This window comes from Microcoleus sp. MON2_D5 (assembly GCF_036701905.1).
GTDB lineage: Bacteria > Cyanobacteriota > Cyanobacteriia > Cyanobacteriales > Microcoleaceae > Microcoleus.
On the sequence record NZ_JAUBRM010000042.1, the window covers coordinates 1 to 57,671 of the forward strand.

Annotated in this window: 44 protein-coding genes and 2 pseudogenes; 28 read left to right on the top strand and 18 right to left on the bottom strand. The window is 46.5% G+C overall.

Translation table 11 applies throughout. The features are described 5' to 3' along the window. Nucleotides 1-127 precede the first annotated feature (127 nt). On the bottom strand, nt 128-1,861 hold the full coding sequence (locus QUA47_RS16775) for a DUF3352 domain-containing protein (protein ID WP_333431580.1): 1,734 nt from the start codon (nt 1,859-1,861) through the stop codon (nt 128-130). 136 nt (nt 1,862-1,997) lie between these two features. Here QUA47_RS16775 and QUA47_RS16780 point away from each other — a divergent pair, with 136 nt between their 5' ends. Both QUA47_RS16780 and QUA47_RS16785 read left to right on the top strand, forming a co-directional pair. Continuing rightward, a complete protein-coding gene (locus QUA47_RS16780; protein WP_333285895.1) occupies nt 1,998-2,123 on the top strand; it encodes a hypothetical protein in 126 nt (41 codons plus the stop codon). A 138-nt stretch (nt 2,124-2,261) separates the two neighbouring features. Beyond that, nucleotides 2,262-2,441 carry a hypothetical protein gene (locus QUA47_RS16785; RefSeq protein ID WP_333431581.1) on the top strand — a complete coding sequence of 60 codons (180 nt, stop codon included), beginning with the start codon at nt 2,262-2,264 and terminating at the stop codon, nt 2,439-2,441. A gap of 9 nt (nt 2,442-2,450) precedes the next feature. On the opposite strand, the gene QUA47_RS16790 is transcribed toward QUA47_RS16785, so the two are convergent. Then, nucleotides 2,451-3,056, bottom strand: a complete 606-nt coding sequence (locus tag QUA47_RS16790) for a pentapeptide repeat-containing protein (RefSeq protein WP_333431582.1) — start codon at nt 3,054-3,056, stop codon at nt 2,451-2,453. Between the two features lie 151 nt (nt 3,057-3,207). Between QUA47_RS16790 and purL the strand changes: the two genes are divergently transcribed. The 4 genes from purL to QUA47_RS16810 all read left to right on the top strand — a co-directional run bounded on the left by purL (nt 3,208) and on the right by QUA47_RS16810 (nt 11,859). Next, nucleotides 3,208-5,769, top strand: a complete 2,562-nt coding sequence (gene purL / locus QUA47_RS16795) for a phosphoribosylformylglycinamidine synthase subunit PurL (RefSeq protein ID WP_333431583.1) — start codon at nt 3,208-3,210, stop codon at nt 5,767-5,769. A 188-nt stretch (nt 5,770-5,957) separates the two neighbouring features. Further along, nucleotides 5,958-7,700 carry a bifunctional serine/threonine-protein kinase/formylglycine-generating enzyme family protein gene (locus QUA47_RS16800; RefSeq protein ID WP_333431584.1) on the top strand — a complete coding sequence of 581 codons (1,743 nt, stop codon included), beginning with the start codon at nt 5,958-5,960 and terminating at the stop codon, nt 7,698-7,700. An 868-nt stretch (nt 7,701-8,568) separates the two neighbouring features. After that, nucleotides 8,569-10,035 (top strand): amidophosphoribosyltransferase, encoded by a 1,467-nt coding sequence (purF, locus tag QUA47_RS16805; RefSeq protein WP_333431585.1) that lies wholly within the window; start codon nt 8,569-8,571, stop codon nt 10,033-10,035. Between the two features lie 738 nt (nt 10,036-10,773). Continuing rightward, a complete protein-coding gene (locus QUA47_RS16810) occupies nt 10,774-11,859 on the top strand; it encodes a DUF3474 domain-containing protein (protein WP_333431586.1) in 1,086 nt (361 codons plus the stop codon). A 410-nt stretch (nt 11,860-12,269) separates the two neighbouring features. Here QUA47_RS16810 and QUA47_RS16815 read toward each other — a convergent pair whose 3' ends face one another. Together QUA47_RS16815 and QUA47_RS16820 are read right to left on the bottom strand one after the other, a co-directional pair. Then, entirely contained in the window at nt 12,270-12,860 is a 591-nt protein-coding gene (locus QUA47_RS16815) for a hypothetical protein (RefSeq protein ID WP_333431587.1), read from the bottom strand. A 237-nt stretch (nt 12,861-13,097) separates the two neighbouring features. Continuing rightward, complete coding sequence (locus tag QUA47_RS16820; protein WP_006634015.1) at nt 13,098-13,487, bottom strand: DUF1830 domain-containing protein; 390 nt, start codon at nt 13,485-13,487, stop codon at nt 13,098-13,100. Nucleotides 13,488-13,862: 375 nt separating this feature from the next. Between QUA47_RS16820 and QUA47_RS16825 the strand changes: the two genes are divergently transcribed. Beyond that, the gene (locus tag QUA47_RS16825) at nt 13,863-15,443 is read left to right on the top strand and encodes a photosystem II high light acclimation radical SAM protein (RefSeq protein ID WP_333431588.1); all 1,581 of its coding nucleotides are present in this window, start codon (nt 13,863-13,865) and stop codon (nt 15,441-15,443) included. Nucleotides 15,444-15,902: 459 nt separating this feature from the next. Beyond that, nucleotides 15,903-16,373, top strand: coding sequence for a hypothetical protein (locus QUA47_RS16830; RefSeq protein ID WP_333431589.1), 471 nt, complete (start codon nt 15,903-15,905; stop codon nt 16,371-16,373). Nucleotides 16,374-16,506: 133 nt separating this feature from the next. Here QUA47_RS16830 and QUA47_RS16835 read toward each other — a convergent pair whose 3' ends face one another. The 3 genes from QUA47_RS16835 to ntcA all read right to left on the bottom strand — a co-directional run bounded on the left by QUA47_RS16835 (nt 16,507) and on the right by ntcA (nt 19,408). Beyond that, entirely contained in the window at nt 16,507-16,902 is a 396-nt protein-coding gene (locus QUA47_RS16835; RefSeq protein WP_333431590.1) for a pre-16S rRNA-processing nuclease YqgF, read from the bottom strand. 32 nt (nt 16,903-16,934) lie between these two features. After that, nucleotides 16,935-18,665 (bottom strand): DUF3084 domain-containing protein, encoded by a 1,731-nt coding sequence (locus tag QUA47_RS16840; protein WP_333431591.1) that lies wholly within the window; start codon nt 18,663-18,665, stop codon nt 16,935-16,937. Nucleotides 18,666-18,742: 77 nt separating this feature from the next. Next, on the bottom strand, nt 18,743-19,408 hold the full coding sequence (gene ntcA / locus QUA47_RS16845) for a global nitrogen regulator NtcA (RefSeq protein ID WP_006634020.1): 666 nt from the start codon (nt 19,406-19,408) through the stop codon (nt 18,743-18,745). A gap of 340 nt (nt 19,409-19,748) precedes the next feature. On the opposite strand from ntcA, the gene fabI reads away from it, so the two are divergent. From fabI to QUA47_RS31020, 3 genes and pseudogenes are all read left to right on the top strand, one after another. Continuing rightward, the gene (gene fabI / locus QUA47_RS16850; protein WP_006634022.1) at nt 19,749-20,525 is read left to right on the top strand and encodes an enoyl-ACP reductase FabI; all 777 of its coding nucleotides are present in this window, start codon (nt 19,749-19,751) and stop codon (nt 20,523-20,525) included. A gap of 207 nt (nt 20,526-20,732) precedes the next feature. Beyond that, a complete protein-coding gene (gene hisB / locus QUA47_RS16855; protein ID WP_190657741.1) occupies nt 20,733-21,371 on the top strand; it encodes an imidazoleglycerol-phosphate dehydratase HisB in 639 nt (212 codons plus the stop codon). A 216-nt stretch (nt 21,372-21,587) separates the two neighbouring features. Further along, nucleotides 21,588-21,809: pseudogene (locus QUA47_RS31020) on the top strand (Zn-binding domain-containing protein); the annotation flags it as partial. 243 nt (nt 21,810-22,052) lie between these two features. Here the strand turns inward: QUA47_RS31020 and QUA47_RS16860 are convergent. After that, nucleotides 22,053-23,552: a response regulator gene (locus tag QUA47_RS16860; RefSeq protein WP_333213834.1), complete on the bottom strand. Its 1,500-nt coding sequence runs from the start codon at nt 23,550-23,552 to the stop codon at nt 22,053-22,055. 9 nt (nt 23,553-23,561) lie between these two features. Beyond that, complete coding sequence (locus QUA47_RS16865) at nt 23,562-29,606, bottom strand: AAA family ATPase (RefSeq protein WP_333431592.1); 6,045 nt, start codon at nt 29,604-29,606, stop codon at nt 23,562-23,564. Nucleotides 29,607-29,786: 180 nt separating this feature from the next. On the opposite strand from QUA47_RS16865, the gene QUA47_RS16870 reads away from it, so the two are divergent. From QUA47_RS16870 to QUA47_RS16880, 3 genes are all read left to right on the top strand, one after another. Next, nucleotides 29,787-29,987: a hypothetical protein gene (locus QUA47_RS16870; RefSeq protein WP_333406207.1), complete on the top strand. Its 201-nt coding sequence runs from the start codon at nt 29,787-29,789 to the stop codon at nt 29,985-29,987. 43 nt (nt 29,988-30,030) lie between these two features. Beyond that, the gene (locus QUA47_RS16875) at nt 30,031-30,366 is read left to right on the top strand and encodes a hypothetical protein (protein ID WP_333431593.1); all 336 of its coding nucleotides are present in this window, start codon (nt 30,031-30,033) and stop codon (nt 30,364-30,366) included. A 521-nt stretch (nt 30,367-30,887) separates the two neighbouring features. Then, on the top strand, nt 30,888-31,052 hold the full coding sequence (locus tag QUA47_RS16880) for an SDR family NAD(P)-dependent oxidoreductase (RefSeq protein WP_333431594.1): 165 nt from the start codon (nt 30,888-30,890) through the stop codon (nt 31,050-31,052). Nucleotides 31,053-31,235: 183 nt separating this feature from the next. Here QUA47_RS16880 and QUA47_RS16885 read toward each other — a convergent pair whose 3' ends face one another. Continuing rightward, a complete protein-coding gene (locus QUA47_RS16885; protein ID WP_333431595.1) occupies nt 31,236-31,718 on the bottom strand; it encodes an Hsp20/alpha crystallin family protein in 483 nt (160 codons plus the stop codon). 528 nt (nt 31,719-32,246) lie between these two features. Then, nucleotides 32,247-35,456: a glycoside hydrolase family 15 protein gene (locus QUA47_RS16890; RefSeq protein WP_333431596.1), complete on the bottom strand. Its 3,210-nt coding sequence runs from the start codon at nt 35,454-35,456 to the stop codon at nt 32,247-32,249. A gap of 111 nt (nt 35,457-35,567) precedes the next feature. Here QUA47_RS16890 and QUA47_RS16895 point away from each other — a divergent pair, with 111 nt between their 5' ends. Then, a complete protein-coding gene (locus QUA47_RS16895; protein ID WP_333431597.1) occupies nt 35,568-35,705 on the top strand; it encodes a hypothetical protein in 138 nt (45 codons plus the stop codon). A gap of 207 nt (nt 35,706-35,912) precedes the next feature. Next, nucleotides 35,913-36,644 (top strand): WecB/TagA/CpsF family glycosyltransferase, encoded by a 732-nt coding sequence (locus tag QUA47_RS16900; protein WP_333431598.1) that lies wholly within the window; start codon nt 35,913-35,915, stop codon nt 36,642-36,644. An 89-nt stretch (nt 36,645-36,733) separates the two neighbouring features. Here the strand turns inward: QUA47_RS16900 and QUA47_RS16905 are convergent, their stop codons facing one another. After that, nucleotides 36,734-39,061, bottom strand: coding sequence for a S8 family serine peptidase (locus QUA47_RS16905; protein ID WP_333431599.1), 2,328 nt, complete (start codon nt 39,059-39,061; stop codon nt 36,734-36,736). A 377-nt stretch (nt 39,062-39,438) separates the two neighbouring features. Between QUA47_RS16905 and QUA47_RS16910 the strand changes: the two genes are divergently transcribed. From QUA47_RS16910 to grxD, 3 genes are all read left to right on the top strand, one after another. Continuing rightward, complete coding sequence (locus QUA47_RS16910) at nt 39,439-40,062, top strand: hypothetical protein (protein WP_190734082.1); 624 nt, start codon at nt 39,439-39,441, stop codon at nt 40,060-40,062. 42 nt (nt 40,063-40,104) lie between these two features. Beyond that, nucleotides 40,105-40,365, top strand: coding sequence for a BolA family protein (locus QUA47_RS16915; protein ID WP_190657703.1), 261 nt, complete (start codon nt 40,105-40,107; stop codon nt 40,363-40,365). A gap of 202 nt (nt 40,366-40,567) precedes the next feature. After that, nucleotides 40,568-40,891 (top strand): Grx4 family monothiol glutaredoxin, encoded by a 324-nt coding sequence (gene grxD, locus QUA47_RS16920; RefSeq protein WP_190657705.1) that lies wholly within the window; start codon nt 40,568-40,570, stop codon nt 40,889-40,891. 394 nt (nt 40,892-41,285) lie between these two features. Here grxD and QUA47_RS16925 read toward each other — a convergent pair whose 3' ends face one another. Then, nucleotides 41,286-41,534 carry a DUF6761 family protein gene (locus QUA47_RS16925; RefSeq protein ID WP_006634037.1) on the bottom strand — a complete coding sequence of 83 codons (249 nt, stop codon included), beginning with the start codon at nt 41,532-41,534 and terminating at the stop codon, nt 41,286-41,288. A gap of 595 nt (nt 41,535-42,129) precedes the next feature. Here QUA47_RS16925 and QUA47_RS16930 point away from each other — a divergent pair. Further along, nucleotides 42,130-42,864, top strand: a complete 735-nt coding sequence (locus QUA47_RS16930; protein ID WP_333431600.1) for a response regulator transcription factor — start codon at nt 42,130-42,132, stop codon at nt 42,862-42,864. A gap of 70 nt (nt 42,865-42,934) precedes the next feature. Here QUA47_RS16930 and QUA47_RS16935 read toward each other — a convergent pair whose 3' ends face one another. Beyond that, nucleotides 42,935-43,285: a 4a-hydroxytetrahydrobiopterin dehydratase gene (locus QUA47_RS16935; RefSeq protein WP_333431601.1), complete on the bottom strand. Its 351-nt coding sequence runs from the start codon at nt 43,283-43,285 to the stop codon at nt 42,935-42,937. A gap of 471 nt (nt 43,286-43,756) precedes the next feature. After that, nucleotides 43,757-44,026 carry a hypothetical protein gene (locus tag QUA47_RS16940; protein ID WP_333431602.1) on the bottom strand — a complete coding sequence of 90 codons (270 nt, stop codon included), beginning with the start codon at nt 44,024-44,026 and terminating at the stop codon, nt 43,757-43,759. Between the two features lie 169 nt (nt 44,027-44,195). Here QUA47_RS16940 and QUA47_RS16945 point away from each other — a divergent pair, with 169 nt between their 5' ends. Further along, nucleotides 44,196-47,123: a tetratricopeptide repeat protein gene (locus QUA47_RS16945; RefSeq protein ID WP_333431603.1), complete on the top strand. Its 2,928-nt coding sequence runs from the start codon at nt 44,196-44,198 to the stop codon at nt 47,121-47,123. 146 nt (nt 47,124-47,269) lie between these two features. Here QUA47_RS16945 and QUA47_RS16950 read toward each other — a convergent pair whose 3' ends face one another. Further along, nucleotides 47,270-48,637 (bottom strand): aldehyde dehydrogenase, encoded by a 1,368-nt coding sequence (locus QUA47_RS16950; protein ID WP_333431604.1) that lies wholly within the window; start codon nt 48,635-48,637, stop codon nt 47,270-47,272. Between the two features lie 163 nt (nt 48,638-48,800). Here QUA47_RS16950 and QUA47_RS16955 point away from each other — a divergent pair, with 163 nt between their 5' ends. From QUA47_RS16955 to QUA47_RS16965, 3 genes and pseudogenes are all read left to right on the top strand, one after another. Further along, on the top strand, nt 48,801-49,721 hold the full coding sequence (locus QUA47_RS16955; RefSeq protein WP_333431605.1) for a glycine betaine ABC transporter substrate-binding protein: 921 nt from the start codon (nt 48,801-48,803) through the stop codon (nt 49,719-49,721). A 91-nt stretch (nt 49,722-49,812) separates the two neighbouring features. Continuing rightward, the gene (locus tag QUA47_RS16960; RefSeq protein ID WP_333431606.1) at nt 49,813-50,064 is read left to right on the top strand and encodes a hypothetical protein; all 252 of its coding nucleotides are present in this window, start codon (nt 49,813-49,815) and stop codon (nt 50,062-50,064) included. Nucleotides 50,065-50,165: 101 nt separating this feature from the next. Continuing rightward, nucleotides 50,166-50,417, top strand: a pseudogene (locus QUA47_RS16965) (type II toxin-antitoxin system PemK/MazF family toxin); the annotation flags it as partial. Between the two features lie 98 nt (nt 50,418-50,515). Here QUA47_RS16965 and QUA47_RS16970 read toward each other — a convergent pair. Further along, on the bottom strand, nt 50,516-52,789 hold the full coding sequence (locus QUA47_RS16970) for a bifunctional (p)ppGpp synthetase/guanosine-3',5'-bis(diphosphate) 3'-pyrophosphohydrolase (protein WP_333431607.1): 2,274 nt from the start codon (nt 52,787-52,789) through the stop codon (nt 50,516-50,518). A gap of 463 nt (nt 52,790-53,252) precedes the next feature. On the opposite strand from QUA47_RS16970, the gene patD reads away from it, so the two are divergent. Next, nucleotides 53,253-53,654 (top strand): heterocyst frequency control protein PatD, encoded by a 402-nt coding sequence (patD, locus tag QUA47_RS16975; protein WP_333431608.1) that lies wholly within the window; start codon nt 53,253-53,255, stop codon nt 53,652-53,654. Nucleotides 53,655-53,696: 42 nt separating this feature from the next. Then, nucleotides 53,697-54,281: a zf-TFIIB domain-containing protein gene (locus QUA47_RS16980; protein WP_333431609.1), complete on the top strand. Its 585-nt coding sequence runs from the start codon at nt 53,697-53,699 to the stop codon at nt 54,279-54,281. On the opposite strand, the gene QUA47_RS16985 is transcribed toward QUA47_RS16980, so the two are convergent. Next, on the bottom strand, nt 54,282-54,407 hold the full coding sequence (locus tag QUA47_RS16985; protein ID WP_333431610.1) for a hypothetical protein: 126 nt from the start codon (nt 54,405-54,407) through the stop codon (nt 54,282-54,284). It lies immediately after the preceding gene. A 205-nt stretch (nt 54,408-54,612) separates the two neighbouring features. Between QUA47_RS16985 and QUA47_RS16990 the strand changes: the two genes are divergently transcribed. Next, nucleotides 54,613-56,286, top strand: coding sequence for an ABC transporter ATP-binding protein (locus tag QUA47_RS16990; protein WP_333431611.1), 1,674 nt, complete (start codon nt 54,613-54,615; stop codon nt 56,284-56,286). A 139-nt stretch (nt 56,287-56,425) separates the two neighbouring features. Further along, on the top strand, nt 56,426-57,499 hold the full coding sequence (locus QUA47_RS16995) for an RNA polymerase sigma factor, RpoD/SigA family (protein ID WP_333213879.1): 1,074 nt from the start codon (nt 56,426-56,428) through the stop codon (nt 57,497-57,499). Nucleotides 57,500-57,671: the final 172 nt, after the last annotated feature.

The window sequence follows — 57,671 nt, forward strand, 5'->3', positions numbered from 1 at the left end:
TCCTTCTTCCTTCTTCCTTCTTCCTGACATCCGTTACATCCGTTACAGAATCCGTTGCCGAACTTCCTTCTTCCTTCTTCCTGACATCCGTTACATCCGTTACATCCGTTACAGAACTTCCTTCTGACTAATTGAGCCGCATAAATATTGTAGCTTTGCGAATTCCTGCGATCTCTCCCGTACTGGTGACGGTGAGCGATCGCAAGTGGTCGAACAATGGTCTTGCCGAAAGTTCAATTAACCTCAACAGCGGGATTTGTTTTTCCCAAATTGCCCTGCTGGAGGGCCAGTCTAAATAAAAATAGCCGTCGTTAGATGGTGGCAGGGGTTCAATGCTGGTTTGAAAATCTTGATTGGCAACTAAAGAGCCTGTTTCTGCTGCTTCTAGTGCTGCGTCCATTGCTTCTACTGAGGTGGTGAAAATTTCGTATTTGCCGACGGTGGCTCGGACTCCTTTTGCCTCAGTTTCGAGCGCACTTTTTCTATTATTTTCTTTACCATAATTTGGACTTGTTGTCAACTGCGTCCAAGCGGTAATTTTCTGGTTTCTCAGACTGAAGCTGCCGATGCTGTATTCTTTGCTGCGGGCAATTTCATCGAGTTTGTCGATCGCCTTTTGGGAATCAGCAGATTTTTCGGCGGCGAAAATCCAGTCAGCACTATTTGACGAATTCGGAAGCACTGCTAAGGCGTATTCTCCTTGTACCCAGTCAAATATATCCTGCGGCAGGTTGACGCCCCAAAGTTGCTGAATATCTGCGAGAGTGCGATCGACTAATTTTGAGGCTTCAGGGTTAGCTGACACCGCAGATGACAAATCAGCCCAAAAATTCTTTAAATCGGTGCTGGCGACGGCGAAAGGACTGGCTGAGGGAATGTACTGCAAGGCTTGCACAGGTTCGGAGAGTGTGGGAGAAGCTGTGTTTTCTCGCGATGTCACTAAAGCAGTTTGAGCCAGCAATCCCCGTCGGTTGACTCCGACAGCAACTGCGAGAGAATTAAGAGAAACTTGGGGATTTTGCTCGGTTGCTGACTGCGGGAGATTGACAAATGCTAAAGCAATTCTGCCTTGAGTTAGCTGCTGCAAAGCTTTTTGATATTCCGGGCTATTATTGAGATTTAGAGTTGCTGCTTCAACGTTATTAATTGCATCTCGAAGCACATTCGGACTGTTGGCAAATAAAACAAAACTGGGGTTATTTCCAGAATTTGAACTGCCGCCGATGGCCGCTGTTGCGAAGCTACGCGGCAAAGTTGAGTTCGGCAGGGAAAACTGGTTGAAATGCGAAATTGTAGCGGATTTTTTGTTAGCTGTAAGCGATTTTTTGTAAGTTAGTTGGATGCCTTTATAGAGTTCTGACTGCACTGTTTTATCTGCCCGAGATTGTTTTCGCCAGTAGGAGTCGAGAAATTGTTGGCTGCGATCGATATTTTGGGAAGAAACGGCTAGCAAAAACCCACTTTCTTTGCCGTTGCTGCTGTCGCCATCCAAATCGGGCGTTGTGACGGCGAGAGTAATTTCGTCACCTATCCAAGGTTGGATATCTCGACTGTAATCCAGACCTGTATTGGCGAGGAAACTTTTTTTGATTTGCTCAAATTCTGCGTGCGATCGACTTCTTTCTTCGGGAGTGGCAAAAACTTGTCGCAATGCTTCGAGGCGATCGGGATTTACAAGCATTGATGCTAACAAAGGTGTTTGTTTCGAGACAAACACAGCCGCAGCCGGAGTAGTTGTCGGCCCGCCAGCGAGCAAATTCAGGGGAGTTTGAGTTGTCAGCCAGTAAAAACCGCCGGCACTGAAGCCTAAGAGCGCCAAAACGCCAGCAATGAGGAAAGAAAAGAACGATCGCAGCTTCATACAACAAGGACTAATGACCACAGTCTATTATTAACTAGAGTAGCGCATGACCCTAGCGGTCTGCAGATACTTTTTGTGCGGTTCGCAAAAGAAAAAGATAAACTAAAATATACTCAAGCTTTAAAACCTAAGTAAAATGCTAACAATATCAACGCCTCCCGAACAGCGAGTTTTACTCCTCAATATCAGTTGGCAGTTAATTGATATTATCAGCATTTCCTTAAATCAATTAGATTTATATGCAGATTTAGGCGTGCCATAAATTTGGCGGTACGACGGACGAAGGAGCGAGTTTTATCAATTACAAAATGGCGAATATGCCGAGTGAAAATTTCCCTGGCTTTCCCGATGCTACTCACATCTTGCACCATTCTCGATAAGCCTTCTATGGGCGGGCAGGATGGCCACCCCACAAGAAAATGCACTTGTTGTGGAACAGGCCGGAAAGCGTGTTCTGGAGAATGGTGCAAGATGTGAGATGCTACCGACTGCAAAAGTTGACGAATTTATCGATCGCTGTCAAACTACAGGGGCAACCGCAGCAGTGCGAGAATTCCGGGAATGGGTAAAAAATCAGTAATTGTGCAGTCTACCACCGCACTCCTCGCGCATCGGAAAAATCTGCATCTAGAACCGCCCCGGGATCGAATACAGCATCAGTTAAATCAGCTTTTCTAAACGACGTTATCGACAATTTTTCTATTTGTTCAACAGCGATAAAAAAGCCGATCGCCGTTAACCCAAGAATTACCCCAGAAACCAAAAATAAGACAATTCCCCGGATAGTATCCCCGCCCAAAAATGTCACAATACCGCTAGCCCCGATCGCGGCCGCAGCCCCAGCCACAGCCCCCGCCACAATCCCAGCCTCGCACCGAGTCGCAGCAATCGCCGTCGCAGCCGTTCCAGCCACCGCCACAGCCCCCGCATCCGCCCCGGCAATCAGTCCAGTCAAAGCCCCAGCCGCCGTCACTGTCACCGCTGTTACCCCAGCCCTAGCAATCAAATTTCTCACCCGCCTGCGGCTTTGTCCGGTTCTGACACCCTGAAAATTTGCCCCCCTCAAAATCGCCCCGGTGAAATTGCAGCCTCGAATGTCGCAACCGCTGAAATTCGCCCCTGACAAGTCAAGGCCTTTAAAAGAACGGTTCCGCAAGTTTTGGTTAGCAAAATTGAGATTTCGAGGTTGAGTCATTCGATTTTAGATTTTAGATTTTAGATTTTAGATTATAGATTTTAGATTAACAAACCCATTGCGCCTGGGATTTTAGATTTTAGATTGTAGATTTTAGATTAACCAAGCACAGGGCATTTAGAATAAAGCCTGTGGTTTATAACGACTTTCCATGTCTCCCATCTCCGAATCTCCATTTTCCCCCGAACAAATTGCCGGTGAAAGACTCACACCTGAAGAATATGAAGAAATCGTTCAGCGTCTAGGTCGCCATCCTAATAAAGCTGAATTGGGAATGTTCGGCGTTATGTGGAGCGAACACTGCTGTTACAAAAATTCGCGGCCGCTATTAAAACAGTTTCCCACAGAGGGCGATCGAATTCTCGTCGGGCCCGGAGAAAATGCCGGCGTCGTAGACTTGGGAGACGGCTTGCAACTCGCCTTCAAAATTGAATCCCACAACCACCCGTCAGCAGTCGAACCTTTCCAAGGTGCAGCAACCGGTGTCGGCGGGATTCTCCGCGATATCTTCACAATGGGTGCACGCCCGATCGCACTTTTAAATTCCCTGCGTTTCGGCAACTTAGACGATGCTAAAACTCAGAGATTGTTCAAAGGCGTAGTATCGGGAATTTCTCATTATGGAAATTGCATCGGAGTACCCACAGTTGGCGGCGAAGTTTACTTCGATCCTGCTTATTCCGGCAACCCATTAGTTAACGTCATGGCCTTGGGTTTAATGGAAACTCAAGAAATCGTTAAATCCGGGGCATCGGGAATCGGCAATCCCGTGCTTTATGTCGGTTCAACTACCGGGCGAGATGGCATGGGAGGAGCAAGTTTTGCCAGTGCAGAATTGACAGACAAATCAATGGACGATCGCCCCGCAGTCCAAGTAGGAGATCCATTTTTAGAAAAATCCTTAATTGAAGCTTGTTTAGAAGCATTCAAAACCGGTGCAGTCGTCGCCGCCCAAGACATGGGCGCGGCGGGAATCACCTGTTCCACATCAGAAATGGCAGCCAAAGGCGGCGTCGGCATTGAGTTCGATTTAGACAAAGTTCCCGTGCGAGAAAGCGGTATGGTTCCCTACGAATACCTGCTTTCGGAATCCCAAGAACGGATGTTGTTTGTTGCCCAAAAAGGACGCGAACAGGAATTAATCGATATTTTCCATCGCTGGGGATTGCACGCGGTAGTCGCGGGTACAGTGATCGAAGAGCCGCTCGTCCGAATTCTCTTTAAAGGCGAAATCGCTGCCGAAATTACCGCGACTGCTTTGGCAGATAACACGCCAATTTATCACCGAGAACTGTTGACAGAGCCGCCAGAATATGCTAAAAAAGCATGGGAATGGACGGCGGATTCGCTGCCACAATCCACAGTTAAAGGTATCGAAATTAACGGCACTTTCCAAACTTGGAATCAGATTTTGCTGACGCTTTTAGATACTCCCACCATCGCTTCTAAACGCTGGGTTTATCGCCAATACGACCATCAAGTGCAAAACAATACTGTGGTTTTACCGGGAGGTGCTGATGCTGCGGTTGTCAGATTGCGTCCGCTAGAACCTTGCCAATCTTCCCTTGCTAAAGGGCTAGAAGTACACCCCCTTGCTAAGGGGGATCTACTGAGAGAAAATGCTGTTTCTCTAGCTTCCGAAAGCAAACAGGAAGAAGAAGTAATTCCTCTATTTACAAAGGCACAAGGTAGGGAAACTCCAAAAGTTTCTCCCCCCCTTAGCAAGGAGGAAGCGCCCCTGGGGATTATTCCCGGAGTTGCTGCAACGGTTGATTGCAATTCTCGTTATGTTTATCTCGATCCTTATGAAGGTGCAAAAGCAGTCGTAGCGGAAGCAGCGAGAAACTTAAGCTGTGTAGGTGCTGAACCTCTCGCAGTTACGGATAATTTGAATTTTGGCAGTCCTGAAAAGCCTATCGGATATTGGCAGTTAGCGTCAGCTTGTCGCGGGATTGCTGATGCTTGTCGGGAGTTGGGAACGCCTGTGACTGGCGGCAATGTTTCTCTTTACAATGAAACTGTTGATGCCGAGGGAAATCCTCAACCAATTTATCCGACTCCGGTAATCGGAATGGTGGGGTTAATCCCCGATTTGACCAAGATTTCTGGCCAAGCTTGGCTAAAGAAAGGTGATTTAATTTATGTGCTGGGAATGGGGGAATCATCCCAAAACTCAGAACTTCCATCTGAAAGCTCAAAAATCGAAACTTCTCCTACTTTGGGATGTTCGGAATATTTAGCGGCAATTCACGGAATTGTAGCTGGGAAACCGCCAAGGATAGATTTTGAGTTGGAAAGAAAAGTGCAATCGGTTTGTCGCGATGGAATTCGGCAAGGTTGGGTAGGTTCTGCCCATGATTGTGCGGAAGGTGGAATTGCGATCGCCCTCGCGGAATGCTGTATCTCTGCTAAAATGGGTGCCGAAATCCATCTCAGTTTCAATTCGGCAAATGTCGGTCGCTGGGATGAAATTTTGTTTGGTGAAATGGGCAACTGCATTGTAGTTTCAGTGGCACCGAAAAATCAAGAAATTTGGGAGTCTTACCTGCAAGAACATTTGACCAAAATGTGGCAGAAAATAGGTTTAGTTTGCTGTGCTGAATCACCTTTGCGGGTTGTGAGTGCTGACAATCAAGTGTTAATTGAGGTGGCGATGGGTGATATGAGCGATCGGTTCTATAATGCGATCGAGCGTCGGATTGCATCTGTTTGATTGGGATTAAAAAACCCGGCGGTTGAAACCGCGTCTACACAGACGAAGCCCGCCTTCGCGGGTTAAGATTGGGATTAACCCGGCTATTTCTATCGCCGGGTTGAATTTCTGTGTCAATTCCCCAATCAACCGCCGTGTCAATCACCCAATTAATCTATACAATATAAACAATATCATTCCTAAAACAAATGATTTGCTGTATCAATCCCAACTGCGAAAAGCCTGACAACCCTGACGGACAAAGATATTGCATCAGTTGCGGCTTGGAACTCGTCCCCATCCTGCGAAACCGTTACCGCATGATAGGATTCCTCGGTAAAGGCGGCTTCGGCAGAACCTATCTAGCAGAAGATATTGACAAACTAAATCAACGCTGTGTCGTTAAACAATTAGCACCAAATTTCCAGGGGACTTGGGAGAGTAGCAAAGCGAGAGAATTATTTCAGCAAGAAGCCAGACAACTGCAACAGCTAGGACAACATCCCCAAATTCCATCCCTTGATGCCTACTTTGAAGAAGGCAACTATTTGTATCTCGTACAACAGTTTGTTGATGGGGATAATTTGTTGACGCTTTTGCAAAATCAGGGAATTTGGCAAGAAAACCAAGTTAAGCAACTCTTACTCGAACTTCTACCTGTTCTCAAGTTTATTCACGAACAAAAAATTATTCATCGAGATATCAAGCCTGAGAATATTATGCGCCGTCGCAGCGACGGTTTGTTAATGCTGATTGATTTCGGAGTTTCCAAACAGTTGTCGGGAACAGTGATATCGCGACAGGGAACGCAAATTGGTTCGCATGGTTATGCACCGCTTGAACAAATGCAAGGGGGTGAAGCTTATGCAGCAAGCGATTTGTTTAGCTTGGGGGTGACGGCTTTTCATCTACTGACGGGGGTACATCCTTATGGTTTGTGGACGGAACACGGTTATAGCTGGACTGCAAATTGGCAGCAACATTTGAAAAGTCCCATAGACAAGGGATTGGAATTGATTTTATCTAAGTTGTTGGCAAAAGATATCCAGCAGCGCTATCAATCAGCAGAGGAAGTTTTAATAGATTTTCAAAGTCAGTCAACGCCCAAAAATAGCATAAATTTACAAAAAATAGACTTTGAAGTGGTGACAGTTGATGCGCGGGGTAATATAACTAACCGCCAACAGCGTCAAGCACAATTTTTCAGGGAAAATTTAGGTAGCGGTGCAATCTTAGACATGGTAGCAATTTTTGGCGGCCGTTTCGTGATGGGTTCCCCCCATACGGAAGTAGGGCGCTCTGACAGTGAAGAGCCGCAGCGTACCGTTAATATCTCTCCTTTTTTTATGGGTAAATATCCAGTTACTCAAGCACAATATCAAGCGGTGATGGGGAATAACCCTTCTCATTTCAAAGGTTTTTTGAAAAGCAAACAACTCCCTGTAGAACAAGTTACCTGGAATGCTGCTGTGGAATTTTGCCGGAAACTTTCTCAAAAAACAGGAAAGACTTATCGTTTACCTGCGGAATCCGAATGGGAATATGCTTGTCGCGCCGGAACAACAATGCCTTTCTATTTTGGCGAGACAATTACCCCGGATTTAGTTAATTATGATGGCAATAATCCCTACGGTTCTGCGCCGAAGGGACTTTACCGCAAACAAACAACGGATGTGGGGAGTTTTCCGCCGAATCCGTTTGGTTTGTATGATATGCACGGGAATGTTTGGGAATGGTGTAGCGATAAATGGCATGATAACTACAATGGTGCACCGACTGACGGAAGTTCTTGGGAAACGGGCACAAATAATAACCGAGTGCGGCGTGGTGGTTCCTGGGACAACGATGCGGTCGATTGCCGTAGTGCCAATCGTAACTACGCCTCGGCGGATCTGAGGTGGGGGTACAGGGGTTTTCGCGTGGTGGTAGCTTCGCTTTCTTCCTCGTCCTAGTTTCCGGGTGGTGCGCGGGTTGAAGCCGTAGGGTGCGTCGCCCGAAACAATCTGCAAGTTCGATCGACAATTTCACAGCGACGCACCACAAATTAGTAACGTGCGTCGCCTGAAACAATCTGCAAGTTCGATCGACAATTTCACAGCGACGCACCCTACAAATTAAACTGAAAAACTTATCTGCTCCGTGCTATTGCCATAACTGGCCGCGCCAAAATAGACTTTACATGGTCGCACAGATTCCCATGATGATATAGTAGATCAATTTTATGAATAAGTCAAGCTCGATCGCGCTTAAATTCTAATATTTCAAAAAGCCAGTGAAGCAATTTTATAATTGATTTTCCATTACACTATCGCCTATTTCTTAGTCCCCCTCTGCTGGGACGAGAGTTTGACTCTTAAGCGATTTCAATAGACTGTTGGTGCCTTAAAAAATGGTTTCACCCCTCACCCCTAAAAATAGTGGAGCGAGAGTAAGTATTTAATTAACCATATAGCTATTAACTACCAATAGCGAACCCAAATGCTGCATTCCAGATGTGAGGGGTAACACCCTCCGCGATATTCGCCAACAATCTCTTTTAATCGCCTAATCGAGCGCCCGAGCGCGCCCCATCGATCGCGCCCCATCGATCGCCCGACCGCCCACAATTAATCAAGGTTAATATAGGATCAGGGGGCGATCGATACTACAATGCCATTAAACGCCGCATCGCTTCTGTCTGAAATGCTACACGACTTGGAAATAATGACAGATCCGTGGCAAGATTAAGGGAATGTTAAGTTATGCGACGCTTTCGCAAACAAGATTTCCCGCTGAAACTGTCCCCCTAACCCACCTTCCCCATTAGGAACCCACCCATCTATGATTCCCAACCATTCCTTCGCGGCTGACGAGCATTCTAACAAACCCGACAAGCCCGAGGAAGCTTGTGGCGTTTTCGGTATCTACGCACCGGGTGAAGATGTCGCCAAGTTGACCTACTTCGGTTTGTATGCTTTGCAGCACCGCGGTCAGGAATCAGCAGGAATTGCCACCTTTGAAGGTGAAAAAGTCCACCTTCACAAAGATATGGGACTGGTTTCCCAAGTCTTTAACGAATCGAGTTTAGGTCACTTGCCGGGTAACTTAGCCGTAGGCCACACTCGCTACTCTACTACCGGCTCGTCGCGGGTTGTCAACGCTCAACCTGTTGTCGTCCAAACCCGTTTGGGAAGTCTTGCTTTAGCACATAACGGGAATCTTGTCAATACCAAAGAATTGCGCGAAGAATTGCTGTCTCGGAAGTGCGAATTTGTCAGCACTACGGATTCAGAGGCGATCGCAGTGGCGATCGGTTCCGAGGTAGACAAGGGCAAAGACTGGCTGGAAGCAGCGATCAGTGCCTTTGGTATGTGCCAAGGAGCCTTTAGTTTGACGATCGCCACCCCCCAAGGCGTGATGGGAGTCCGCGACCCCCACGGCGTCCGCCCGCTGGTAATTGGCATCCTCCCCACAACTCCGGTACGATACGTTTTAGCATCGGAAACTTGTGGCTTGGATATTATCGGTGCTGAATTTTTGCGCGACGTAGAACCGGGGGAATTAGTTTGGATTACAGAGGAAGGTATGGCTTCCTTCCACTGGAGTCAGCAGCAGAAGCGCAAACTTTGTATCTTTGAAATGATCTATTTTGCTCGACCCGACAGCCAGATGGAAGGTGAAAGTTTGTACAGCTACCGGCTGCGGATCGGGCGTTTGTTGGCAGCAGAATCTCCGGCTGATGCGGATATAGTCATCGGCGTTCCCGATTCTGGAATCCCGGCGGCGATCGGCTTTTCTCAAGCTTCCGGCATTCCTTACGCCGAAGGATTAATTAAAAACCGCTACGTCGGGCGCACTTTTATTCAACCGACTCAGACAATGCGGGAGTCAGGAATCCGCATGAAACTCAACCCTCTCAAAGATGTGTTGGAAGGAAAGCGGGTAATTATTATCGACGATTCGATCGTGCGCGGTACTACCAGCCGCAAAATCGTCAAAGCCTTGCGGGATGCTGGCGCGACCGCAGTTCACATGAGAATATCCTCGCCGCCGGTGACTCATCCTTGTTTCTACGGTATCGACACCGACAATCAAGATCAGTTGATTGCTGCTACTAAGTCAGTCGCAGAAATCGGCGCCCAAATTGGGGTAGATTCTTTGGCTTTCTTGAGTTGGGATGGAATGCTGAGGGCGACTAACGAAGACCCGATGAGTTTTTGTTCGGCGTGTTTCACCGGTGATTATCCGATCGACGTTCCAGAAGTGGTAAAACGGTCTAAGCTCATATTAGAAAAAGCTGGAACCTAGAAAATCAAAAAGCGAGAAAGCGATCGCCCGTCACTTTCCCCAATTTATGGATTTTCAAGTTTTTCTGGTAAGTCATTGCCAGAATGTGTGTAGAAATGTTACATTAACTTAGCTTTAGCAGTTCTTGCAGAATTTGTGAACAGTAGTGAACAGTCGGTTGGGTAGAACTTGTGTGAAACCCAACACTGGGATTTTAGATTGGAGATTGCAGATTTGAGATTTGAGATCTGTCCTTCAATCTAAAATCGCCAATCTAAAATCGATGGTTTTTTCCTACACTCTCGTTCACAATTGCTGCTCGAAACGCTGTATGCTACCTGCAGACTGGAGGTAGTTCCTCCAGATGTCCACTCTCAGATGGAAGTCGCATTTCGCACCAACAACGGGCACATGAGATTTTTTCAGATAACAGGGTCGATCGCACTAATTTTTCCCACACAAGTATTCCACAAGCCAACTTGCTTGAGAATCGCGGACGGGCTGTTCATGCGAACTAAAGAACTTTAGGAACCCTTGCAGAGTAAAAATATGGCTCCTTGCAGTTTGAAGCAGTGACCTCACCTGCATAGGGATACAACCCCCCGACTCCTGTCCGGGAGAGCCAAAAAATTTAGATCTTAGTTAAGCCCCCAGATTCATCTGTGGAGTGAATCTAAAATCTAAAATCTAAAATCTAAAATCGATTGACTGTTACAAGGCGGAATGCGGTTTCTCAAGTCAGCTTAAATCGGAAACTTCGTGCAATCAAATACTGTTCTCAATCCCCCGAGCAATCAAGACTCGTCCTCTTGTACAACAGAGTTACCCTTTACTCTTCAAGATATCAAGGCAGCCATTCCAGCCCATTGTTTTGAACCCTCGGCATGGAAATCTCTGGCTTATTTCTTTTTAGATATTGGCATCATCGCAGGTTTGTATGCGATCGCCTACACCGTCGATTCCTGGCTGTTTTACCCAATCTTTTGGTTGATGCAGGGAACCATGTTTTGGGCATTGTTTGTAGTGGGCCACGACTGCGGACATGGTTCATTTTCTAAGAGCAAATGGCTCAACAACCTGATCGGACACCTCTCCCACGCTCCAATTCTCGTGCCCTTCCACGGTTGGCGGATTAGTCACAGAACCCACCACGCAAATACAGGCAGCTTAGATAACGATGAAAGCTGGTATCCGGTATCGGAGAGCAAATACAATCAAATGCCTTGGTACGAAAAGCTGGGACGCTTTTATTTGATGTTATTTGCCTATCCAATTTATCTATTTCGGCGATCGCCCGATCGGGAAGGTTCTCACTTCATGCCCGGTAGCTCGATTTTCCGTCCGTCCGAAAAATGGGATGTGTTGACGAGTTCCGCATCCTTGGTACTGATGGTAGCCTTTTTAGGCGCCCTAACCTATCAGTTTGGTTGGCTGTTTTTACTCAAGTTCTACTTGGTTCCCTATGTAGTGTTCGTGATGTGGCTGGATTTGGTAACATTCCTGCACCACACAGAAGCCGATATTCCTTGGTATCGGGGTAAAGATTGGTCTTTCTTGAAAGGTGCATTGTCTACGATCGATCGCGACTACGGAATCATTAATTCCATCCATCACGATATCGGCACCCACGTAGCCCACCACATTTTCTCGACAATGCCGCACTATCACTTGAAGGAAGCAACGGAAGCCATCAAGCCAGTGTTGGGCGATTATTATCGCAAGTCAACCGAGCCAATTTGGAAGAGCTTTATTCGCTCTTACTGGGATTGTCATTTTGTCTCGGATACAGGTTCTGGAGTTTACTACGAATCACCTCACAGTCGGCGATCGGCTGAAGTTAAGTAGCTTAAATAAACAATAGAATACGTAAAAACCCGCTTTCTTAAAGAAGCCGGGTTTTTCTTTTTTGCGCGTGTTTGATAATAAGATGTTTTACATTTAACCTGCATATTGGGGGCGGGCAAGATGCCCACCCCACAATAAATTTAATAGTTTTAAAAATGCAAACTAACTAAATGTTTTTTAGCTGAGCGTAGCCGCTGAACATAACACAATCAAAGAGGTTTGTAAGTTGTCACACGTTTAATCTATATACTTATTTTGATGGCAACTTTTGTGAGCCGTTGCTTCTAGCCCGCCCCAAAGATAAAAACTAAATGTAGTACAGCTTAGTGAGGACTTCAGTCCGAGCAAGCTTTATGAGGACTGAAGTCCTCAGTACCAACTTTATAACGGTTATTCTACCGGACATAATATTACAGATTGCCTTTAAGCCCGATCGCCGTGACAATAGTCCACGCATCTACCAACAGCAACAGCATCGTACATCCTAGCAAAATAAGATACATCCAAGGCTGCGACAAAGGGCGAACATCTCTAGTATCAATGCCTGTTTTTGCTTCCACCAAACCGACTAATTTAGCAAACCCAGCCACTCGCATTGGCAGCAAATAACCTTCTCCCGAATGACTCAAAAAATAGTAAACTAAACCTCCTTGACCGGTCGATCGAGGTTTGAGAGCTTTCACCTCAGTCCAAGGTAGCGACCAACCCTTGCGAAAAAAACGCGGAAACCATTTGGGATACGTGACTTCAATCCCTTCCTCGCTCAAAATTACCCTTTCACTGAGCACGCCGTACAGGCCCACAGCCCCGACAACAATTGCTGCCCAGAGTGCGGCGGGGGGAACGGGTGCTTTAGTTACTTCCGACAAAAACGGCAATGGAATTGTCAGGGCTGCGTACAAGCTCAACAGCGTGATTCTAATCAGGGGAGAAAGCCGGAATATCGCCGGCTCAAATACTGGGGCAGAAGATGGGGAAGAGGCGATCGGTTCTACTGACATGGATGAAATTCGAGAAGCTGTTTAATGATATTTTTGCACAGCTTTCGGGCCCGCTAACAAAACTCAGGGAAATACGAAAAACCGGACAATATTTGCAGTTGTGAGTCTTGATCTAAAATTCATTTCAGAAACTTTGATTCTTAACTGTTGAGTTTTTACCGCTTTGCAGAAGTTGGAATTTTGAGCGCGGAGTTATCAATTAACTGACAATTTATAACTCAAAACTCACAACTGCGATTAATCGACGGCGGTTAGTGCCGGGACAGTCAAAGGTTCTGAGATTTCTCGGGATTTGGGGCGGCCGACCATTACTGCTCGATCGCCCTGAACTGCCTCTGGCGATCTGCTAGGATTGACGTTTGAATAGGGGCCTTCGTTAATCTGCAAGCGATCGCAAGGAATTTTATCCGACAAAATTGCACTGGCCATCATCCCGGTGTGAATTTCCAATGCTGCCGCCGGCATCGCTTCAAACACTAAGCGCTGTCCGGGAAACACCACTCGTTCAAAGTACCAGTTAGGAATGTTGGCGATGCGAGCAATCTGAATTTGACTGGTGGCGTTGACGTAGCAGCACAGAATCTTGCTGTCGGCGTCTGAGGGTACGGGGTCAAGAATTTGAGCCATAACTGCTGAGGGAGCCTTGCCTAAAAGTTTTAGTTATCTTCTCAGGCTAACACTAGGCGATCCCAGCCTACTGTAAAGCCGACTACCAACTCCCTCACAGATTAGAGACCGATCGTACCTAACTTAAAATTTAACCGGATAAATATCTGGTTTTTAACTCCACGCTGGGATTTTCTGTCAAAATACGCTGTATTGACTTAAAAATTAGCTTTTTTCTACTGCTGTCGCCGATCGACACCAACAAGCTCGGCCTTAATCCCAATAGAAAAATTTAAGAATATTTAATGTCAAATTGCGAAAATTAGACAGATTGTAAAGTTATATTAAAAGAATATTAACATAGCTGAAAAAGTTCCACTTTAGGATATGGCAATCATGGAAAACCGAGAAAACCGAGTCCTGTACGTTCGCCTCCCTTGCAATCCTATTTTCCCGATCGGAGTTGTGTATCTTTCGGATCACGTACACAAGCTGTTTCCCGATGTCGAACAGCGCATTTTTGATTTAGGTGCCGTACCCCCCCTGGATTTCGCTAAAGCTTTAGATGCCAGCATAGACGAGTTTAAGCCGACTCTGCTGGTTTTCTCTTGGCGGGACATTCAAATTTACGCGCCCGTGGGCGGCAGGGGCGGCAACCCGCTGCAAAATGCCTTCGAGTTTTACTACGCCAAAAATCCGCTGATCAAGTTCCGGGGAGCACTCGGAGGACTGCGTTTAGCAGCGTCTTACTACACCGAACTCTGGCGCAATTTGGGACTGATTAAGCGCGGATTAAAGCGGGCCCGGAAATACCGCCCCGAAGCTCGTGCAGTGGTCGGAGGCGGTGCTGTGAGCGTGTTTTACGAGCAGTTGGGCCGCAGTTTGCCGGCGGGAACTGTGGTTTCGGTGGGGGAAGGGGAAGCTTTGCTGGAGAAGTTGATTAAGGGCGAAGATTTGGCCGAGGAAAGATGTTATGTGGTGGGAGAAACCGTGCCGCGCGCGAAGCTAATTCACGAAAAACCAGCCAACATCGAGAAAACTGCTTGCGATTATAACTACATCGAAACCATTTGGCCGGAATTTTCCTATTATCTACAGGATATGGACTTCTACGTGGGAGTCCAAACCAAGCGCGGCTGTCCTCATAATTGCTGTTACTGCATTTATACGGTGATTGAAGGGAAACAAGTGCGGATCAATCCGGCGGATGAGGTGGTGGCGGAGATTCGGCAATTGTACGATCGAGGTATCCGCAATTTCTGGTTTACCGACGCTCAATTTATCCCAGCACGCAAATTCATCGACGATGCAGTTGAATTATTGCAAAAAATCATCGCCGCCGGCATGGACGACATACACTGGGCCGCTTACATCCGTGCGGACAATCTCACACCAGAATTGTGCGATTTGATGGTAAAAACGGGGATGAATTACTTTGAAATCGGCATCACCAGCGGTTCCCAGGAACTGGTTCGGAAAATGCGGATGGGCTACAACTTGCGAGTAGTTTTGGAAAATTGCCGCGATTTAAAAGCAGCAGGTTACAACGATGTGGTTTCAGTTAATTACTCGTTTAACGTCATTGACGAAACCTTTGACACCATCCGGCAAACTATTGCTTATCACCGAGAATTAGAGCGAATTTTCGGAGCCGATAAAGTGGAACCAGCTATTTTCTTTATCGGGCTGCAGCCGCACACAATTTTGGAAGAATACGCCTTTAAACAGGAGATTCTGCAACCTGGTTACGATCCCATGAGTTTGATGCCTTGGACAGCGCGCAAGTTGCTGTGGAATCCCGAGCCTTTGGGTTCGTTTTTCGGGCAAATTTGTTTGGAAGCTTGGCAGCGTAATTCCAATGATTTCGGCCGCGAAGTGATGGCTATTTTGGAGGAAAAACTCGGCTGTGCGGAATTGGAAGAGGCATTAACCGCGCCTGTGGAAATCAAAGACAAACAGTTGGCAGCAGTTAATTAATTACCAGGTTCGCAGTCAGGAGGACGGTTATTTAAAAAATGGGAAATGGGAGAAAAAATGTATCTTCTGTTTCCCTTTTTATTCTTCACTAAATAGCTAAGCGCAAATAAACATTACGCTGTAACTGAGTCAGTTCGCGATCGCATTGGAGGCGAGAAACCCGGTTTCTACGAAAATCAAAGGTTTAGTAACGAGAAATATATCAAGAAACCCGGTTTCTCAGATCGGCGCGAACAAGTCATAAAATCTTAAAAATGTCATAAATGCAAGAGATTGCTTTCCTTCGATCGCATTGACATACTTATGTATTTTTACTGGTGTAGGGTGCACAGCTCGCACCTTACTTAAACCGACAGTGTACCGTGTTCCTGCACCTTTCACCTCTGATATTAAATATTATTAATATCCAGCAAAGATCGCTTAAGATGTAATTATATAGTTAAAACCAGGAGTGACAAGATGTTTTATAAAGATAGAGTTAAGGGCATTAAAGGAGTAGGTCTAGTTATAGCAGGCATTAGTGCGATTCCCTTCGGGATAGCTTCGCTTCACGGCTTTTTGACAGCCTCAGCAAAAGCAACTCCACTAAATCAACCGATTGCCAAAGTTCGGGCGATCGTACCCAACACTTTGGGCAATAATCAACCGCTGCAAATTGCTCAAGTTGAGGGATGTCCGAGAGCCCAAATGGTGCAATTTTTCGCAACGCCCAACTTTTCTATATACATTTGCAAAACCCAGGAAGGCGAAATTTTTTACCGCGGCCTCAGCAAAATAAATGGCAGCCAAATCAATGTCATGCAAGTAAGGACAGGTGACGACGGAACTTATGAAGCGACTAACGGCAATATTATCTATTCGATTAACCCCGAACGCCTGCAAGTCCGGCAGAATGGTAAGGTAATCTTGACCGAAGCTGTCATCAAGTAACACTAACTGTTATTTAATGATAGATTCACTAAATTTAGGGTGTATTTTATTTAAGTTAAAAATTCAATATCCGCCACAACATATTGATTCCTTAATAATCAAAAAGAATCAGTGGTAACGCTTATAAAATTGACTAACTTTTGTTTAAATACCTGTGAATTAGGACGATCGCCACTATATCATCTACCGGCCGCGGCGGAGTCCGCATCCCCTGGGGAATCAAGCGAGAAAGTCCCGTCGGAGGGTACATTTCCCAGTAGCGTTCTTTGGCTTCCAAACTGCTGAACCTCTCGTCAACCCGAACAATTTCGATCTCCGGCGACAAACTCTGCGTCAGTTTTTGTTTCCAACTCTTAGAAGTCGTTTGATCTCCCATCACTAATAACTCAATGGGAAACTGTTGGCACAAAGATTGAATAGTAGATATCGCTGCTTCCGACAGCACAACTTGATGGTAGCAGACCTTCTTATCTCTACCCATTACAGCTATGCCGCATTTGTCTTTACCTGGATCGAAACCTACAATCATAGCCAGTTACCCATTATTAATTACCAAATTTATTATTTAACTTTCAAATCTCCTCGACCCGGTGGTTGTTGTCCGGTGCGGAAAACAACGGCTCCGTTTTCAAGAGCCACTAAATCTATTTTAAGCGGGCCGGCGATGTAAGTGACATCTGCTGCGATCGCCTGAACGTCCAGCGGTTTCTCGTACTGCTGCAATCGCTCGATAAAACCAGCTAAAGTTTCAATCTGACTGTCGGCAACTTGGACTCTACCGCCGACAACACCGATCAGGCGAGCGCGAAATTGACAAGCTTCTATCAATTGCAGCAACTGCTGTCGCACCTGTTCGTCGGTCAAAGTCACCGGATCGACAGCAACCCCTGCAATCACATCTCCAGCGCGGAAAACCACTCGATTGATTTCTGCTTCTGCAAATACCTTAATTACCTTTTCTTCCCGCAGGTAATTAGCGCCGGCGACAATTCGCACCACGTAATCTTGACCGTCTTTAACCTGACTAATTAGTTGATCGATTTCTGCTTTAGTAATTTGAATAACCTGGTCTCTAACCTTCCTATTTTCCGGCTGCATCAGTCCGACGGTGGTTTTATTTGCTTCTTGCAAAAGCCGATCGATCGCGCGGCTCGCCATACCGGGTTCGATAATGCGAACCACGCCAGCAGCTAAAATTTGACCGCGCCTGATGGCAACTGTACCCTCGCGGATTGCCTGAAAGTCGCGTTCCAAAACTTGCACTTGCTGCTGCAAGACAGTTTGTTGCTGTTCGAGTTGAGCTTGTTGCTGTGCCAAGGTTTCTAAGAGTGCTTCCCTCTCGGCAATTACTTTGTCGCGCTCGACAATAGTTCGATCGCGCTCGGCGAGATTTTGCACCCGCTGAGCAATTTCCTTGTCTCGTTGGGCAATTAGTTCGTTGCGATCGACAATTGCTGCGTCTCGCTTAACAATTTCTCCCTCTCGCTGGGCAATTTCCTTGTCCCGCTGGGCAATTTCTGCGTCTCGCTTGGCAATTTCTCGATCGCGCTGGGCAATTTGAGTTTTTACCTGCTCTCGCTGCTCGATTAACTGTTGGCGTTCCTCTTGGAGTTGGGCGATTTCCGATCCTAAAGTCGTTTTTTGAGCAGAAACTGTTTTCAATTGGTTCTCCGTGCGATCGAGCTGAGCTTGTGTAGTCGATCGGATCGTTTCAACCAGTTTCAATTGTTCTTCGGTGCGGGATTTAGCTGCTTCCACGCTGCTGAGCTGTTCTTCTGTCTTAGATTTAGCCGCTTCTACCTGACTTAACTGCTGTTCAGTTTTAGACTTGGCTGCTTGCACGCTGTTGAGCTGGGCCCGCAGCGAGTTTAATTTTGTTTGCGTCCGAGCTTGCTCAGCATTAGCTGCTTGGAGGGATTGATTAATTTGCTCTAAATTGGCTCTAGCTTGCGCTTGAGCGGCTCTTGCTTGAGCTAATTCAGTTTCAATTCGATTTTTTTCTTGAGTGGCCTGGTTGATTTCTCTGCGGGCGTTGTTGAGCCTTTTTTGAATCTCGTCTATTCTAAAAACTCCCGTTCGCAGCGGCTTGCTAGTAGCAAACAAAATGGCCAGAGTAATTGCTGACAGGATGCTGCCGGCCATCACTGTCACAACAACAGCAGTATCGCGGGGGCGAAGCTTGAATAAGCTCAACCTTGCCTTGCCGACTTTCGTCCCAAGGCGATCGCTGACAGTGGCGATCACACCCCCCAACACTAACATTACAAATACCAGGATGTATCCAGCAGTCATTCCGATTTTAGATTTTGGATTTTGGATTTTGGATTGAATCTAAAATCCAAAATCCAAAATCCTATACTTTCTCGGCATCAAGTGAATTGCTGGCTTAAAGCCACCGGGTTGTGGACTGTGATCTTTTTCTTGTGGATCGAGATCATGGTTTCTTGTCTGAGATCCCCCAGCAAACGAGTCACCGTTACCCGAGTCGAGCCGATCGCTTCGGCGATCGCCTGGTGGGACAGCTTCAAATCAATCGTAATCCCCTCTGTACCGGGCACGCCAAAATCCCGGCACAGAATCAGCAAAAAGCTGACGAGTCTCGAACCCATATCTCGGTGGGCCAGCGTTTCAATCATCATCTCGGTTTGCAAAATCCGAGACGACAGTCCCCGCAGCATCACCATCGACAGTTCCGGGTCTTCCTTGAGCGCTTTCTCGACTTGTTCGATCGGCAACGAGATCAACTCTACCGGCGTAAAGGCTACCGCGTGGTAAAACCTGTCCGATCGGTGTCCCGTAATCAGAGACAGCACCCCAAATACGCTATTTTCGCGCAGGAGGGCGACTGTAATTTCTTCCCCTGCTTCGTACACCCTGGAGAGCTTCACAGCACCTCTAATGAGAACGTAGACGCGCTCAGCCGGGTCTCCAGGGAAAAAAATTGTCTTGCCCCGTTCAAAGGTTTCCACAATGGGTGGAAACGCCCCGCCGCTGATTTGGCGGAACACGGCTGCTAGCGGTCTATCATGCGTCACGACTAGATCCTTCTGTACTAATCAATACTTTATAACTTGCCGATTAACCTTATTGAGTAAATATACTGCCCAACCTCCAATATCCAAGGATTCGGTTACTTCCATCTAATGTTAAGGTAAACACGCACTGTATGATTAAATCTAGCCCTTCTCTTAACTTTTTCAATTCCGCCCCCATGTAGCTCCACAGCAAAATTAATATAATTGTGTCTCAATTGTGTCTCAATTGTGTCTCAATTGTGTCTCAATCAGTTAAAGCTGAATCAGTTGTGTCTAAACTGGCGGGGTTGTCGCACAGAGCCAATGAGAACGGTGCTAGTTGCTTCTAGAAGAAATACAGATGATAGATTTGACCGGAAAAAATGCTCTTGTTACGGGCATTGCCAACAATCGCTCGATCGCCTGGGGTATCGCTCAGCAGCTCCACAAAGCTGGGGCCAACCTCGGCATAACTTATTTGAAGGACGAGAAAGGCAAGCACGAGCGCAAAGTCGCTGAACTGGTGGAACCGCTCAATCCCAGTCTGTATTTGCCCTGCAATGTCCAAGACGAGAGCGAAATTGAGTCTACTTTTCAAACCATCGCCGACAAGTGGGGCAAGTTAGATGTCCTGATCCACTGTCTGGCTTTTGCCGGCAAGGACGAACTTTCGGGAGATTTCACCAACACTTCGCGCCAAGGTTTTTCCAATGCTTTGGATATTAGCGCTTACTCGCTGGTACGGCTTTGTGCAGCAGCTAAACCGCTGATGGCCGAGGGTGGCAGTATTGTGACGCTGACTTATTTGGGCGGCGTCCGGGTAGTTCCTAATTATAATGTGATGGGAATTGCTAAGGCGGCTTTGGAAATGAATGTTCGCTATCTGGCTGCTGAACTGGGCCCGTTAAATATTCGGGTAAATGCGATTTCTTCTGGCCCGATTCGGACTCTTGCTTCGTCAGCAGTTGGCGGTATTCTGGACATGATCCACCACGTTGAGGAAGTGGCGCCGCTGCGGCGGACGGTGACTCAGCAGGAAGTGGGAAATGCTGCGGCTTTTCTGTGCAGCAATCTCGCTAGCGGAATTACGGGTCAAGTTTTGTATGTCGATGCCGGTTACGAAATCATGGGAATGTAACAGTTGTCGAGAATTTTGAGTTATGTAGGGGCGGGTTGAGACAATAAACTTTAACTTTAACAAGTAAGTTTTATGCAAAAGCCGCCCCTTTCGAGAGTTTTGAGTTGTGGATAATTCTCTTAACTAAACACTTGAGAATCAGCGCTGCTCAATCTGTAATCTTCAATTACTAATTATCAATAACTAATGAATGACCCCTTGCGAATTATGGAGATAATAGATCGCCCTTCTGTGCCTCCTGCAACTTCAGTTCAACCAGCTAGGGCCGCCTTGGTGAAACGCACGACACTGGAAACGGATGTCACGGCCAGCCTGAATCTCGACGGTGTAGGAACTTGCAAGGCGTCTACGGGGATTCCGTTTTTAGACCATATGTTGCACCAGATTGCTTCTCACGGATTGATCGATTTGGACGTGCAGGCGATCGGTGATTTGGAGATTGACGACCACCACACGAACGAGGATGTGGGAATTACCTTAGGCCAAGCGCTAGCAAAAGCTGTCGGCGATCGATCGGGCATTTCTCGCTTCGGGCATTTCATCGCACCTTTGGATGAAGCTTTAATTGAAGTAGTGCTAGACTTTTCGGGACGGCCTCACTTAAGTTACAGCTTGGAAATTCCCAACCAGCGGATCGGCACTTACGATACCGAATTAGTCAAAGAGTTTTTTTCGGCGGTGGTGAACCACACTCAAATGACACTGCACATTCGCCAGTTGCAGGGGGGAAATTCTCATCACATTGTGGAAGCGGCGTTTAAAGCATTTGCGCGAGCTCTGCGGATGGCGGTAGAAATCGATCCGCGACGCGCCAGTCGGATTCCGAGTTCTAAAGGAGTTTTGTAGTTCGGGGTTTGCAGTAGCGCTTCTGGGCTACTGCAAAGCTGTAACTCAAAATATATTTGCTATATATAGCATTTCTCAGGTTTCTGGAAGTACAACATGACTAACCCTCATTGGCTGGAAAATATCAAATAACAAAAATCAGTTCGCTATAATTCAATCGATGAGTATGCGCCCCACGCGGACAATGGGAACCAGGGTTGACCAGCAGTCGCCTATTTTTTTGATACAACAGATGGGGGAAATGGAGCATCTGAAGAAATGGGGAAACATCTACCGTTATTTGCTGCTAAAGCAATGTCTCTAGCCTTAAATTGCGAGTGTTCTGACGGGTGCCCTAAATGCTTGATTCACCTTGGCTGTCCCCAACAAAACCAGGGATTGCACAAGAAAGTTGGTTTGTTTCTGGTTGAAGCAATAGTAGCTAGTTCTCCAAATTAACAGTCTATAAAGTAGCATTCCACCTACCAACTCGTGAAACTTAAACAAATTACCCGATTTTCTCCGCAACTGCGAACACTAAGCGCTGGAAGACTGTAAAGCTACTTTTAAACTAATTAAGCCGGACGAGCGTTGGTGAGGAAACTTGACAAGCAGCGGCCACACAACTTTTTTTAAGCTGGCTAGATTGGGGAGTAGTTTAAAAAATTAACCCGATGGATTCATTAACTTTTTTGCAGAAGATCAAGCGGACAGCGACAAGACAGGAGACTCCTGCCGAATCGGAATCTCAATAGTAAACTCTGTTCCCCCGCCTGGTGCAGAAATACACCCCAAGCTTCCCCGGTGTTTTTCCACTACAATTTGCCAGCTAATCGATAGCCCAATCCCTGTGCCCTTACCGGGGGGTTTTGTCGTAAAAAACGGGTTAAATACGTGGCGACGAACCTCTTCCGAGATCCCTGGCCCATTGTCCACAATTCGGACAGCTACCCAATTGCTGCTTGTTACTTCTGTGCTAATCCGAATCACGCTAGGATTCGCTTTAATTTCTTCTAGCGATCTCTGCGTGTTCCACTCGTCAATAGCATCGATCGCATTTGCAAGTACATTCATAAATACCTGATTCATTTCTCCCCCATAACAGTCCACTTCGGGCAGGTTTGGGCAATAGTCCCGAACCACTTCAATCGAGGGGCGGTCTGAGTTAAATTTTAGCCGACTCTGTAAAATCATCAGCGTGCTGTCGATCCCTTCGTGAAGGTTGACCGATCTCATTTCATATCCTTCTTGCCGTGCAAAGAGGCGCAAAGATAAAACGATTTCGCGGATGCGATCGGCTCCTAAGTACATCGATTTGAACATTTTAGGCAAGTCGTCTTTGAGATAATCTAGCTCGCTTGTGGCGATTTCTGCTTGTATATCTGGAGCCGGATTAGGATAGTGCTTTTCGTAGAGGTCAAGGATAGTGACCAAAGTTTTTGAATATTCCAGAGCATAAGAAAGATTTCCATAAATAAAATTAATTGGATTATTGATTTCATGGGCTACGCCAGCTACGAGCTGACCTAGCCCGGACATTTTTTCGCTCTGAATGAGCTGGCTTTGCACCTGCTTGAGTTCGTGCAGGGAATTTTCGAGCTCTAGGGCTTTGTGCCGCTCTCGCGCTTCGGATGCTTGCAAAGCTGCTTCTGCAAGCTTGCGTTCAGCAACCTCCTGGTTGAGGCGTTCATTCGTTTGGGAAAGTTCAGCGGTGCGCTGTTCTACTCGCGTCTCGAGCTCTTGTGTCAAAACTTGTAGGTCGGCTTGCGCTCGCTCGCGCTCGACAATTTGCGCCTGAAGCTTTTTAGTTAGATTTCGCAGATTCAGGTGCGTGATAGCCCGAGCTAAAACTTCTTCCTGTTGAAGGGGCTTAGTGATATAATCAACTCCCCCCACATTAAAGCCTTTGACTTTGCTTTCTGTATCGTCCAGCGCGGTCATAAAAATAACTGGGATATCTTTAGTTAAGTCATTTGCTTTTAAATTTTGACAGGTTTTAAATCCGTCCATCTCTGGCATCAGAACATCCAACAAAATTAAATCAGGCTGGGAATATTGCACTTTTTTGAGAGCGCTAGACCCACTGCGAGCTACCCAAACAGTGAAGCCAGATGCGCTCAAAAAATCCAATACTGAACCCAGATTAGTGGGCGTATCATCCACAATTAAAATGGTGCCTCTGTCTAAAGATTCGCTAGTCATTTTTACTCCTCATCTAAACTGTTGAACAAATTCTACTAATTTGTCTTCTTCAAAGTTTTTAGTTAATTCAAGCAACTGATTGACAAAAGGTGCATAACGCATATCTATTGCCTTCAGCTTGCTGGCTCGCTTCTCAATACTGAGGAGTTCACCTTTAATCGCTAAATCCAACAGGACTGCAACTTCTTCCGAAGGGGGAGCAATCATTTGTTGGTCTTGGATTTGGGAAGAGGCATCGGTAAATATACCTTCTGAACGGAAAGTTGTTCGCTCCTCATAAACCCATTCTAAACCTAAATGGTTGCCCAAGCATTCTAATAACTTTTCTGCCCGAATTGGTTTGAGGAGAAAAGCGTTGCAACCAGCCTGGAAAATGCTGTGGGGCTCGCCGGATAAAATGCTAGCAGAAGTTCCGATCGCGATTACATCTTTCAATGCAGGGATTTTTCTGATCCGCCTCACCGCTTCAAAGCCGTCCATGACTGGCATTACTAAGTCAATTATAATACAGTCCGGCTGAAATAACAGCGCTTTATTCACGCAGTCTTGACCGTCCGTTGCCTCCATTAATTCAAACCCAATAGGAGCTAAAAGATTAACTAGGACTGAGCGATTTTCCCAGCGATCGTCAACGACTAAAATTTTCCGTCGGTCGCCTGAGAAACCCCTGATAATTTTTTCAGGTTCTTTTTGATTTCCTTCCCAGGTTTCGGTAATAGGCAACTCTAACTCAAACCAGAAAATACTGCCTTTACCTACAGAGCTTTTTACTTTCAGTTCGCCGCCCATCATCTCCACTAATTGGCGACTAATTGGCAGCCCTAATCCTGTCCCCTCTATCTGGCTAACTGAACCGCTGGCTTGCTCGAAGGGCAAAAATATTTTTGAGAGTTCCTCCGGCGCGATGCCAATGCCTGTATCTTCTACTTGGAAAATAAATTTCGCTGTTAGGGATTGGGGATTGGCGATTGGTGATGACAAAGATTGCTGAGTCTCCAGCCTGTCTACTTTAAAACTAACGCCTCCTTTTTCGGTGAATTTTATGGCATTACCGAGTAAGTTGATGAGAATTTGCCGCAACCTTTTTTCATCGGCTTGGACGCAAGTGGGAAGTGGAGTTAACGGTTCGTAAATCAAAGAGATGCCCTTCTGTTGGGCGCGAATCTGGCAGATTTCAGTAATGCCTTGGAGAAAGTCTGACAGGTGAAAGTCGGTGAGGTAGAGTTCCATTTTTCCGGCTTCGATTTTGGACAGGTCTAGAACGTCATTGATCAGAGTTAGGAGGTGTTCGCCACACTGATGAATGATGTTAATACCAGAATTTTGCTGACTGGTTAAACCTGTGTCTCGTTTGAGGATTTGGGTATAACCTAAAATGCCGTTGAGCGGTGTGCGAAGTTCGTGGCTCATGTTGGCGAGAAATTGGCTCTTGGCGCGGTTTGCGGCTTCGGCCGCTTGCTCGGCTCGCTGTCGCTCTTGAATTTCCACTTCTAGGCTCGTATTTTTGGCTTTTAATTCCTCGGTTCGCTCTTCTACTTTGACTTCTAAAGTGTGATAGAGGTTGGCATTTTCTAAGGCGATCGCAGCTTGTCCCGATAGCATCCGCAACACTTCTACCCGCTTCGGCGTGAAAGCGCCAGCAATCACGTTGTTTTCTAGGTACAGGATGGCACTTAACTTACCTTGAGAGAGGATAGGCGCACACAAAATTGATTTTGGTTTGTGTTGGGCAATGTAGGGGTCGGCGTTAAAGATTTCCTCGCGGCTGGAATCATTTAAAACAACATCTTTCTGAGTTCTGGTGACGTAATTAAGTACGGAGATAGGCACTTGCCCATAAGTTGATACTGGTAAAGATTCTAGCACTCGGACTCGATCTTTAGTCCCCGCCGCTTCTATAACAAGTTGACCCTCTTTTGAGAGAATAAGCGATCCAGTTTCAGCGCCGGCGTTTTCTATCAAAATTTTCATTAACTTGGTGAGCAAGTTAGGTAGAACAATTTCGCTAGAAATGGCAATAGATGCTTTCATTACAGTTGCCAAGTCTAGCAACTCTGGTTGACCGCCTGTAATGGTCAAAGGAGCAATTGTCATCTTAGGATCTAAAGGGGTTTCGGTGACCGCAGGCGATCGCGCTATTAATTGCGGATATTTTTCTTCTAGATGTTTAACTTTAGCTAAAGCTCCCCAGCGCATATAGGCATAATAAGCATCGGTCATGTAGGTTCGGGCAATCTTTTCTTTACCCCATGAACAATAGAATTTAGCAGCGAGTTCCTGAGCTAGTGCTTCTTCGTTGATATACTCGTTTTCTTTAGCAAGAGCGATCGCTTTGTCGTACATCTCGATCGCTTCTACTTTTTCGCCTAAAACACGATATTTTTCGGCCTCTACTAAATAGAATTTATGCAGATGATTCATTGGGGCATACTGCGCCCATTTTTGCAATTTCTCTTGATTAGCTTGTACTCGGTTAAGAATGTCCTGTTGGTCGGACTGCGAAGTTTCAGGATACACAGCTAGCCGTACTAGAGAATCGTAGAAATAGAAGATAACAACAGTTAGCTGCCCTGTAGACGATCCGAAAGAACTTTCTACTTGAGGGATGTTCTTTAAAGCTTCCGCGTAATTTTCAAACACATAACAAAGCGCAACTTTGTGCAAGTATAAGTAATGAATTGCCAGTTGGTTGTTGGTTTGCTGATATAGCAGCAGCATTTTCTCTTCGTCGTATACTTCCCCCTTTAACAGGCAGAAATTTGCGCTTTTTCCCATCATGTTTAAGACTGCTTGCCAACAGATTTTTGTATTGTTAAGCGCTGTTTCTTGGCTGATTTTATGAATTGCATCTGTGTAAGTTGCTATCTCTTGTTCGAGTTGCATTAGTTGCTTCCCAACAAAAAACGAGTAATGACTCCACACCATGACGGCATAGCCAGCATATTCTAAATCTCCAGTTTCCAGCCCAGTAGAGAAAGCCGACAGGAAAGGTTCTAAGGTATTCCGGACGTGTTCTTTCCAATGTTGAACGGCAGCATACACTAAGTGGCAAGTCTTGACTTCGATTTCTTTGGCATTTAACTTTGACACTAGACGTAAAGCTAATTGGCCCAACTCATAGCCCCGCTCAATATCTCCTACCGCCCCGCAAAGAAGAAGACTATATACCGCATATGCAAAGGGAGACACAGAAGCATTGCCATATTGAACGGATAAATCGACCTGTTTGCACACTGTTAAAGGCACCAGTGCGGGCATCCCAGAATAGCAAGCAGAAAATATACTTGACAAAATCCTGATCGCTGCTAATTGATAAGGATCGGTCATTTCAGGGAGATCGATTAAGTCCTCAATTCGGGTTCCGCTCAAAATTGCCGCAGTTTCCCCCAGCGCCTGGCCAATATCAGATGGGTTTGGCGAGTCGGGAAACTCTACCTCCAACTGCTTTAAGACTTGCAGCCCCGTATTCAATGCTTCCACCAGCTTGTTCTGCGCCATATAAGCTTGAATCTGGACTTCGTACACTTTTACTTTGTCCAATAGCGTGTTGGCGCAGTTTTGTACTATCTCAACGAATCTCTGCATTCCGTCAAAATCACCACTCAAATATGCTGACTCTGCTGCTTCCTCATGCAGCCTTAATGTCAGTTCATACCGATTGTCCCAACTATCTACCGCTAGCAGAGATAAACCCACTTGCAAATATTTGACGGCGGAATCGTGGGCTGTAGCAGCTTTCGCTTTCTGACCTGCAATCAGATTCAATTGGGCTAGTTCATATTTTTGGGATTCAGTGGTAAGTAAGTCAGTACCATAATTGAGTTGGTTAACTAAAGCGAAAATATTTTCTTTTCGGTCTTCGGGCGTTGTACTTTGCAGCAGCAGTTGACCGATTTTTAAGTGGGTCTCTTTTTTCTGCTCATCTGGAATCAAAGAATAGGCAGCTTGCTGCACTCGGTCATGTAAAAACTTGTAGTCAACCTTCACATCAGTTAAGGTAAAACCGCCCGATTCTTCCTGACTAAATACGAGGGGAATTTTGTATTCGTTGCTCAAAGGTAAAATCAACCCAGCTTGAAGTGCTGCCCACAATTGCGCCGCCGTGACTAAGGATGATTCCTGATTGACAATCGCCAAAACTTCTAAGTTAAAAGTGTTGCCAATACAAGCAGCAAATTTTAATACTTTTTGTGTATCTTCGGGCAATTTGCGTATGTTTCTAGCAATCAGTTCGACAACATTGTAATCGGTGATGCCGATCGCTTGAATTTGCTCGATATTCCATTGCCAGACGCCAGAATATAAATCATAAGTTAACAAATTTTCTTGATAGAGAGTTTTGAGGAGTTGACTTAAGAAAAAAGGATTGCCCTGCGTTTTATTAAAAAGTAGAGACGCGAAATTTCGCGTCTTTACAGATAGGGATTCCGAACCGCCAGATTCATTTAAAGTATCCGCAATTAATTCTTCGACATGAACCAGGTGTAATGGTTGAAGGACAATATTATTCACGGTCGCACCAGTTTGGCGAATCTTGTCAATCGTTTGAATCGTCGGATGAGTTGGATAAACTTCGTTATCTCGATATGCCCCAATCAGCAATAAATACTTGCTATCAGAATCATTTATTAGCAATTCAATTAATTTCAACGAGGCAGAATCCGCCCACTGCAAGTCATCGAGGAAGATAACTAAGGGATGGTCAATAGTCGTAAATACGCCAATGAATTGTTTAAAGACGCGACTGAAACGGTTTTGAGCTTCAGTTGCCCCTAGTTCTGCTACGGGGGGCTGTTTGCCAATAATCAGTTCAACTTCAGGAATCACGTCTGCGATCACTTGCCCGTTAACGCCTAAAGCACCTAATAGTTTCTCTTTCCAAATTTGAATTTCTGCTTCGCCTTCGGTTAGAAGTTGCTGAGTTAAGGATTGGAATGCTTGAATCAGGGAAGCATAAGGAATATTGCGCTTGAACTGGTCAAATTTCCCCGCAATAAAATAACCTCGTTGCCGCACAATGGGTTTGTGAACTTCATTGACCAAAACTGTTTTGCCTATCCCGGAATAACCGGAAACCAGCATTAATTCGCTGGTGCCACTGGCAACGCGATCGAAAGTTTCTAGAATTTTTTCAATTTCTTGGTCGCGACCGTAGAGCTTTTGCGGTATATTTAATTGCCCTGCTTTATCCGCACTTCCCACAACAAAGTTGGAAATATATCCGCTAGCCTGTAGTTTTATCAAGCAAGTTTCTAAGTCAAATTTTAGTCCTTCAGTGCTTTGGTAGCGGTCTTCAGCATTTTTAGCTAATAACTTCATCGCAATCGCTGAAATTTGTGGTGGGATTTCAGGATTTAGCTGGTGAGGGGGAATGGGAGTTTTGGCAATATGGCTGTGTACCAATTCTAGCGGGTCTGTGGAATTAAAGGGCAACTCGCCTGTGAGCATTTCATAGAAGGTAACGCCTAGTGAATAAAAATCAGTGCGGTAGTCAATTGACCGATTCATCCGGCCAGTTTGTTCGGGCGACATATAGGCGAGTGTGCCTTCGAGCAAATCGGGATGGCTGAGCGTCGAATTTTCTCGCTCCAGGCGCGAAGCGATGCTAAAATCAATAATTTTAACTTTTTCAGTGGCTGGGTTGATGATAATATTTTGTGGCTTTACATCTTTATGAATAATGTTATGTTTGTGGAGTTCTGCTAAGGCAGAGACAAGCTGGAGAGCCAAAGAAAGAAATTGAATGATTGAGACTTTTTTACCCTTCATCCAATCGTTGAGAGACTCGGAGCCGGAATCTTCTAATATCAGTGCTAAACCGTTTTTATAGCTTTCTAAACTAATGGCTTTGATAATCGATTCTACGTTCAAGCTGTGCAGGATTTGATATTCGTGTCGCAAGCGGGTGATGTCCGAAAGAGTGGGATACTCAGCCTTTAGCCTTTTGACGATCACGCTGGAAAAGTCTGAATCCTTCCGAGCGCGATCGACTGAAGTTCTTATCCCGCTGTGGAGGGTTTCAACGAATTGATAGCCAGCTAAGTTGATGGTCATTGTTATTCTACCGATCGCAAGGGAATTGAGTGTGAGGTTAAGGCCGGTTTTAAAAGTTAATTATTATTGGAGCTGATCGTAACATAGTAATTTACTCAACAAAAGTGAGCTCATGTTTCGCTTCTGGCAATCATGGCCTCATGAGATTGTGTTGTTAACTGTGCTGCCTCAAGGCGCGTTTTGGGTGTTTGTTGGGGGATTAGTTGGCTGCACTTTCAAGGGGGGTGTCGATCGAGTGTTTTGCCGTTGCTGATAATTATCGTTGTCAACCATCACCTCAAACCGAATCATCTATCCATCCGCAAGCCGAACAATCCCAATGAACAGGCGGCGTTTCATACTGGGGGTAAGTCATTTCACATTGGGGACACGGGTCAGTAAACAGTGGGTGGGTATCCAAAAGTTCTAACTGTTTTTCTTTCTGGTGTCCACCGCTGCCTCGGTTGCAGAATCAATTCGCCACCATAGTAGCTTGCCCCTTCGGCTTCCCACACTTCATCGGGTTCAGCGTTGGCGTCTGCTCAAAAGTCGGGGCAAGTGTCGGTGTCTGAGCCTGTCGGATGAACTGCACAGATTAAGTGTGGGTTGGGGGCGATCGAGGAGACAGCGAGCGCATTCGGGAAGTTTGGGCATGGCGGGCGTGTTGGGGTTTTGGTTTGGGTGTAGTTTCCCAAAAAGTGGGGCGTTGATGGCGATCGTACTCGCGTCAAAACATTCCTGCCTTACCGTTATCAACGATATTGTGCAAAAACTGGGCTAGCTATCGCGACTGCGAGTTACTTGAAAACGCATGAGAGTGAGCTTACCGCCAACTGTCATGCTTGGTATCAAAGTCTAAATTAACGGCATCACTCCTCAGGTTAATTCGTTTAGCGGTAACACAACCACCAAACGCTGTCCAAAAACCAGGGCGTGTACCCGCACAGCGAAACGTGGACGCAGGCTGTTAATCCCTCACCCTCTTACCAACGTCCCATGTGCTCACGCCCTTGGGTATGAAACAAAATATGCCTCCCTCGGTGGGATTGCTGTTTTTTAGCGGGCGTTAAAATTGATAGTTAAAATTGACGATAAAATTCAAGCAATGACCGTAGCTTTCATTGACCTTGAACGCATTCACAGTTTACAGTGTAAAATTACAGCCAAAAGTTTAGGTTAATTGGACTGGCAATACGACTGTGCAAATGGTAGCTCCAAAATCTAAAATAGAAAGGAGAGCGATCGCATAGTTGGCCAAACTTGGGGAATAGGTGGAATTAGCTGTATTTTTCAATACTAACTATGCTTGCCAATAAGATTGCACTTGTCACAGGTAGCTCGAAAGGAATTAGTGCTGGCATCGCCGTTGAATTAGCAAAATCTGGTGCCAATATTTGGGTGAACTATTGCGATTCTCCAAAATCTGCACTCGAAGTAGTCAACCAGATTCGCTACACCTATAGGTAGCTTTTCTAAAACTTTCCCAAATAAAGAATACCGAGAGCAATTGTAGCTCCCGGTATGAGTTTTTCCAATTCCGTTGTTGTTAGGTAAATCCAACGAGGCTCACTTTGGGAAAATTTGCCTCACTCAATTAAGCGCAGCCTTCTGCGTACAGAGTTCACCATTCGTTACACCAAACGCCGATCGTTATTGGTTAGCCTGTTCCAGGGTCGGATTCGCTGGATTTCCAGCAATTTGAGCCAAATTAATCTTGACGACTTTATTGCGAGCTTTAGTCACTTTGGGCAGCGTTAGCGTTAGAATGCCATCTTTGTATTCAGCTTGCACAGAGTCGTTTTGAATGTGTGCGGGTAAGGGAAGCGTCCGGTGGAATTTGCCATAGCGGAATTCTGAGCGGACGTAGCCGGGTTTTTCGTCTGTGTTTTCGTAGCGGCGTTCGCCAGAGATAGAAATTGCTTCGCGAGTGACTTGAACGTCAATGTCTTTGGGGTCAATTCCAGGCAGTTGCGCTTTTAATACGAAGTTGTCCCCAGCATCAGCAAATTCCACAGCGGGCATCCAAGTGGCTTGTGAGTTATCTTTCGTTGTTGCCCGTTGGTCAAAAACTTTATCGAGTTGCTGGCGGATCGTTTCAATTTCTGTGAATGGTTGCCAATAGCGCATCAACATAATCTGTCACCTCAAAGATTGGTAAGACTTTATAACGAAAGTTTGGGTTGAAGCTCGTTGCTTACAGTTATCATGATGCCGCTTTCTAAGTAGGAGCAACAGCCAGGAAAACCCCACTGAGTTGGTCGTATTTACCCGAATGAACGTGAAAGAATCAGAATTAATTGGCAGTGAAGAAAACCGTACAAAACTATTCCTAGAAACCGACAATACTGGGGCAACGCCATGATGAGCCAGCCGAGCGAACTCTGCACGGCGCGAGCGTCGGGGGAAGGATCGCTGGTGTTGCCAACCGTACCAAAAATGCGGTGCGGGTGATGTGTAGCAGGCGCGTAAGGACGTGCAGAGCGGGCGCAAGCTGCTTTATAATAGCCATCGCTCGCTGTATGACGGCTCTCGCATAATCCCCATCAAGCTTAAATATCTCCCTTATTTCTTAGTCCGCAGAGGCGGACTTAGTTTGTGTAGTTGCGGTTTCCACCCCTGAACTATCGAGGGGGTAGCTTGTATTAACCACCCGCACTCAATCTATCCAAACTTCGTCAAGAACCGGAAAGCATCGAGTACGTGACTCGCGCAAACGTAAGGCGAAGTATTGTAAAAAGCTTGCCAAGCCGCCGCTTTATCTTCGTCGTATTTATCGGCTCTTTCCGGGTATTTTCCTTGCCAATTTAGCCGAACAGCGTGACCGACTAATACATCTAAAACGATGTATTCTTCTACTTGCAATTCAGGGTTGCGCTGGGCGATCGCCGCCAACTCCATCAGCGCCTCAATATTGACTTGTCGGTATTCCGGCGCCACAATCTTATTCAACAAATGCTCGATTTGTAGCGCGAAATTCTTTTCTCCCGGCGTCATTTCCGATAATATAATATGGCTATCTAACCGATTGCGCCGCTCTAATTTGTCGCCAATTATCAAGCCTTTGCAGTGCCGCAGCAGTCCCCAAACACTCGGATAAAAATCCTTCGGTACGCGATTGACAGCACCTTCCATTTGCCGCTTCCGCCGCCATCCTCCCGCAAGCATTTGCGATTCTTCGGAAACTGGCGCTACTACCCATTCAATATCTTTTTCCTGCTGTTTGACGCGCAGGGATTCTTGCTGTTTGAGGATTTGATTCATTTCCTCGTATTCTGTCAACACTTGGCGCAGGCGATTTTTGATTTCAAAGGGACTTAGCTGCATTAAATGTTCGTAAGCTTCATTTTGGGTCACTCCCAATTCGCGGGCTAGTTCGCTTGTTAACAGCAGAATAAAGTAGCTAACTCTCAGTGTCAGCAGACCTTTAAATAATTGCGGTTCTGCTTTAATTAGGACGCTGAGGTAAATTAGAATTTCTTGGGTGAGAACTCTATCGCGAATATCTTCTCCGCAGAACTGGCGAATTTTGTCCATCACTTCCGTGTAAGAACCTGGTCGCGAAATTATCGAATCTTCGCTGTAGGCTTTCCCCACAGCAATTTGTTTTTGCCGCACCAAAATATCTGTCACCGCATCGGACAAGCTGATATCAACTTTGTCCAGCAAACCTGCGGCATGGCGGATGACTGCCCATTGGATTTTTGATTGCGAACTTTCTCCAGCTTTTGTATAAACTTCGTTGAGCAAATCCACAACTTGTACAGTGGCTTCGGCACCTCCAAATCCTGTATCAAAATTTATTCCTTTGAGGCGAACTAGCGTGTGTAGCAACTCAATTTGTTCGTACAAATTTTCTGAATCGCGCAGGCTGGTGAGCAATAACTGAGTATTAGTTTCAAGCTCTAATTTAAATTCTTGCGTGTGACCCAAAGACCAAGTTCTTTCAGGATTGTAAGCCAGATAGCTGCGCGTTTCTACTGCACCTGTCACCGGAGATTCGGTAAATTCAAAATCGTGCATCAAATCAATTCTCTCCGTGCCAGCCGTCAGCATTAACTGCTTAAGATTTCCGAGTTTAACTGGCGTGTTGTTACAGTGTCCATCTCGGAATTCCTTCATTAATTCTAACAACGCTTCCCGGCCGGTTTCCAGCATCGTGTGAGTCAGCATCAGCGTTACCGTAGGGCGTCCCAACTGATACCAGTGGCGGTGAATGTGAGCTATTTCGCTCTTGATTTGAGCTACTAAAAAATGGTAATCTAAAGTTAAGTAAAACTCTTGTCGGTTCAAAAATGAGGGGAGAAATACGATCGCCTCTTCGCGAATTTTAAACACCCGAGAAGTTGTTAAACTCCGCAGACGGCGCACGGGGCGGCCGGTTAAGCCTAATTGGTCGTTTCGTCCAATTTGCGTGTAAATAGCTGATAATTCTTTAGTCTGGCGGACTTGAATTGGTTCTACCTGTTTTGGGGTTTGTGCCGCAATGCCGTTAGCGGCTAATTCGGCTTGCAAATCTTCGTCTTCAGCTAACAGTGCAATTTGCACTAAAGGTTCTCTGTGTTGGCCCACTGATAGGTGCCTTCCCAGCGGGTCGATGTCGCCAACTGCGATTAATTCTTCGTTCAGCAATTGACCGAGAAAATACAGACTTTGCGCCCAAACTAGGGGAATATTTTCATTCGGTAAGCGCTGCTGGCTGCTGGGATTTAGCTTTTCTGCTTCTATATTTTCGGCGGGGACGTAGTACAATTCGGGTAGCAGCGGCAAACCAGAGCGATCGACTGCTAGAGATTCCAAACGCTGCTGGTACTCTTGCACTTGAGCTTGATTCCCCTGAAATATGCCGTCCAAGAGCAAATAAGTGAAAAATAGCGGCCACTCGCATTCAATGTGCTCGAACTGCCTTAATTCTGTGGGTTCGTAGTGCAGGCGATCGGCATCTTCCAACACTGTTTGGTGTCCGTCCCGCAGAAACCGCTTGCAGCCGTATTTTCCTTGCAATTTGTCAATAATCTTATTTCGAGTCCGTTCTATTAATTCTCGGTCTTCCACAGCAAAAGCCGGAAAACTAATCACGCTCAATAAAGCAGCATCTACTTCTTTTGAACTAGATTCGCGAGGCAAAAGCGATTCCAAAGTTATGCGGCTTCTGGCAATTTCGTCTGGCAAAACGTGAATAACCGATGCTTGAGAGCCTTTAATCCCGAACAAATCTAACCCATTTATTGCTTCCAGCGCTGCTTTTGCCATGCCAACTGAACTGGCATTCAATTCTGCATTGCCACGATTGATTTTATGGCCTCTTTCCCAAATTCCGTAATCCGGCGTGCGGTAGGCTCTACCGATGTAGTAAACTAAATTTTGCACGAAATTTACTTCATCTATTGTAAAAATTACGTGCAGCCCGGAAGCCGTCATTTGAGCAAGAATTAATAAGAATATAGATGTAGCGTCTAACTGTAAATGTCCCCACTTGTCATCACCGACAACAATACTTCCAGTTTGAGTATTGTATTTAGCGTGCAGCGCATCTAGCGGCGACTGAGTATTTTTAAAATGTTCTACTTTGCTCGATTGCTGCATCATCGCAAACAGCAAGCCGCGCATGAGTTTGACTGTGCTGTGTTCGAGTTCAAATGTTCTGCCCTGATCGCCATCTATTTTGCGGTAAGCTAAACCCAAACCCCAAACCGCGAGAATGCTGTACACGTTGTCGCGCACCCAGGCATCGGTGTAGTCGCCGTGAGCGTTAACGGCGGTACTCGCCGGCAGCAAACCAGTAATTGGATTTTGGCGCTTGAGGATAATGTTTTTGATTTGCTGGTAGTAATAATCCAACCTGGTTTGCCGCTGGGTTTTTGCGATCGCCATTTCGTTTTCCTTCTTTTTCCTGATGCGAGTAGATTTGCGGTGAATAGACTTTTAAATATATCAGATATTAGATCATTTCTCAAGTTATCCAAACACAAAAAGGTAATTGCCATGTCTACCCAAAACCACAATAACAACAGCGTTCATTTCGTGAAAGTTGTCTACTCTACAGTGAAAATTAATGGTAAAATTGAGCTAGTACCGATGGAATGGTACGCTGACGGGTCTGTCAAAAAAATCGAACACTAATGCTCGATCGCACTTGGCTGGCCAACTCTAATGAACTTGCGCGACCCGTCGCTTACAAAAAAACCGGTTTCTGGGCCACCGAACGATGACTTAACAGACTCTTGGTGGCACAAACCGGGTTTTTTGCGACCAAGACTGCTCTAGCGTCGATCGCCAATCTCAGCTAATTTAAATAACTAGGTGTGTAGGAATCTCAAAGAAAAAAATATGGATGGATCGCGCCCGCAATTTTCAGTGCTGGGACTACCAGTTCACATATTAGATGATTATGCAGGTTGGCTGATGCAGCGCCTGCATCAAGGGTTAGGAAGTCACGTCGTGACGCTGAATGCTGAAATGGCGATGCAAGCCGAGCAAAATCAGGCTTTAGCCGATGTAATCCGCAAAGCGGAACTGGTGATTCCAGACGGTTCGGGAGTGGTGCTGTACTTGCGGCTGCGTGGCAAACCGGCACAGCGCTATCCGGGGATTGAATTAGCAGAATCGCTGCTGCAACAAGCCGGAAAATTGCCGGATTCGGAACCACTATTTTTCTTTGGAGGTTCCCCAGGAGTAGCGGCTGCTGCGGCCCAAACTTGGCAGCAAAAGGTTAACGGATTGTCGATTGCTTCTCAACACGGCTATCTTTCCGCAGATGAAGAGAAAGACTTCCGTGAAAGCCTCAAACAAATGCAGCCAAAACTGATTTTTGTAGGATTGGGAGTGCCGCGCCAAGAATTTTGGATTGCCGAACACCGACACCTTTGCCCTCAGTCAATTTGGGTGGGAGTAGGCGGCAGTTTCGATATTTGGGCGGGAACAAAAACCCGCGCGCCGGCTTGGTTTTGTGACAATCATTTAGAATGGTTGTACCGACTTTATCAAGAACCTTGGCGGTGGCGCAGGATGTTAGCTTTGCCACAATTTGCCTTGAAAGCTTTGGGGGATTTTAGAGCTTAAAAGCGGCCAGCACAAAATAGGTTGGTAGTGAGGGCTTTAGTTATCATAAAATTCTGATAACTTAAGTCCTCACTACGAACCAATTGCCATTACACAATGTAAGGAGAATCGATCGGCTTTGCCCGATTAATCGCCACCAAAGTCTGGTAAATCAAAGCCGAAATCTCAGCGCGGGTAATATCCCGCTGCGGCGAAAGCCAATCGCGGGAAGGATAATTAACCACAATCTTCAAAGCAGTTGCTGTGGCGATCGCACTTAAAGCAAAATTAGGAATTTGAGAACGATCGTTGTAAACTTTCAAAGAATCAGGATTGCCGCCCTTGAGTTCCAAACCGTTAACCAAAGATACGATCGCCTCACTCTTAGTCAAATTCTGATTCGGGCCGAACTTCAACCCGGGAAACCCCGCCAAAAAACCCCCCCGATTTGCCCGTTCGATCGCACTTCTCGCCCAAAAAGTAGCAGAAACATCAATAAAATTTGTAGCCGGCACCCTCGGAATCGGACTAAACGCACTCACCAACAGCGCCGCATATTGAGCACGGTTTAAACTCTCATCAGGCCGAAAAGAACCGTCAGGAAAACCGCTAATTATATTCGCCGCAGCCAAAGCTTCAATAAACTTCTGTGCCCAATGTCCAGAAATATCGCTGAACACCGCACCGCCGATATTCGGATTGCCGCCGCCCTTTCTCACCGCAGCTTGCACAGCTTTCAAAGCATTCACTTTCCCGTAACCAAACCAATCGCTGCGGCCGTTGTTAGGATCGTAATTTCCCATGCGATTGCCCAACTGGGGATCGGGATCGGGATCGACAATTTTCTCAGCAGTTTGTTCGAGAATTCCCCGCACTTCCCGCGCCGTCAAACGGGGGTTAGCCGAAAGTATCAACCCTGCAACCCCAGCGACTACTGGAGTGGCGCTGGAAGTACCGCCAAAAGTATCAGTATAGTCCCCCCAGTCGTAGCCCCGATCGCCCACTCGATCGGCAGTAAACACCCCCAAACCGGGCAAATACTGCGTCACCTCCGGCGGCGTGGCGATAAATCCGGTTTCTGGCAACCAAGTTCCCGGCGGCGCGTTGTTGCTGGGGGCGCAAACCGAGATGCTGCTACCCCAATTGCTGTAGGCTGCTTTTTTGTTGAGGGAAGTGGAAGCGCTGACGGCAATTACGTCGGGGTGAACGGCAAATCCGTTTAGCCATCTAGTTTGACCCTCCACGACGTTGTTGGGCCAGCCTTTCTCGTTAACAGTACCGTTGACTGGGCGGTTGGCATTCCCCGCAGCGAACAGAATAACGCAGCCTCTGCCGCCCCGCCCTTGGGTGGCGGCTTTGGTGATAACGGCACTCTGCCGCAGGGAAAGGGGATAGTAAACTGCAGCAGGCCCCCAACTGCAAGAAATGACGGCGGCCCCTTTTTCGATCGCCCAATTAAATATTTTTTCGACAGAATCGTCATCGAGAAAACCACTGGCACGGATGGGCATCAGGGCGCATCCGGGGGCGACGCCGACAATGCCTTTGCCGTTTTCTTCTGCAATGGCGACGCCGGCACAACTTGTGCCGTGGTTGTCTGAGTCGGCGACTGGCATCGGGGAGGTGTCGCCGTCTTTGAAATCGATGGGTGAGACAATTTTGCCTTGGCCTTGAAAATCTGGGTGGGTGATGTCAACTGAATCGTCGGCGATGGCAATTACGATCGATCGAACTCCACGAGTGATGTCCCAAGCTGGTTCGGCATAAATTTGAGCACCGCCGACAAGTTGGTTGCCGCCTTTGTTATTGAGATACCACTGTTTGGGATAAAGCGGATCGCGGGGCGTGTAATGCTGCTGCGTCTCTACTAAAATGTTGGGCTCGGCGATCAAAACTTCTGGATATCTTGTCAAGCGGTTGGCAATTTTGACCGGATTTTCTGTTGCTTGTTTAGTGACTTCGCAGACGAAGGTGTTGGGAATTCCTTCTACTGGCCGGACTATTTTTAAAGCTGCTGCATTGGCGATCGCCTTTCGCGATTGTTCGTCTACTTGTTCGCCAAATTGAATCGTAATTTGGTCGGTTAAATAAAAGAATGTACTCGGATTGTTCGCGGGGCAATAGACGTGGCTGGCAAAAGCTACAGCATCGCTGGCGCGGGCTGCTTGCATTGCTGCTTCTAGGCTAGAGGGCGCAACGAGATATTCATCGAGATTGCTTTGGCCGACGCGGCGGTTGAGTTTTGCCCCAGTTGTTGCAGCCCAATCGTTTGAGGCTGATGCTGTTGATGAGGGGCGGACTGTAAAGCGATCGTCCGCTTTTGACAGCAGCAATTCGTCGCCGCCGCGCTGCAAAATCACTGCCAGACTTTCTTCTGGAACTCCGATACCTTGATAATTTTGGAGAATGTCGGAGGTCGGTTTGCCGGGTTGTACCATCAGAAATGTTCCTGTTTAATTTTCATGTAGATTTATCAAACATATTTATAAGCTGTCAGGGATGTTTTCACCCTGAGGGGTTTGAAACTGTAACTAACAGCGGTAGGGCCCGTCATAAGCACCTTACTAACTTCATTAGTCTCAAGCGAGAGAGACCAAAGTTTGTGTAGGATCGGTTTCAACCGGCGATTTTTATTCGATGGCTGCGTGTTTTTCCGATAAACCACCTCACAGAAAACTCGTTTTGAGCTTTTCTCCCGATCGAACCCTTTGACATTTCAACAAATTTGGTTTACACTTAGCCGGTTGCGATCGCCAATGGTAAGATCGGCTCAAGCTAAATATTTTTTTAAAGCGCACAGGCGCAAAGTAATTTCATGGTATACTCTGGAACTGTTTGCTGGCTTCGCTCCACTGCCCGGATTACGATCGGGGCGATCGCAGCTTTTACCCTGTTGCAACCGCTCCAAGTCCAAGCACAACAACCTTCTGGGCCAGAGAACCAACCGCAAGTCGAACCCGCCGACGACCCCACAGACCCCAACAATCTTCGCCCTCTGACGCAAGACAGCAGCCTGCTGAGCGTCCAAGGAGGCCAGCGTTTGATGACAGAAGCCAGCAGTGCTATTTCCAATCAAAATTACACACTCGCCAGTCAAAAACTCCAAGAATCCCGCCAAATTTTCAATCAACTGTCCAACTTTTACCAACAACTGGGGAGCAGTTTTGCCGGAATTGACATCCGCTTGGCCGAAAGCCACCGCACCAAAGCTGTAGAAACAGCCCAAATGCGGGACGAAGCTACCTACCGGCTGGCGTTGGTACACCGGGCGCAAAATAAGCCCGAACTGGCTGTGCCCCTGCTGATTCAGATTATTCGATCGCAGCAGCCAACTCGCGACTTGGGCAAGAAAGCTTACCAGCAGTTACTGGAATTGGGTTTTGTGGATTCGCCCTTTCCCCGGCCAGCCAGCAGTCAACCGAGCTCCTCGACAAAATAGTTCCACTAACATCTAAATTACAGCCGTTTATCAGAGAAACCAATGGTTACACCGTCTCAAGTAGCAGAAATGATTAAGGCAGGGTTGCCCGACGCTAAAATAGAAGTTGAGGATTTGACCGGTGGCGGTGACCACTACCAGGCGAGAGTAGTCTCTGCAGCCTTTGAAGGAAAAAGCCGAGTACAGCAGCACCAACTGGTCTACGGCGCTCTCAAACAGGCAATGGCTAGTGAAGCCATCCACGCTTTGGGCTTGGAAACTTTAACTCCCGCAGAATGGGAAGCGAAAAGTCAAGTTGCTTAATTGTTGACTTGCAAGTGGGTATCACAAGTTTGTGCGGGTGTCAATAGTTGCTTGAAATACAACTGCTCCACTTACGCACAAAAACCACAAAAACCCGGTTTTTTTTACCGGAATCTATGGCTGTAACGAAAGATTTTCGTAAAAAACGCGGTTTCTGCGTCAGTCAACGTTTAAAAATTTTCAAACAATATTAGGACCTACCATGAGTACAACAGCACATCAAAGAATTGACGAGTTGGTTAAGCAAAACAAAATCATGGTGTTTATGAAGGGCAATAAGTTAATGCCCCAGTGCGGTTTTTCTAATACTGTGGTGCAAATTCTCAATACTTTGGGAGTGCCTTACGAAACTGTGGATGTTTTGGCAGACCAGGAAATTCGTCAAGGCGTTAAAGAGTATTCCAACTGGCCGACAATTCCCCAAGTTTATATCAACGGCGAGTTTATTGGTGGCTCGGATATTATGATCGAGATGTATCAAAAGGGCGAATTGCAAGAAGTTGTAGAAGTGGCTTTGGCTTCTTAAATTAGACAGAAAAAACATATCCCCAACTTCTTAAAGAAGTCGGGGATATAACAGCAATCGCGTTTTACGTGGAATTAGGTTGATTTACTTAATTATTCGTTATAGCAATACTAAATCATTTGTGAATTTCTTACTCCCTCCCCGCCAGTTAGGGGAGGGCTGGGGAGGGGTAAAAAATTTACGGCTCATTTAGGATTGCTATACCAGGCTCTGCCTGGGAACGCACTGCGGTCGGCTCGGCATCGAATTTTTAGGCTCCCAAAGCGAGGCCGAGCCTCTGGACATCGGTTCCCAGGCAGAGCCAGGGAACCCGTTACAATTCCCAATTCCCAATTCCCAATTCCCAATTCCCAATTCCCAAATCATCAAGGGTTTATCCAACCGAATTTGCTATTTAATAGTAGTCGGCTTCAGTTTGGGTCTGTGGCATTGCAAAATTGGAGGGGTCGTGAATGTAACGCGCTGCTTCTTCCTCTAGTCTGTGAATCAGATAGGGTTCCAGACCGTTGGAATGCCGCAGGGCTGCTAAATACCCGTCTAAGTAAAGCCGCAGGTCATCGAAGCGATAACCTCTATTCCACATTTCGACGAGGGCGTCGGTGAGTTTTTGGTAGTGCCGGATTGTTTGGGTGTCTTGTAGCATGGTGTGAGGTTGAAATCCTTTGTGGTTTGTATAATGACGGCGGGATTTAGGAATGGCCTCGATTGATGCTGAGTGGCTCCGGTTGAGGCTATTTCTAAATAAAAGTTTTTACCCTGCTCTACAGGCTACCCTCCATAAAAAATTTCACTCGTTGCAATGCAGTTGCTCGACTTTTGGCGCGCACCTAGATAATTCGCTGTGCGTTTAATGGAGTCGGGATGTTGCTGAATTTGGCGGTCAAAGTGGCTGAGTCTTCCGGCTCCCGAGCTAACGGTTGGAGGAATTCTAGTTTCACTTGCGCGATTTGTCAACCTCCTGGGAGTGGGGGCTGGGTCGGGGGGTTCGCTTTTGGCAGGCGGTTGGGGCATGGGATCAATCGGCTTTACACTGTCTTATTTTCATTGTAAGCTTACCGCCAGAATGATTTAACCTTTCTGCAGGCTGACCCTCGGAAATTGAGCCAATATTTAAAAGTCCTAGCCTAGGTATGTCCGCTGCTTTAAACGCAGCTCATGCTTGAGTAGCGATGGTTACAAAAGCTTGACAAAAGCTCTGTTAACCTTGTAGCAATTAGTGATATGGGAAGCTCGCCTCTGTGGAATCTGCAAGTATTTCAATTGTTGAAGGGAATCCGCACCTGCGATCGCTCTTGGGCTGGCATCTACAGCAAGTCGGTCACTGGGTGCACCAGTCAGCGGATATCAGTCACGCTAGGGAAATATTTTTCAGCCGTCAGCCCACCCTAGTCATTCTGGATGCCCAATTGCCGGATGGGGACGGTTTGGAATTTTGCCACTGGCTGCAACAGCAGCAGCAGTCGCTGATTTTGATGCTGTCGGCGCGGAATTCGGAATCGGATATTGTTGAAGGTTTGAAGGCGGGGGCAGACGATTACCTGACTAAACCCTTTGGGATGCAAGAATTTATGGCCAGGGTGGAAGCTCTGATGCGCCGCAACCGCACGATGGTACCGCCGGCGACGCTGGAGTGCGGGCTGCTGAAAATTGATTTGGTGCAGCGCCGAGTGAGATTGTACGAGGAACATATTGAGCTGACTCCCCAGGAATTTAGCCTGCTGTACGTGCTAGCTCAAGCTGGAGGAGTGCCGCTGTCGCGCTCGGATTTGCTGCGGAGGGCGTGGCCCGATGCGATTGATAACCCCCGGACGATCGACACTCACGTACTCTCTCTGCGTAAAAAAATCGAAATCGACCCGCGACAGCCGAGCCTGATTCAAACTGTACGGAATGTCGGCTACCGACTAAATCTGGAGTTGTTGAATAATGCCAATCAACCGCATTCACAAGTGCCCAGGGCGGTGCTTTCCTAGAGTATTAACTAGGTCATTGCAAAAAAACAAGTAGTAAGGTGCGCGGCCCGGCGCAGGCTACAAATCCTGTTCATGTTGGGAATTGATTGGCGATCGCATCGGTTTTCGCAGCCATAATAAAGTCATTGCGGTGCAGTCCAGAAATCGCGTGAGTCCACCAAGTAACGGTAACTTTTCCCCACTCGGTTAACAGTGCGGGGTGATGTCCTTCGGTTTCTGCTGCTTCGCCGACGCTGTTGGTAAAGGCGATCGCACTTTTGAAATCCGGGAATTCGTAGGTGCGTTCTATTTGGGGAATGCCATTTTTTTCGATTAAATTCCACTCGGGAATTTGAGGTTTTAGCTGGACAATTTCGTAAGCTGTGAGGCGGGGAGAGTTTGGGCGGCAGGCGGCACAGGGTTCTTTTGCTAAAGGTTCCATAAATTGCGTGTTAGCGAGAAGATGCTAAAAGATATTATAGACATTTCTAATCGCAGCAAGTAGCTGGGCGCAACGTAACTAGCAAAAGAGGCAGAGGCGATCGCTGTTTCGCTCAGAAGTTATAACACTCGTTTCATGTTATTATAATATGCGAATCTGATTTTGGGGATTGATTTTACTACACTAAAAGTTTGTGTATAAAGTTCAATTTACGATCGGGCGATCGTCCTTTTTTACCTATACTAATTAAAAGAGCGATCGCACTTTCGAGTTAACATCCTGAGTGAATTTTATTGTGGGGTGTCCCGCCCGCCGATAAGCAACAAGCTATCCGGCAGATTCCACAAATAATGAATTTTATTGTCGGTTAGCAACCGGCTTTCGGGCCTGTTCCACAAATAATAAATTTTCTTCTGGGGTGTCCCGCCCGAACAGGCTTTCCGGGCTGTTCCAGATTAGATGCACCACAGTTTACTCACTTTCTTCTTCAACTTTTTCTACATCAATCGCCGCTTTCTTGAAAGGACAATCATTACAAAAATAGAGTTTCGATACTTCCTCGCTGTTTAAAGTTTGTTCGAGAGGGCAACGCGACACTTCCTGTTGATTTTTGTCAAAGCAGAGGTGAAAACCTACTAACCCAAAAGTCAACACTATCCCCGCCGAAGAGTTGATGGCACCGACTACAGTACCGAGAATCGCCTCTCCAATCATCCATTGATGCTGTTTTGATAACTTCATAAACTATTTCCAACTCAACTAAATTGAGTGTGGAATTTCGGGATACCCGAAAGCAAATAATGGCTGGAACTGTGCTACAATCGGCATTAGGGATATTCGGGACGGTCATTCGGTATCGGGATTCCGAAACTTTCCCGAAACTTTTTTTAGCAATTTACTTTCCGAAGCTATGCTCAAGCAGGGAAAAGACGAAAAGTCTCGGCAGCGAGCCAGTCATTTGGTTGAGGCGCTAATAGATTATGCGTTGAATGATACAAATCGCATCTCTAATCTCCGCGTCAATTGGAAAGATAAGACCACTGATTTACACGTCAAGGGGACGCTGGAAGCCCTGCGCCACCTGCTGAAAGAGAGAGGCAGCTTTAAACCAACTGAGACAACATCTGACTTGCCAGTTAGAAAGAACATCGGCGAGGTACTGACTGATTATCTCGGAAAAAAGCTGAAAATTCTGGATGATCACCGCCCGGAGACGGCAAAGCGGGGTTGTAGCGATTGGAATTTTACTTTGAAGCTGTGGAGTAGAGACAAAAAAGAGAATTTGCAAAAGTTGGCAGAAGTGTGGGGCGTTAACGGCGAACCCAGTATCAGCAGTCAGGTTAACAGCGGACAAAATACGGAGGGCAAAACCGACAAGGATGATACGCCCGCAGATGTCCCTCCCGACAAAGTAATTAGGGTGGCTTTTTCTCAGATGCCTGAGTCGGTGCCTGTGTGGAAAGGGCGCGATACATTGGTGGCAAATTTAACGGCAAAATTAGTAGAAATTCTGCCGGATGGAACTTCGCCGCCGAAGGTATTGGCGATTATCGGGCAAGGCGGTATGGGCAAAACGAGTTTGGCGATTAAACTTGTAGAAGGATTGGGGGTGAATTGGCAACAGTCGGTTTCTCAAGCAGGGAAAAGTTTGCTGGCTGGCGGTTATGAGTGCGTGATGTATTTCAAGGCACTGGAGGGAACCAGTTTTGATGATGTGGCTGGGTTTCTGTTAAATGAAGGTTTGGGGATTCAGGGCGCAGCAGAGTTGAAAAAGCCAGAGGAAAAGATTGCGAAAATTATGGTTGGTTTGCAACAAACTCGCTGTCTTTTGGTACTCGATAACCTGGAACCTATTTTGCATCCGGCTGTTGAGGCGGAAAATCCAGACAGTTTGATTGCGTCGCAGGTACATAGAGCAATTTCACCGGATTGGGGTAAGTTGCTGAATGCTTTGGTTTATCAGCAGCACCAATCGCAAATGATTTTGACCAGCCGGGAAGTGCCTGGGGATTTGGCAGATACGCGCTATCCGGGGTTAGCGCCGGATGCGGAATTGGTGCATATCGAACCGTTGCAAGGTGTGGATCTGGCGGCGACTGTGGAGATTTTGCAGCGACAGTTGACTGATAAATTAGCTGATTTGCAGTGGATATCTCAGCGGGTTGAAGGTCATGTTTTTTTGTTAACTCAATTGGTAGCTCTTGGCAAGGGAAGACCTGGATATTTGCGGAAGCATCCTGAATTGGTAACGGAGAAAGTGGAACCGATGTTGCAAGAACAACTGGCAAGGCAAAGTGAAGCGGCAAGAGATTTACTGCGTCGGATGTGTGTTTTGCGAGTGCCGATAGATGTGAAGGGTTTAACTTTTTTGCGGCTGTATGCGGATGATGTTGAACAAGATACCCGCTTGGAATTAGCAGCAGAATTAGAGGAACCTGCGGAATTTACAGAGGCAGAAATTAGCGAGACAGCAGCAATTTTAGAGCGATTAGTGGGTGCTAGTTTGGTGCAGAGTCGCTATGACGAGGATAAATGTGAGGATTTTTACGATTTGCACCGGGTGATTGAAGAGTTTTTGCAAGGGAAATATCAACAGGAATTGCCACAACTGCTGGAAAGTGTTTATAAATTTTACTGCACTGGTAAAAATGTGGACAATCCTCAAAGCTTAGCAGATTTACAAGCTGTTCTAGAAGCTCAACCTTTTGCCTTTAGGTTGGGCAACTATGGGGAAGCTTACTATTTAATCCCAGATACATATTTAAGACGGTGGGGATACTGGAATTTATCAAAAGAATTGTACGAACAAATTTTACCTTATGTTGAAGGCGATCGGCGTTCCTATTGTTTGACAATATTAGGTGCAATTCATCGGGATTTTGGGAATTGGGATTTAGCAGAAAAATATTTTAAAGATGCGTTATCAATCGCAGAAGAAGAAAATGGTAATAAGAGCGGGATTGCTACTTCTTGGGGATTGTTGGGAGATATTGAGCGAAATCGCGGCAATTGGGATGAAGCTGAGCGACTTTACCAGCAATCTTTGGCATTGAGAACAGAATTGGGCGATCGCGCGGGGATGGCATCTTGTTGGGCATCGTTGGGACATATCGAGCGAAATCGCGGCAATTGGGATGAAGCTGAGCGACTTTACCGGCAATGTTTGGAAGTTGAAACAGAATTGGGCGATCGCGCGGGGATGGCAACTTCTTGGGGTGTGTTGGGAGATATTGAGCGAAATCGCGGCAATTGGGATGAAGCTGAGCGACTTTACCGGCAATCTTTGGCATTGATAACAGAATTGGGCGATCGATCGGGGATGGCATCTTCTTGGGGAGTGTTGGGAGATATCGAATGCAATCGCGGCAATTGGAATGAAGCAGAGAAACTCAAACGGCAATCTTTGGCATTGAGGACAGAATTGGGCGATCGCGCGGGGATGGCAACTTCTTGGGGATCGTTGGGAGATATCGAGCGAAATCGCGGCAATGGGGATGAAGCTGAGCGACTTTACCGGCAACATTTGGAAGTGATGACAGAATTGGGCGATCGCGCGGGGATGGCAACTTCGATCGGTTGTCGAGGAGAAATTGAGATGCTTAGGGGTAACTTGGATACAGCAGAACCACTTTTAAAAGAGTGTTTAGCGAAGTTAAAAGAACTGAAACTACCTAGCAAAATTGCCGAAGCTAACTACGATTTAGCACGACTCGAACGCCAGCGCGGCAACACAGAAGTTGCTCAACAACATTACGATACAGCACATCAAATTTTTCAACAATTGGGAGCGGCTAAGGATTTGGAGGAAATCGATCGAGAATGGCACAGCACCGATTAGAACAGGGATATCGGATTGAAGGAGGCGATCTTTGCTAACAACAAACACGTCAAACATTCAGTCCGGCCGGGGTTGAAACCCCTGGCGGACTTCGGGAGAAAGAAACAGCCCTGGGGGGTTAGGGGGAATCTGGTGTTTAGGCCATATCAACCGATAACTTTCTTAATCAAATCCAACTTACCTAGATAGGGAGCGTAGCGCCATTTTAAGTCAAGTAAAAATGACTTTTGCAGCACGCTTTTTTGATGAGAAAAGGTGTCAAAACTTGCTTTGCCGTGATAGGTGCCGGTGCCGCTGTCGCCAACTCCGCCAAAAGGTAAACTTGTTACTCCGACTTGCATAACCGTGTCGTTTATGCAAACTCCGCCGGAAGAAGTTTCCCGCAAAACTCGCTCTTGTTTCTCTTTATCTTTGGAGAACAAATACAAAGCTAGGGGTTTGGGACGGGCGTTGATTTGGGCGATCGCCTCCCCGAAATCATCATACTCCAAAACGGGCAAAATCGGCCCAAAAATCTCATCCTTCATCACAGGCGCATCCCAGGAAACCTTGTCGAGAACCGTCGGTGCAATATATTTATCTTCGGGGTTTGTTTGACCGCCGACGACCACTTCTCCATCTTTGATAAACTCTGCCAAACGTCCTAAATGATGCTGATTGATAATTCGGGAATAGTCGGGACTTTTCTGCGGATCGTCGCCGTAAAATCCGTGAATTGCTGTTTTAATTGCCTGCATCAAATGGGGTTTAACTTTTTTATCAACTAACAGGTAATCGGGAGCGATACAAGTTTGACCTGCATTGATGAATTTGCCCCACGCAATGCGTTTAGCAGTGTATTCAACTTGAATATCTGAGTCTACAATGCAAGGAGTTTTGCCGCCTAATTCTAATGTCACAGGTGTCAGGTGTTTGGCGGCGGCTTCCATCACTATTCTACCGATTTTTGTGCCACCAGTAAAGAAGATGTGGTCGAATTTTTCGGCTAATAATTGTTGGCTGATTTCAACTCCTCCTTCGACCGCGGCTACATAAGCGGGATCGAAGGTTTTGGTAATCATGTCCGCGACAACTGCCGACGTGTGCGAGGCGATTTCTGAAGGTTTGAGGATGGCGCAGTTGCCTGCGGCGATCGCCCCGACCAAGGGTGATATCATTAGCTGAAATGGGTAATTCCAAGGCCCGATGATTAAAACTACGCCCAAAGGTTCTGGGTAAATGCGGGCCGATGCTGGGAATTGATCGATCGAAGTAGGCACTTTTTTCGGCTTGGCCCACGATTTAACGTTTTTGATGGCATAATTAACTTCTGCGATCGCAGCAATTTCAAAGTAAGCCTCGTACTCCGGCCTGTTCAAATCAGCCTTGACAGCATCCACAATCCGTGATTGATTGGAAACGATCGCACTTTTGAGATTCTTGAGTTGTTCGATCCGAAAATCCACATCCTTAGTTTTCCCAGTGGCAAAAAATTGCCGCTGCTGCTGGATAATATCGCTGACTCTGATTACCATATTTATTCCTCCATGTCTATCAATAAATGTTACAACAGGAAAACGGAACTTGGGTAAAGTGCGATCGGTGTTAGATTCCCGACTTATTGAATAAGTTGGGAATCTTGGCTTTATGCTATAACTTATAAGGTATTAAGTGTAGATTTTTAATGTGAGTTAAGTCATGAAAATCTCTAAGAACGATTTTTTTTTCTATTCCTGCTGGCTGCTTTGCTTGCTTGCAGTAGCAGGATGTACCTCTAAGCCCCAAAAGCAAGTTGTCATCTGCTCGAAAGACTTTACCGAACAAGTCATCCTCGCAGAAATTTTAGCACGCCATATCGAAGCTAAAACAGATATCAAAGTAGAACGAGAACTGAATCTCGGAGGCTCGCTTTGCCATCAATCTCTAATAACAGGTAAAATCGACTTGTATGTCGAATACACGGGCACTGCTTACGCCAACCTGCTCAAACAGAAACCGATTTCTGACCCCAAAAAAGTCATCGATTACCTCAAACAAGAATATCCCAAACAGTTTAAAGCAGAATGGACGCAACCGCTGGGATTTAATAACAGTTTTGCGATTATTGTGCGGGGAGACGAGGCCAAAAAACTCAATTTACAAACTCTCTCGCAACTTGGGAAAGCTGCACCTAACCTCCGGGCTGGTTTCGGCCCAGAATTTAACGAGAGAGAAGATGGATTCCCCGGATTGGCTAAAACTTACGGGATTAAGTTTCGAGAAGAACCGAAGGAATTGCTGTTAGGATTGCTTTATCAAGCGCTGCAACAAAAAGAAGTAGATGTGATTGCTGGTAATACGACGGACGGTTTGATTCAAAGTTTAGGTTTAGTAGTTCTCAAAGATGACAAGAACTATTTCCCGCCCTACGAAGCAGTTCCGGTTGTGCGATCGCAAGTTTTGGAGCAATACCCGGAATTGCGTCAAGTGCTCGCAGAATTGGGCGGCAAAATCTCCGAGGAAGATATGCGACGACTCAATTATCAAGTTGATAAGAAACAGCAGGAAGCTGGAGAAGTAGCCCAGGAGTTTTTGCAGCAAAAGCTGGGCGAGTCAAAGCCAGTAAGTCCGCCCAAATAAAGGGTTTCATTGTTCTGCCTGTTTGCTGAACCGTATTGTGGTTAGCTATACTATGAGTTAGACTCATATAAATAAATGAAGGTATAAAGCTATGACAACTGTCAAAACTGCTATCTCATTGCCAGCATCTTTATTTGAACAAGCCGAAACATTAGCTGGCGAAATGCAAATTTCTCAGAGTTTTTTGATCGAAATAGCCCTTGAAGAATTTATCCGCCGCCGCGAAAATCAACAACTGTTAGAAAAAATTAATGCTGCTTGCGAAGCACCTCTCTCTGAAGAAGAACAAGTTTTGCTTCGCAAGATGAGTCGCTCTCATCGCAGGCTGGTGGAAGGCGAATGATAATAAATCAAGGTGATATTTTTTGGGTTGAACTTGATGAGCCTTCTGGTTCAGAACCCGGTTATCTCCATCCCCATGTAATCATTTAGAACAATTTATTCAATCGTTCCCGCATTAATACGGTTGTTGTTTGTGTGCTTACTTCAAATCTCAGACGGGCTAATTCACCAGGAAATGTCCTGTTAGAAGCAGGAGAAGCTGATTTACCAGAACAGAGTGTTGTTAACGTCTCGCAGATTTTGACGATCGATAAATCTCAGTTAGGTGAGAAAATTGGCACACTCTCGGCCGAGCGAGTTGGTCAAATTCTTGATGGAATTAGGCTGGTAGTTGAACCTCGCGAAGCTGAGTAAAACTTTCCTTAGCCTTTTAAATTTTATGGGGCTGAACCTCTCCTCAGCTAGTTATTAGGTGCGCGGGGCGCACCCTACAATACAGTTAGGCTATCTTCTTAAGTCCCTTCACTCAGCCTCCGCAAATTCAAAATATCGCTCATCTTTTTAATTTGCATACAAGTGCGCTCGAACTGTTGTTTATCCTGGATATCCATGCACAAGTCAATTAATGCCGGCAATCCGGGATAGGTTTTGACTTGAGCGCTGCGGACGTTTACTTGGTTGTCCTTCAAATGCGATAAAACATCATTGAGAACTCCCACTCGATCGAGGGCTTCAATTTGAATGTTAACCGGATAAGTGTTGGGTCGAGATTCATTGCGGTTGCTGGAATTCCAACTCACAGGAACCAACCGATCCCCAGGCACGCTCTCAACATTTGAACAGCCTTGTCGGTGAATCGAAATTCCGCGAGTGCGAGTCACAACTCCAATAATTGATTCCCCAGGAATCGGACAGCAACAGCCGGATAAATGGTAGAGCAATCCCTCTACACCTGCGATCGGCGATTTGCTCGGAGACGAACTCGGTACTGGTTTCGGTGCCGTCGATGCAGGTATTAGCTGGGGCAATTCCTGTCCTCCTGCGGGAGCAGCTTCAATTTTTTGCTGCACTTTTACTAAATCTCGCAGTCGATTTACTACGAGATTTAGAGTCACTTCGCCATAGCCCAAACCGGCGATTAAATCTTCGACGCTGTGGTAGTTGCAGCGCTGAGCCACAGACTGCATGGGTTCAGATTTCAGCAAAGATTCTAAGCCGTTTTTACCTAATTCTTTTTCCAGCAATTCCCTGCCGCGAGCAAGATTTTCATCTCGGTGCGATCGCTTCAACCACTGGCGAATTCGGTTTTTTGCTCCGTTTGTCTTGACAAAATTCAGCCAGTCGGAACTCGGATGACCATTTTTTTGGGTCAAGATTTCTACAATATCGCCGTTCTTTAAAACCTTGTCTAGTGTTACCATTCGCCCGTTGACTCTGGCACCGGTGCAGCGATTGCCAATTTCTGTGTGAATGCGGTAAGCAAAATCTACGGGAGTTGAGCCGCTATTGAGAGCAATCACGTCTCCGTTAGGAGTAAAAACGTAAATATCTTCGTCGAATAAGTTGTCCTTAATGCTTTGTAAATATTCGCGATCGTCTTTGAGGTCGCTTTGCCATTCTAGGAGTTGTCGCAGCCAAGTAAATTTTTCGTCGTCGCCGGTGACTGTTGTGTTAGAACCGCCAGTTTCTTTGTATTTCCAGTGGGCGGCAATGCCGTATTCTGCAATGTGGTGCATTGCTACGGTGCGAATTTGCACTTCGATGGGGCGGCCGCTGGTTCCGATTACTCCGGTGTGCAAAGATTGATAGCGGTTGGCTTTTGGTAAACCGATATAATCTTTAAAGCGGCCGGGAATCGGGCGGAAAGAATCGTGGACGATCGCCAAAGCCCGATAACAGTCATCATTGCTTTCTACTATGATCCGCACCGCAGCAATATCGTACACTTGGTTAAACCCTTTTTGGCGGCGCTGCATCTTCCCATAAATCCCGTACAAATGTTTGGGACGGCCGCTAACTTCATAGCATTTAATGCCTAAATTGTCAAGCCTTTCTCGCAAACAATCTGTGACTTCTGCGAGTTGAGTTTCTCGATCGGCCCGCTTCTCGGCCACCAATTCCTGAATTTCGCGGTAAGCTTCCGGTTCCAAGTATTTAAACGCTAAATCTTCCAATTCCCACTTAAAGCGCCCGATACCCAAACGGTTCGCCAGGGGAGCAAAAATATCTCGGGTTTCTAGGGCAATACTGCGCTGCTTTTCTTCGGACAAATGCTCCAAAGTCCTCATGTTGTGCAGCCGGTCTGCCAGTTTGACGACAATCACGCGAATATCTTTAGCCATTGCTAGGAACATTCGGCGGAAATTTTCAGCAAGGCGCTCTGTTTTGCTGGAAAAATTAAACTTAGAAAGCTTGGTGACACCTTCAACCAACTGTCGCACTTCCGCGCCGAACCGCTGTTCTATTTCTTCGAGAGTAATATCTGTATCTTCAACAATGTCGTGGAGGAAGCCGGCGGCAATCATGACGTTGTTGCCGCCCATATACCGGAGTATTCCAGCGACCGCTACCGGATGGCAAATGTAAGGTTCTCCTGATTTGCGGTATTGTCCTTGGTGCAAGTCGCGGGCAAATTCAAAGGCCCGACAAATTAAGCTGTCGTCCGTCGAGCAATTCGGGTTAGCGCCCCCATCAGGCTGCGATCGAGTATTCAGGCATTCTTGCAGCCAATCGGGAACTACAGCAGGATCGATCGAAGAAGAGGGAGTCAGAGTGTTCGCGTTCATGGGGTACACCTTTAAAACTTAGAAATACAAATGGTTAAAAGCCGGTTTCCGGTTGAATTGCCGAAATTATGTGTTTAGCTATACTAAACTAATTGAATGCCACAATTTGCAATTCAAAAAAATACTCGATTTTTTTGTTAACTATACCTATGTAATCCCGAGTCGCCCCCCCTCGGAGGTAGGAAAATATAGTGACACCACTGCCGCCGCCGCAGTCTGTCGCTCGGGGAAAATCGGGTAAAATAAGCATATTTTGGCGGTAGCAGTTGAGGTTGCGGGGGCTCGGCATTTACCGGCAACGCTAAACTAAAAGCAGCAGCCAGAAGGGTAGAGTCAGGGCAGGAAATCAAAAAAAGTTCTCACAAAACAGGGAATTGCTCCAAAAACGCACGGCTTCCCTCCATATGAGCAAACTTAAGTAAGTATCTACTTTGATTATAAATACAAATTTGTTTACAAAATCATGATATTGTCCGAAGACCGCCGCCAGTGCTACCAAGAATTACAGCAAGCACTAGAACAACTACAAAGAACTGCTGCACAGGATAATCTGGATCGGGCCGCGCTGGCGATCGAATACAGAAAAGTGCAACAATTTTTCGGAAACCAAATTATGAGAGCCGAATGCGATGAGTTAGACGGCTCAGAAACACCCCCAGAGCAGTCCTATTTGACGGAAATTCACAAGCAACTGCGGTTGTTGGGGACAGATGTCACGTTTTTGCAAGCGTCGCGCCAGCCAGCGACAGCAAAGGCGAGGCAAACTGCGGCGATCGCGCGGCTCAACACGCTAATTGGCTACTGTGGCGCGCTGCTACAAAAAAATTCTGAGTCTTCAGGCCCCGCCCAGATGCAGAATAAATAATTGAATTAACAGGGAATTAAGAAGGCAAGGAGAAATAAAGCGGTGGAATGTCCAAAATGTAAACATCCCAACTTAGAAGGCGGTACCTTAGCCGGCCGTATGTCGGTGCAGTGGTGTCCCAACTGTTACGGTATCTGGATTCCAGGCAGAGAATACGAAGCTTGGCAGAAAGAGCAGAGCCAGTGGTACAACAAATCCGAGAAGCCAGATGCGACAGGGACTCTGGGCATAGAATTCACGCCGTCAGTCTACGACAGCAAAGCAGCGCTGTGTCCCGAAGACGGTCACTATCTGTCACGGGCGAAAGTTCCTTTCAGCAGAGTGCCCTTTTACATAGAGCGCTGTATGTTGTGCGGGGGCATTTGGTGCGATAACGGCGAGTGGGACATTCTCGAAAGTCTGGGATTCCACACCGAGATTGACAAGATGTTTTCTGCCAATTGGCAAGCTAAGGCCCGCGTGCAAGAACTCGCCTCTCGGGAACGTCAAGTGCTTACTGAGAAGCTGGGGGCGGATATCGCCGGATACGTGTTGGAACTGGCGGAAGTTTTAGCAGACCATCCTCACGCAGATTGTGCGGCTACTTACATACTGCGGAGAGCTGAGTTGAAGCGAAAGGAAATTTAGTCAGTTGACGGTTGGCTGTTGGCTGTTGACTGTTGACGGTTGACTGTTAACGGTTGACTGTTGACTGTTGTTAGTAAGCGGTTGGTCGGTTAATGATGTAGTGATAAAATCTTTGTTTGTAGCCATTTTTATTGGTATTTACAAACAGCATATCGGTCTCTTGCCAATAACTAATAAGTCCTGAACAATACTAATAACTAACAACTAACCGCCAGTATATTGATAAATAATAAATAACAACAGACAACAGTTAACTGTCAACAGTCAACAGACAACAGTTAACTGTCAACAGACAACAGACACCAGACACCAGACTAAGGACTAATGACTAATGACTAATGACTCTTCTCTATTTTCCGTTGAAAATCTGCGAGTAGCTTATCCTCAGCGGCGAGGCCAATCCGGTTGGGCCGTTGACGGGGTTTCCCTGACGCTGAAACCGGGGGAAAAGCTCGGATTAGTTGGGGAGTCTGGCTGCGGAAAGTCAACTTTGGGAAGGGCGGCGATGCGGTTGCTGCCGGATTCAACGCTGATTGAGGGGCGAGTTAGTTTTGCTGGAGAGTCAGTGTTTGATATGAATGCTTCGCGGCTGAGACGGTTTCGGGGCGAAGCTGTAGCATTGATTTTTCAAGATCCGATGACTCGTCTCGATCCTTTGATGACTGTAGGAGAACATTGCATCGAGACTTTGCAAGCTCACCGACCGAATTTGGATCGCAAGCAAGCTAAGAAACGGGCGATCGAAACTCTGGAAGCTGTGAAAATTCCCGCGTCTCGCTGGTCGCAATTTCCCCACGAATTTAGCGGCGGAATGCGGCAAAGAGTAGCAATTGCTTTGGCTCTTTTGCTCGATCCCAAATTAATTGTGGCAGACGAACCGACTACAAGTTTGGACGTAACTGTAGCCGCTCAGATTTTGCAGGAATTAACCAGACTTTGCGAGGAACGGGGAACGGCTATTTTGTTGATTTCTCACGATTTGGCGATGGTGGCTGAGTATTGCGATCGCATTGCGGTGATGTACGGCGGTAAAGTCGTAGAAACAGGGCCGGTGCAAAACGTGTTTGAAAAGCCGCAGCACGAATATACTCGATCGCTCCTCAAAGCAGCTTTGCACATTCAAGCCGATTCCGACAAAGGGTTAGCATTCGAGGAAATCAGGACTGAAGCCGTTACTGCAAACTTAACAAATTCGCCTCTTTTGACCGTAACGGATTTGCAGCAACACTACAGTTTAGAAAGCAATTTATTAGATCAGTTGTTTTCCAGGAATCGCCAGGTAATTAAAGCAGTAGACGGCGTTAGTTTAGAACTACAACAGGGAGAAACCCTAGGGCTGGTGGGGGAGTCCGGCTGCGGTAAAAGTACCTTGTCACGCACGATTTTGCAGCTAATTACCGCGACTGGCGGCAAAGTTGAATTTCAAGGAATAGATATAACTGCTCTCAACCGCGATGCTGTGAGGAAGCACCGCCGCGAAATGCAAATGATCTTTCAAGACCCCCACGCTTGCCTGAATCCGATGATGACTGTCGGGCAAAGTATTGCTGACCCTTTGTTTATTCACAAATTAGCTAATGGCAGCGAAGCTAAAAAACAAGTAATCCAAATGTTAGAGCGGGTGGGTTTAACTCCCGGGGAGGATTTCTTCCGCCGCTATCCGGGGGAATTGTCGGGAGGACAACAGCAGCGAGTTTCGATCGCCCGCGCTTTGATTACTCGCCCGAAACTGATAATTTGCGACGAACCTGTGAGTATGCTGGATGCCAGCGTGCAGACTCAAGTTTTAGAGCTGATGTTGGAGTTGAAGCAGGAATTTAATTTGACTTATCTGTTTATTACGCACGATTTGTGGGTGGCGAGATTTTTTTGCGATCGCATTGCGGTAATGAATGCTGGAAAAATTGTTGAAATCGGTAAGACTAGGGATATTTTTACTAATCCGCAGCACCCTTACACTCAGCAATTATTGCAGGCAGCTCCTTTACTGGCTCGAACTCAATAAAAATCTCTAAAAAAGGGGCGAACAGATATCAGCCACTAAAGTCACTCACCGCCTTCTAGATGGATTTCGGAAATTTCCGATTAAATTCGTTAAAGTTAAGGGATACTTTTCAAATCCTCCCACCGACACCAAGCACCATATGGCAGAATCTGACCTAGGCAGTTTTGCGGTGGCACCCGAAGCCTCATTCGCAATCGCAGAGGATGAGGACACCGAGATCGATCGTCCCACGGTAACTCGCTCGTCAGCATACAACAACTGGTCTGCCGACGATCCCGTGGGAGCTTTGTTCAAGGAAATGGCTCGCTATCCTCTACTGACTGCCACCGAAGAGGTGGAGTTGGCGCGCCGCGTTCAAGAATTGGTAGCCCTGGATGAACTAGAACAGCGTTTGCAGCAGGAATTAGACAGAGTGCCGACAAAAGCTGAAATCGCAGCGGCTTTGGGAGTGAGCGAAACTCAACTGCAACAACTTCGCCACCAGTGTCAGTCGGCGAAACGGAAAATGATCAGCTCGAATTTGCGCTTGGTGGTTTCGATTGCCAAACGCTATCTCAATCGGGGCGTGCCTTTTCTCGATTTAATTCAGGAAGGAGCTTTGGGTTTAAACCGGGCAGCCGAAAAGTTCGATCCCGAGAAGGGTTACAAGTTTTCTACTTATGCCTATTGGTGGATTCGCCAAGGAATTACCCGGACAATTGCCAATCAAGGGCGGACGATTCGCTTGCCTGTTCACATTGTCGAACAGTTAAATAAACTCAAAAAAGTTTATCGAGATTTGAGGCGTTCTCTTAAACGCAATCCAACGGAAACTGAACTTGCTAGAGAAATGCAAGTTTCTTGCGAACAGCTTCGCTACCTCCAGCAAGTACGCCGGCAATCTTTGTCTCTCAACCACCGCATCGGCTCAGAAGAAAGTTCGGAACTTTTGGATGTTCTCGAAGATAACGCGACGCAATCTCCCGAAGCTCAGATGAATGAGATGATGATGCGCCAAGATATTTTGGAGGTGTTGGACAGTATTTTGACTGAGCGCGAAAAAGAGATTGTTGCTATGCGTTACGGTTTGCTGACCGGCGAACCTTACACTTTAGAAGAGGTCAGCAGTTTGTTCAATTTGTCCCGCGAACGAGTCCGTCAAATTCAAAATAAGGCAATGCGAAAGCTGCGCCGCCCTCAAGTGACGGAACGATTGAAGGGCTGGTTGAAATAAACTAAAAAACATTGAGTTGGCATTTTGAAAAATCTTAAAATTATTGTGGGGACACTCCGACCCCGCCGTATATAGCAATCTTTGCATCATTTGTGAATTTATTACTCCCTCCCCGCTGGTTCGGGAGGGTGGGGGTGGGGTAAAAAATTTACGACTCCTGCAAGGATTGCTA

Bases quoted from the DNA above. Each gene is read 5' to 3' on its own strand.
- QUA47_RS16985 (WP_333431610.1), bottom strand. From the start codon at position 54,407: ATGGCTACAAACAAAGATTTTATCACTACATCATTAACCGACCAACCG.
- QUA47_RS16995 (WP_333213879.1), top strand. From the start codon at position 56,426: ATGGCAGAATCTGACCTAGGCAGTTTTGCGGTGGCACCCGAAGCCTCA.
- QUA47_RS16910 (WP_190734082.1), top strand. From the start codon at position 39,439: ATGGTATACTCTGGAACTGTTTGCTGGCTTCGCTCCACTGCCCGGATT.
- QUA47_RS16785 (WP_333431581.1), top strand. From the start codon at position 2,262: ATGGCCACCCCACAAGAAAATGCACTTGTTGTGGAACAGGCCGGAAAG.
- QUA47_RS16955 (WP_333431605.1), top strand. From the start codon at position 48,801: ATGAAAATCTCTAAGAACGATTTTTTTTTCTATTCCTGCTGGCTGCTT.
- fabI (WP_006634022.1), top strand. From the start codon at position 19,749: ATGATAGATTTGACCGGAAAAAATGCTCTTGTTACGGGCATTGCCAAC.
- QUA47_RS16890 (WP_333431596.1), bottom strand. From the start codon at position 35,456: ATGGCGATCGCAAAAACCCAGCGGCAAACCAGGTTGGATTATTACTAC.
- QUA47_RS16915 (WP_190657703.1), top strand. From the start codon at position 40,105: ATGGTTACACCGTCTCAAGTAGCAGAAATGATTAAGGCAGGGTTGCCC.
- QUA47_RS16970 (WP_333431607.1), bottom strand. From the start codon at position 52,789: ATGAACGCGAACACTCTGACTCCCTCTTCTTCGATCGATCCTGCTGTA.
- hisB (WP_190657741.1), top strand. From the start codon at position 20,733: ATGGAGATAATAGATCGCCCTTCTGTGCCTCCTGCAACTTCAGTTCAA.
- QUA47_RS16950 (WP_333431604.1), bottom strand. From the start codon at position 48,637: ATGGTAATCAGAGTCAGCGATATTATCCAGCAGCAGCGGCAATTTTTT.
- purL (WP_333431583.1), top strand. From the start codon at position 3,208: ATGTCTCCCATCTCCGAATCTCCATTTTCCCCCGAACAAATTGCCGGT.
- QUA47_RS16990 (WP_333431611.1), top strand. From the start codon at position 54,613: ATGACTAATGACTCTTCTCTATTTTCCGTTGAAAATCTGCGAGTAGCT.
- QUA47_RS16905 (WP_333431599.1), bottom strand. From the start codon at position 39,061: ATGGTACAACCCGGCAAACCGACCTCCGACATTCTCCAAAATTATCAA.
- purF (WP_333431585.1), top strand. From the start codon at position 8,569: ATGATTCCCAACCATTCCTTCGCGGCTGACGAGCATTCTAACAAACCC.
- QUA47_RS16775 (WP_333431580.1), bottom strand. From the start codon at position 1,861: ATGAAGCTGCGATCGTTCTTTTCTTTCCTCATTGCTGGCGTTTTGGCG.
- QUA47_RS16780 (WP_333285895.1), top strand. From the start codon at position 1,998: ATGCTAACAATATCAACGCCTCCCGAACAGCGAGTTTTACTCCTCAAT.
- QUA47_RS16825 (WP_333431588.1), top strand. From the start codon at position 13,863: ATGGAAAACCGAGAAAACCGAGTCCTGTACGTTCGCCTCCCTTGCAAT.
- QUA47_RS16830 (WP_333431589.1), top strand. From the start codon at position 15,903: ATGTTTTATAAAGATAGAGTTAAGGGCATTAAAGGAGTAGGTCTAGTT.
- QUA47_RS16840 (WP_333431591.1), bottom strand. From the start codon at position 18,665: ATGACTGCTGGATACATCCTGGTATTTGTAATGTTAGTGTTGGGGGGT.
- QUA47_RS16935 (WP_333431601.1), bottom strand. From the start codon at position 43,285: ATGGAACCTTTAGCAAAAGAACCCTGTGCCGCCTGCCGCCCAAACTCT.
- QUA47_RS16815 (WP_333431587.1), bottom strand. From the start codon at position 12,860: ATGTCAGTAGAACCGATCGCCTCTTCCCCATCTTCTGCCCCAGTATTT.
- QUA47_RS16790 (WP_333431582.1), bottom strand. From the start codon at position 3,056: ATGACTCAACCTCGAAATCTCAATTTTGCTAACCAAAACTTGCGGAAC.
- QUA47_RS16960 (WP_333431606.1), top strand. From the start codon at position 49,813: ATGACAACTGTCAAAACTGCTATCTCATTGCCAGCATCTTTATTTGAA.
- QUA47_RS16900 (WP_333431598.1), top strand. From the start codon at position 35,913: ATGGATGGATCGCGCCCGCAATTTTCAGTGCTGGGACTACCAGTTCAC.
- QUA47_RS16895 (WP_333431597.1), top strand. From the start codon at position 35,568: ATGTCTACCCAAAACCACAATAACAACAGCGTTCATTTCGTGAAAGTT.
- QUA47_RS16885 (WP_333431595.1), bottom strand. From the start codon at position 31,718: ATGTTGATGCGCTATTGGCAACCATTCACAGAAATTGAAACGATCCGC.
- QUA47_RS16925 (WP_006634037.1), bottom strand. From the start codon at position 41,534: ATGCTACAAGACACCCAAACAATCCGGCACTACCAAAAACTCACCGAC.
- QUA47_RS16880 (WP_333431594.1), top strand. From the start codon at position 30,888: ATGCTTGCCAATAAGATTGCACTTGTCACAGGTAGCTCGAAAGGAATT.
- QUA47_RS16945 (WP_333431603.1), top strand. From the start codon at position 44,196: ATGCTCAAGCAGGGAAAAGACGAAAAGTCTCGGCAGCGAGCCAGTCAT.
- QUA47_RS16860 (WP_333213834.1), bottom strand. From the start codon at position 23,552: ATGACTAGCGAATCTTTAGACAGAGGCACCATTTTAATTGTGGATGAT.
- QUA47_RS16865 (WP_333431592.1), bottom strand. From the start codon at position 29,606: ATGACCATCAACTTAGCTGGCTATCAATTCGTTGAAACCCTCCACAGC.
- QUA47_RS16820 (WP_006634015.1), bottom strand. From the start codon at position 13,487: ATGGCTCAAATTCTTGACCCCGTACCCTCAGACGCCGACAGCAAGATT.
- grxD (WP_190657705.1), top strand. From the start codon at position 40,568: ATGAGTACAACAGCACATCAAAGAATTGACGAGTTGGTTAAGCAAAAC.
- patD (WP_333431608.1), top strand. From the start codon at position 53,253: ATGATATTGTCCGAAGACCGCCGCCAGTGCTACCAAGAATTACAGCAA.
- QUA47_RS16940 (WP_333431602.1), bottom strand. From the start codon at position 44,026: ATGAAGTTATCAAAACAGCATCAATGGATGATTGGAGAGGCGATTCTC.
- QUA47_RS16835 (WP_333431590.1), bottom strand. From the start codon at position 16,902: ATGATTGTAGGTTTCGATCCAGGTAAAGACAAATGCGGCATAGCTGTA.
- QUA47_RS16800 (WP_333431584.1), top strand. From the start codon at position 5,958: ATGATTTGCTGTATCAATCCCAACTGCGAAAAGCCTGACAACCCTGAC.